The organism is Nodularia sp. LEGE 04288, assembly GCF_963896525.1.
Classification (GTDB): domain Bacteria; phylum Cyanobacteriota; class Cyanobacteriia; order Cyanobacteriales; family Nostocaceae; genus Nodularia.
Map to the genome: position 1 here is coordinate 1 of NZ_CAWQOY010000033.1, position 57,671 is coordinate 57,671.

Below are 57,671 nucleotides of genomic sequence, written 5' to 3' on the forward strand. Positions count from 1 at the left end.
TTTTCCTGGTGTCTATTGCGCGGTGGAACCACACTGATCCCTTCCCGAACTCAGAGGTGAAACGCTGCTGCGGCGACGATAGTCTAGGGGTAGCCCTACGCAAAAATAGCTCGATGCCAGGTTTATCTTTCTACGAACCCCCTTAGCTCTCATCATTGCTAGGGGGTTTTCGTTTTATCTTGCTATTTTTTTCCAGGCTTCTTGCTCAAAGACGTTGGGGTTGTTGTCCTCCCGCATGGACGTAGTAGATATTGTGACCTCGCCACTGCCAATATTGTCCAGGAATTGGAGTGGTGGAGGCAACTGTGGTTACTTGCATGATATAAAGAAATATTAAGTGACTTTTAATAATTGTAATTCTATCCGCTAGCAGTCCAATGACTAAATTATTAATTACAGGTAAAACTCAACTTTTGGGCGTAATTGGGCATCCAGTGGCACATTCGTTATCGCCATTGATGCATAATGCCGCGTTAGCTCAATTAGGATTAGACTATATTTATCTACCTTTTCCGATTAAACCAGAGAATTTAGAGATAGCGATCGCCGGATTGGCTGCGATCAACGTTGTGGGTTTTAGCGTTACTATTCCTCACAAACAGGCAATTATGCCATTGTTATCAGAAATTAGCCCCACGGCACGAGCCATAGGCGCAGTCAATACCGTTAGCCGCCAAAATCATCAATGGGTAGGGACAAACACAGATATAGAAGGATTTATGGCTCCCTTGCAGACAACATATCAGCAGGACTGGAGTCAAAAAATAGCGGTAATTTTAGGGCATGGTGGCGCAGCGAGGGCGGTTGTAGCAGGTTGTCAGCAGCTAGGGTTTGCCCAAATTCATGTTGTAGGGCGCAATATGCAGAAATTAGCAGCATTCGGCAATAGTTGGGGAAATTCACCGCTATCAGAAAAATTACAAGTTCATCTCTGGGATGATTTAGCACAAATTATTCCCCATGCCAACTTGCTAGTTAATACCACACCTGTAGGTATGTATCCCCAGGTGAATCAGTCTCCGGTGAATGTAGAAGATATGCAAAAATTATCCCCAGGTGCGATCGCCTACGATTTAATCTATACTCCTAACCCGACACAATTTCTCCAACAAGCTCAAAGGCAAGGGTTAATTGCGATCGATGGCTTAGAAATGCTCGTTCAACAAGGTGTAGCCGCTTTAAAAATCTGGTTACAACGGGAAACTGTACCTGTGGATGTGATGCGCCAAGCACTACGACAACATTTGGGTTAAAGGTAATTGCACAATAAACCTTGTTCCAACTTCAGTGTTGGTGACTGTAATTTTCCCTTGGAGATACTGCACTAACTTTTTCACCAATGCTAAACCCAATCCTGTGCCGCCATGTTGCCAGCGATCGCTTTGCGGAATCCGGTAAAATACTTCAAAAATCCGAGATTGTTCTTCTATGGGGATTTTAACACCAGAATTGCTGACTGTGATTTCAAATAACGGCATTTCAGCATCTGAATTTGTCACGAGTTGGGCATTGACTGTAATCTTTTCCTGCGGAGGAGTATATTTGTAAGCATTGTTGAGTAACTCTGAGACAACCCGCGTCAGGAGAGACAAATCTGACACCACCAGCGGTAAATTTGGAGAAACGCTAACTTGTAAAGTCTGTTGACTATTTCCAGAGCGTTCTTGAAAAGCTTCGGTAACGTGAGGTAGCCAGCTTTGGATTTGAATATAAGTTAATTCCAAGGGATAAATATCTGCATCAATCATCCGCATATAGAGCAAATCGTCAACCAAGTCTAGCTCTTGTTCGCACTGCTCACGCAGGATATCTAAATAACGGTTGATCGACCAGGATGTCGGCTGCGGTACTGACTGCAAAACTCCTGATTGATCCAGAATATGTTCTAACATACAGATAGCCATTTTGATGTTTGACAATGGCGTTCGCATTTCGTGAGATGTGGAGGCGAGAAAATCCTCTTTCAACTGGTTTAATTTTTGCATTTCTACCAGTTGAATCCCTAGTTGGATGGCACGTTCATCGGCAAGATTGCGTTCTTCGGTGAGCCTGCGTTGGGTGTCATCCCGAAAGACTAAAACAGCGCCTGTAATGACACCGTGATTGTCTCTCAAAGGTGTAGCACTATGAGCTATGGGAATTCTTCTACCATCTTTAGCAATCAGTAGGACAAGACTGTCTAGATAGATCGTAGTTTCTTGTTGGAGGGCAGAGATGATGGGATTTTCTGCGGGTAGTTGAGTTTGTTCATCAATGAGTTTGACAACTTCGGTTAATAAATGTTTTTTAGCTTCATCCCATGTCCACCCGGTTAGGGCTTCAGCGATTTGATTGATGTACTTGATATGCAACTGAGGATCAACAACAATCACCCCATCCCCCATCCCCCGCAGGACAGAACTTAAAAATTGCTCGCGTTCATAACGATTGAGTGCTGTTTGAATGGCAACATAAAGTTCTTGCTCTCTAATGGGTTTGAGAATATACCCAAAAGGAAAGGTCAAAGTAGCCCGTTCTACAGTGTTTTTATCAGAGTGTCCGGTAACGTAAATTACAGGAATTTGCAGAGTGTTCCAGATATGCTCTGCGGCCTGGATGCCATCTTGTTCTCCGCGCAGGCGGATATCCATTAATATTAAGTTTGGGCGCAGTTCATTGGCTTTGGCAATTGCGGCGGTTGCGGAATCGGCGATATCGACTACAGTGTATTTCAGGGACTCTAGAGTTTCTTGTAAGTTGAGAGCAAGGATATATTCATCTTCAACAACAAGAATTTTCACTGTTTTTCTTGTCTGATTATGAGATGGGATGCTGATCATGTTCACGTCCGGTTGTTTGTAAAAGTGATTTTGAACTCTGTTCCCTGCTGACAGTTAATCTGAAGAGTTCCCCTGAGCTGTTTAACTAACCCCTGAACGAGAGTCATTCCTAATGTTTTCGCCTGTTGGCTCTGGAACTCTCTAGGTAAGCCCACACCATTATCTCGCAGAATGAGTGTTAAATTCCTTCCGGTTTCTTGATGAAACCTGACTTGGATTTCGCCTGGACGATGATCAGGAAAAGCATATTTCAAAGCATTAGAAACTAATTCATTAATGATCAAGCCACAAGGAATTGCCGTTTCGATATCCAAAATAGCATGATCCACTTGAATATTTAGTTTAATTCGCTGGGAACTGACATTATAGGAATCAAATAAATGAGTTGTTAAATCGGGAATATATTGAGAAAAATCAATGTCGGCAAGTGCTTCAGAACGGTATAGTTTTTCATGCACTAGGGAGATGGAAGCAATTCGGTTTTGGCTATCTCTTAAGATTGCTGATGCTTGAGAGTCTTGTGTACGTCTGCACTGCATTTGCAGCAAACCACTGACAATTCCTAAATTATTCTTGACGCGATGGTGAATTTCTTGGAGTAATACCTCTTTTTCGTGCAAAGATGCTTTGATTTTTTCATCGGCTTGCTTTTGCTCAGTGATGTCTTGGTGGATAGCAACCAAAACTTTGCCATATTCAGGATGCTCAAAAATCGACGTGGTTGCACGACACCAAAACGGAGTACCATCTTTTTTGACATTGTGGACTTCATAAGTTGCTTCACCATGTTGGATGACGGCAGCCCTAATTCTCTGATTAACATCTTCAGCCGTATAATTTTCATGTTCATAGTTGACAATTGACACGTGCTGATCTATTAATTTCCCCGACTCATAACCAAACATCTGCTCGAATTTAGGGTTGGCATAGACAATGACTCCATCGGTGGCTCTAACTAAACAAATGCCTTCTGCCATGTTGCGAATGATCACTGCTTGCAGTTCTAACATCTGTTCAGCACGTTTGCGATCGCTGATATCGATGATGATACCCAGCATTCGGATAGGTTCACCAGCTGCGTTATAAATCCCACGCCCTCGATCACTCAACCAGTGAACTGTGCCATCGGGATGAATGACTCGATATTCAGTTTCACAGTTGCGATGTTCTGCTAGTGCATTAAATACAGCCTGTTCAACTCGTTCTACATCTTCTGGATGAATAGCATCGTGCCATAGATCATATGTGGCGAATGTTGTTTCTGGCTCTAACCCTAATAAGCGATGATTGCTCTTGTTCCAAATTACTTCACCGGTGAGAATATTCCAGTCCCAGTTACCGATATGGGTCAATTCCAAGGTGAGTCGGAGTTTTTCTTCACTTTTAGCTAAGGCGACTTCTGCTTTTTGGCGATCGCGCAGTGCGGCTTGCTGTTCGGTAATATCCCGCCCTTCGGGAATCAACAGCACAACTTTACCTGTGTGATCTTTGATCGGTTTGAGGGAAAAATCAATGGTGGCGATGTTGTCTCCCACTCCCAAGACATCCACCTGATAACGGACAAATTCGCCCCCAGCAGCTTGAGCGATCGCCGCTTTTAACTGTTCCTGAGTTGCTGAAGTAATTGTCCACCATCGGGCTGACCAAAATGGCCGATTAACTACATCTGAGAGTTGCAATCCAGCAAAACTGAGCGCAGTTTGATTGGCTTCCAAGACAGTACCTTCGGGTGTCAGTAGCCCTACAAATTCAAAGGTGAGATCGAAAATAGCCCGAAAGCGTTCTTCACTTTGTCGCAGTGACTCTTCTATCTGTTTGCGTTTGCTGATGTCGAAATTAGTCCCGGTGACAATCCAGCATTGTGCATCTTCAACATAGCGGGAGGTATAGGTAGCTGATATCCATCGCTGGGAACCATCTTTGTGAGCAAATCGGTATTCTACAGTTGCGGTGCGTTCAGCAAAGACATATTCATACAGTGGCATAATCACCGTTTCTCGATCTTCGGGATGCACTCCCAACATCCACAAATTTTGATTATGCATAATTTCCTGTGCGGTATAGCCAAAGATGGCTTCACAACCAGGAGACTGGTAATCACAGATCCAATCATAATTAGGAAAGACGCGAAAACAAACAATAGCAGTAGCGATGGGCAAAGCCCCGCCTGCGGCGATCGCGCTATTGAGAATTTCCTGAAAGTTGGTTGGTGATCCTTTAATCCCTGCGTCCGATTCTGACATTTGTAGCTATTGCGGAGTTAGTTTTCGTACTAGCTCCTTCATTGTCGAGCATGAATAAATACCAAAGGCGATTTGGGATAAATATTTGCACAATTACACTCTGGCTTCGGAAACGACCAAAAACCAATTAGCCAAACTTTGGCAATTGTTGCGCCTATCCCCTTTACTTTTGCGGCCAGCGCCAATTATAACGATTCCATTGGTAGAGACCTTGAATTTCGTACTCAGAGCCGTTGTAGAGGCGAACAACACAATTCATCGGTAAACCATCGTCATCATGAATTTCATCAATTTGTAGTACCATGCAAGAAAACCACTCACGTTTACAGGGGCCATCGTCTTGTACCCATTCCCATAGTCCATTGGAAATTTCAATGCGATCGCCTACTCTGAGCTTGAGTGCATCCTCGACCTGAGAATACTTCTCAAAATGATATGACTCTACACGATTTAGCCACGGTAAACCGTAGCGTTGACGAATAAATTGGACATTTCCCGAATCGTTTTCATGTAGCCAATCATTGAGTAATTGCACCTTCCAAGTGCGGTTTTGTTGTTCCTTAGTTTTGACAAACTGTAAAAACGCTGCCAATTCCTCCGCAGAAAGTTCGTCTAAGGGGTTAGCTAAATCTGATATCTTCAATTTAGAGTCTCCCTGAATTTGCTCGATCACTCGCAGTAATATCTGCTTCTGCATATCAGTGAGAGGACAGCTAGCTGCATTACAACTATTAAAGGCTGTTTGCAAGGCTGTTTCAATCTCATCTGGAGTCATAAGTTGATAGCAATTGAGGGTATGTTTACCTAATTATTACAATAGTTCCATAAAACTCTCCAACCTCCCAGTTATGAAATCCAGTTGACATAGTTGAGTTAAGTTCTGTTACCACCGCATTGAGATATGAAAATTAATCACAACATAGCATTTTTATTAAATTCGCCAACTTTAGTTATGCAAACAGCTTCCCGAATCATCACTCAGTATGCAAAATTAATCACTGTCGTCTTTATTTCCTGCTTACTCGCAGTTGTGTCATGGGTGTATACTCCAGAGTCTATAGCTCTGACACAGATCAAACTATTTGATGTTTCCTATCAGGATTGTCCAGCAGAACTGGCAGAAGGATCTGTGATTAGTAGTGGTAGTGCGGCAGCTAATTGTTTTATTGTTACAGGTAAAGCAGAAAATGGCACTTATAAAATGGTTTATGACGCAGATATATTTGGACGCATCTATGATGCCAACAATAACCCAGTCATGCAAAACCGCACTCGTCTTGGTTCTATTCCCGAAATTCCACCGGGTGTGAGTGATTTTGAATTGAGAATTTCTGTTCCAGCCAACCAACCGGAACCTTTGCAGTTGAAGCAGTTTAAAGCTTCGGGATTTAGCGGACAAGTTCGCAGGTAAATTCGTAGTTCATGACTTTAAATTATATCATGTCCGTTTAATTACTGAATTAAACTCCTATGCTTTGTCTCTCCTCCTCTTGGGGGTAAGCCTTTTGGGCAAACATCACTAATTAACCGGACTTGAGTTAATTTGACCACTGTCTAGAGTCTCTACAGGGTTTAAATTTCTGTTATCTGTTCAATTGCTCTCAAGTCTAGGCGCTACTCCCCATATAAAGCAATGTAGAGACGATTTTACCCCAAACGTCTCTACAAAAGCCGATATTTAGTTAAAGCGATCGCTAAAAAGCCTGTACAAAAGAAAGTGCAGAGAGGCTTCTCAGTAAGCCACCAACTAAATTCAGTGCCAAGAAGGCTAAAATAGGAGAGAAATCCATACCACCCAATGGGGGAATAATTGAGCGGAAAAGATTGAGATAAGGATCGGTTATCTGTCCCAAAGCCGCAAAGGGCTGATTATACCAGTTGATTGTGGGGAACCAGGTTAATAAAACTCGAATAATTAGCAAATAGCTGTAGAACTGAACGAAGGTAGCCAAGGTGGTAAACAGTAAATTCATGGATATGTTGGTTTCCTGCTAAGTGTCAAAAACGGTCTTATTATTGATTTTAATTGAGTCCATGTCATGAAGTGTGCGGTTTGCCGCATTCACCACTATTAGCACCTAAGCTAAATATAAACCACTCTCAAGAGTCTTGGGTGAGAGAGCGGTCATTGACTGACTGGGTGGAACTGCCGTTGACATTTCCCAGCTGCTGTCTGACTTCATCAATTGTGGCATTCAGCTGGGCAATTTTATCTTCGAGCGATCGCCTAGCCGTTTCAATTTCCATAGCCTCATTCTCGGAGGCGTACATCTGTCGCCGTTTGGGAGATACTTTTTTCGTCGTCCCTGTCTGGCCATTAGTCAGTTCGGCTTCTTCTGGTGTCAATTCCTCATTCTGTCGAGAAACAATCACAGCCCCAACAATACCACCAACAATACTCCCAAAAATCGTCCCTGCTAAAAAGCCACTAGCAAAACCATCACGTTGACTCATACATTACCGCCTTGAAGAAATCTTGCAACTTTTATCTCTAGTTCAGCTATTTTCCTTCCCTAGCTGCATACTAGCTTATGTGCCAAAGATGCGATCGCCTGCATCTCCTAAACCCGGTACAATATATCCCTGATCATTGACTATTTCATCAATCGTGGCGGTGTAAACATTTAAACCAGGATATGCCGCACTCAGTTTTTGTAAAGCTGGCGGTGCAGCCACAACACAAACGATTCGTGTCAACGCCGGGTCAATCCCCCGTTGTATTAATTCTGCCATAGCGAACATAATCGACCCCCCCGTTGCTAACATCGGATCGGTGATTAAAACTCTCGTTTGGGGGTCAAATTTTTCCGGTAACTTATTCAAATAACACGACGGTTCCAGAGTTTCTTCATTGCGGACTAAGCCCAAATGGTAAATTGAAGCCAAAGGCAGCAAAGATTGCGCCCCTTCTAATAAACCTAGCCCCGCCCGCAGAATCGGTACAACCGCCACAGGTACTTCTGGGTTAATTAAAGTCGCTGGACAGGAATCCAAGGGACTCTGCACCATTGTTTCCAGAGTTGGTAACCACTCTCTCGCCGCTTCGTAAGTTAGCCATCTTCCCAACTCAGTGATGGCACTACGAAATAATATTGAAGGTGTAGCAGCATCACGGGCAACTGCCAGCCAGTGCTTGATTAAGGGATGGGGAGGAACATAAACACGCAGTTGTGGTGTCATAGCCGAAAATAGGCAATTTTATGAGAACTGAAACCTCATAATACTCCTTCGGGCGTACTGCTGACAGCTAAAATCACCACCAGCAAAATTGTTGCAAGATATTTTCATTAATAGTTGACATATATTCTCAATCCCAGCTATATTGTGATTAGTGTTCTCCTCTCTTTAAGGATCGGCAGACGGGATTAGCCAGCAGTTGCAGGCTTGTCCCTCTTTTTATGGAAAAATTATTATTCAAAACTCTCAAATTAAATTGTCACAATTATCTGGGCTGCTAAATACAGATCAATTCAATATATAGTCATACTTCCAGGAATATAAAGAATAAATTACGGATAAAATTATTGAATAAAAAGTTATATAAAATACTAAATAGTTAGTTAATTTTATTTAGCATCTGCCCCTATGTCTCCATCCCTGAATCCTGTATTTGATGTCATTGTAATTGGCTCTGGAATTGGCGGTTTAGTCACAGCAACCCAGCTAGCAGCCAAAGGCGCTCAAGTGCTGGTACTAGAAAGTTATTTAATTCCCGGAGGTAGTTCCGGCTATTTTGAACGCCAGGGTTATCGATTTGATGTTGGGGCATCAATGATTTTTGGATTTGGCGAAAAAGGTACGACCAACTTACTCACCCGCGCTCTCGACGCTGTGAACGTCAGCCAAGAAACAATAATTGATCCTGTACAGATTCACTATCACTTGCCCAACCAATTAGACTTAAAAGTTGAGCGAGTTTATGATAAATTCTTGCAAAATCTTATTGCTTATTTTCCCCATGAAGCAACAGGTATTCGTCGCTTTTATGACGAGTGTTGGAAAGTATTTAATTGCCTCAACAGCATGGACTTGCTGTCACTAGAAGAACCACGGTATTTACTGCGGACATTTTTACAACATCCTTTAGCCTGTCTGGGTTTAGTCAAATATCTCCCCCAAAATGTCGGGGATGTAGCACGACGCTATATCAAAGACCCGGAATTATTGAAATTTATTGATATAGAATGCTATTGCTGGTCAGTGGTAACTGCTGACATGACCCCCATGATTAATGCCGGGATGGTCTTTTCCGATAGGCACTATGGCGGAGTTAACTATCCCAAAGGCGGCGTAGGACAAATTGCCCAAAAATTGGTAGAAGGTCTAGAAAAAGCTGGAGGTAAGATTGAGTACCAAGCCAGAGTCACCAAAATCATCACAGAACAGGGTAAAGCCGTCGGTGTGCAGTTAGCTAACGGTAAACTTTATCGTAGTAAATTCATAGTCTCTAATGCTACACGTTGGGATACTTTTACAAAATTATTACCTGTAGAGAAAATACCAGATAATGAAAGTAAGTGGCAACAAAGCTATCAAAAATCGCCAAGTTTTCTGAGTTTGCATATAGGAGTAGCAGCAGCCGTATTGCCTTGTGGGACAGAGTGCCATCATATAATTCTGGAAGATTGGCAACAAATGACTGCACCAGCAGGCACACTTTTCGTTTCCATTCCCACATTGCTTGACCCAGATTTAGCACCAGAGGGATATCATATCATTCATGCCTTTACACCCAACTGGATTGATGATTGGCAAGGACTGTCTGCAAGTGAGTATGAGGCGAAGAAAGAAACAGCAGCTGGGCAAATTATTGACCGACTAGAGCAGATTTTTCCGGGTTTAGATGCTGGCTTAGATTATCTGGAAGTAGGGACACCCCGCACCCATCAACGCTTTTTAGGGCGTGAGGATGGTACTTATGGGCCAATTCCTCGGCGCAAGTTACGGGGATTATTGAGTATGCCATTTAATCGCACAGCCATTCCCGGACTTTATTGTGTGGGGGACAGTACCTTTCCTGGTCAGGGGTTAAACGCCGTGGCTTTTTCTGGTTTTGCTTGCGCCCATCGCATAGCAGTAGATTTAGGGTTGAAATAGTAGGGGTGTTTTATGAATAAAAGTTTAGCAGCCACACTAGGGGAACTACAAGCACAAATATATTGGTTACCGAAAAATTGGGTTTGAGGTTCCCCGTCGTAAAACGACGGCTTTCAATTCATTAGTGTACCAGTACCAATATGCTGCTATACTTATAGTAGTGGAAAGGTAATCAACCACTTAAAAAACCTAGCTGTCGAAAGACAAAGCACTGAACCTTGATAATTAAATCTATGCGGTTCTACTGCATTGTTCTAGTTTCCTCATAGCAGTAGGTAAAAGATTTATAGGGGCTAGACTTGTGTTGAGCGAAGTCGAAACACGACTCAGAATTTTGAAACAAATCAAATTGTTTTAAACAAAACAGGACTTGCACTCATGCAAATAGGGTAGGGCATACCCAAATTAACGCTTGGGGAGAATCCCACCTCTGGTCTAGATAACGCAAGGACTCTAGGTTAAGTGGTTTCGTTGAACCAAGAATCCCCGTCGATTTATCGCGGGGAGTGTCAAATGATGCTGAAAAGTTTGCAGAATTGGCATCAGCCGCCGCTACTATATATAGAAAACTTGGTTATACTCAACAGCAAGCAGAAACGGCAGGCAGTTTAATTACGCAAGCTTATCAATTAGCTGATCATGCTGATTTAGCTGAAAAATCAGGTGATTTTGACCAAGAAATGCAGTTCTATGATCAAGCTAAAGATAAATTGATTGAAGCAGAAACTATCTTAGGTTATCAAACAAGTATTGCCATACATCAAATGAAATGGTGGATGCACTTTCGCCACAGACAAAAACTAAAAATTATCATGCACTTATTTTTACAAAATTTTAAAGCGGTGGGTTTGATTAACTTACTTACTGCTATTAAACTGACATATTTTTTGATGGAAATCGGCAGAGTTCACAAAGCCCGCGACACAGAAACCACCAAACATAATGCCATACAATACTGGGCAGAATTGTTGAAAACCAAACCGCCGCAATACCCTTATCTGGGCTAAATTGCCAATTTTTATTGTCTAATGGTAATGGAACCAATAGCTGCATGATCTTGGTACTTTTGGGTTTCGTTGAATTCACTTTGGGGATCAGAATAGATTCCAGCAAAGTCTGTTATTGTCCACTGATTCGATCTGATCAATACCCCTTTATCTGCACCCAGTCCCCGCTCAAATTTAATATACTCTCGTGTTTCATTATTCAAGTTGTAGGATAAAGTCGCCTGTCCGTAGGCTGCAATAGCTTCTTTAAGTGGAGTTCCTGGCCCTACCCCAGCAGTAGTTGTGTAATTGGGGTTCGCAACCGTAATCATGGTAATTTGAGAGTTATTTGTGATGGGCTGTTTTCCTTCTCCGAAACCCAACAGGTACTGCAAGTTTCCATCCTGAGTCACCTTAATTCCTTCCCCTGCATCAACCCCCAGAGGAGTTGGTGCAAATGTTGCACCCTCACCTAAAACTTGTTTAAGTTCTCCCAAACTCATGCCCAGTTTAGCAGCACCGACGTTCTTTGTAGTGATGAGCTGCTCGGCTGAAGGCGATCGCCCGCCTGCTTCTTGACAACCATTAGGGCCTTGCTCGATTAGCTGAGAACTAACTAACCTGAGTCCGTCACCATTCCAATAGTGTTGAGTTTCTTGGATACAAATACCTGCGCCAGTAAATTTATAAGCGTTAGACAAAATCTTTGTCTTGGGGTCAAATTGCGGAAATCCCACAACTTCTATTTCTAGAGGCTTAATTTTAAGTTCGGGCTGGGTGGTATCTACTTGCAGAAAAGTGAATGCATTCTGATAAGCAGCTTGAACACAAAGGAGTTGTACTAAGTGCTGACCCTTGTCATTAGTATAGACTTGTGAAAATTCCCGTGCTGCCTCTGCATCAAAATTAAAATTGCAAACCTCCAAACTTTTCTGACGGCTAATTACCTCATTCAAAATAGTTTCTGATGTGGGGCTACTTTTGTCAGAAACCATAGATGTGCTATCTGGTGTTAACTCTGGCTGGGGTTGTTGAGCTTCAGTATTACTAGAGTTGGGTGTTTGCAAAGACTGAGATAATTTAGACTCGGTGATAGATGCACAAGACATGAGACTAGAGGCAATAATGGCAGTGAACGAGACAATTACTTTAGTGGTATGCATGGGATGTAAACTCTATTTTTGATAGTTATGCTGAAGACTGAGTTCAGCTTCTAGCGTTTCCTAGTCTGCTGAAGTACGGATTTATCTGTGTTCTAGTTTAAATACATGAACACTGCTGTCATCGGGGCTTGGGAAAAAAGACCTATCAATTCCGGTGAAAAGTTCCACAACCAATTTGAAATTGGACGTTGCTTCTGTTTTTACATACACTGTCAAAATAGGATATTCCACAAAATAAACAAACTGAGTAAATCTAAAACCAAAGCCACAATCACTTTGATGCGTCTATTGGGACTAATATTTTGACGAGAAATCAAGAGAGAAAGCAGCAGCCACAGCGAGTAAACTTGCATGGGCAAAAAAACAAAAATTAGGCTGATCACAGATGTAATCAAAGCTCGATCAGCAGTTTTATCTGCCCATGACGGCATTTCAATATCATCATCATCCTGTTCCATTCCTACATCAGAAACAGATTGATAATCTAACTCCGACACCAAAATAGACTTAGCAAAATCTACATTTTCTTCAGCCACTTGTAATTTAATCCAGCCCACAGCCACACTCAAATGCCATGCCACATTTACAGTAGACTCATTCAGTAAAAAACACCTGACACCTTCAGCTTCAAGACGCTGCTTCGCCAAATTCGCCTCCGGAGAACTAGTAAAAGTAGCTACAGTCACAAAATTATTCCCCATACATCCAAACCCTCCGCGCCCCTCTGCGTAAAAAAAAATTAAATCATCTTCACCTGATTAGCAGCCCTTTTAGCCTTCTCCCGCGCCTCCAAAATATGATCACCCTTAGCCAAAGCCACCCCCATACGCCGATAAGGATGGGCGCTAGGTTTGCCAAATAGTTTGATATCTACATTAGTCACGGACAAAGCCTCTGCTACACCTGTAAAAGCCACCGCATCAGATTTTTCCGCAGCTAAAATTACTGCACTAGCTGAAGCACCCAACTGTTCTATATGGGGAATTGGTAAACCTAAAATAGCTCGTAAATGTAATTCAAATTCATTGAGATTTTGCGAGATTAATGTTACCATTCCTGTATCGTGTGGTCGGGGTGAAAGTTCCGAAAAAATCACTTCATCCTTAGTGATGAAAAACTCTACACCAAATATTCCGGCTCCCCCCAAAGCATCGGTAACCTTTGTCGCTATTGCTTGAGCTTCTAATGTTTTGTCTTCAGTAATACCTGCGGGTTGCCAAGATTCTTGATAATCGCCTCTTTCTTGACGATGACCAATGGGAGAGCAGAAAATTGTCGGTGCATTCCACTGCTTAATGGTGAGCAAAGTTATTTCAATTTCAAAGTTAATAAATTCTTCAACAATTACCCTTTGACTATCACCTCTAGAATTAGCGATCGCATAATTCCAAGCCTCCTCAACCTTACCCTGGACTGGGACAACAGATTGACCCTTGCCAGAAGAAGACATCACAGGTTTCACAACATTGGGAAAACCAATTTGCTCAGAAACAGCAATCAATTCCTCTAAACTAGAAGCATAACCATATTTAGCAGTTCTAATTCCTAATTCTTGATGTGCTAATTCCCTGATTCTATCGCGATTCATTGTATAGTTAGTTGCAGCCGCAGTGGGGATAACTGTAATCCCGCGTTGTTCAAACTCCAGTAACTTTTCTGTTCTAATCGCTTCAATTTCTGGGATGATAAAATCAGGCTGGTGTTTTTGGACAACAGCTTCTAATTCATCAGCACTCAGCATAGAAATCACTTCAGAACAATCAGCCACCTGCATAGCAGGAGCATTAGCGTAGCGGTCAACAGCAATGACATAATTACCCAGACGTTGAGCTGCTATTACAAATTCCTTGCCGAGTTCGCCTGAACCCAAGAGCATTAATTTTTGGGGTAGCTTAATTGAATTATTCATGAATTTATCCCAGTTAATTTTAGATGTTTATAGTCATGAAAAACTTATAGATTTTTTCAAGGTTTATTCAGTGGAGTTGATAAACCATCAATGCTAATTATATTCTTTTGCTGTTGATATTCTTGGATGCCCTCTTCACCTTTTTTACTTGCCCAGTTGACTAAAGACTGTCTCTGTCCTTGATATTCATAGAGTGGGACACCCATACCACAAGAAGTTTGCACCCGTTCAATATCAGCGACAATAATTTGACGAGTTCCTGGTATTTGCGGAAATAAAGAGTACAAAGTCTTCCAGTCAGGGTGACTTGGCAAAATTGTATATCCCTGACCATAGAGGCGCAGAATCCGCGGCGGTTCCTCAAAGGCACAAAACATCAAAGTGATTCGCCCATTTTCTTGCAAGTGAGCCGAAGTTTCGTTACCACTACCTGTAAGATCCAGGTAAGCTACTTGATGATCCGAAAGGATGCGAAAAGATTCCAACCCCTTCGGAGACAGATTAACGTGACCTGTAGCACTCAGAGGTGCAGAACCAACAAAAAAAATGTGTTGGCTAGCAATAAAACCTTGCAGTTCTTCAGTTATGCAGTCAAAAACTTTAGCCATAGACTATTGAGATTATTGGACAAATATCTACAGCAGTTTGCCAGTGATTGTAGTACAAATAATCATGAACCACAGATGAATCTGTACTTGATCTAAAAGAAAACGACTGTATATTCTCAGCCTATTTCTTAGCTGACAATCAAGCAAGGCTATGAAGTAAAAATATTCATCCTCCCCGCCTGGTGCGCCTCTGCGTAAATTTTTCCCTATGTCATCACCCTTCCTTCCGCCTTTTACCCAGCCCATAGACAACGAGATTACCCGCCGCGCTGGTGTGGAATTATCCGTGCTACGCCTCGATTCTATGCACCCATTGGTTAACGGTAATAAATGGTACAAGTTGAAATACAACCTCTTGGAAGCCAAGCAGCAAAATTTGACAACTTTGCTGACCTTTGGGGGTGCTTATTCTAACCATATCTTTGCTACAGCCGCCGCAGGTAATCTTTTCGGTTTCCGCACCATTGGAGTGATTCGTGGAGAGGAAAGATTACCACTCAACCCGACGCTAAATTTTGCTGTTCAGCAAGGTATGCAGCTTGTCTACCTGAATCGTGAGACTTACCGACAAAAGCACACCAGAGAATTACAGGAAAATTTAAAACAACGTTTCGGTAACGTGTTCATTATTCCTGAAGGTGGTAGCAACTTAAATGGCGTGCGCGGCTGTACAGAAATAGTTAGCGATGTCGGCGCATTTGATACCATCTGCTTGGCTTGTGGCACAGGTACGACACTAGCTGGTATTGCACTTTCGCTCCATCAAGGGCAAAGAGTGATTGGTTTTCCAGTGCTGAAAAAGGGGGAATTTCTCGCCCAGGAAATCGGCAATTTGCTGAGGAATTATCTGGATTCTGGGCTACCTGCACCAAATTATTCTTCAGCACCTTGGAAGTTGTTCTGTGATTATCACTTTGGCGGTTATGCCAAGGTTAATGAGCAGCTGCTAATATTCAGCCAGGAATTTGAGCAAGAGCAGGGTATACCTCTCGACTACGTATATACCGCAAAAATGTTTGCTGGTGTCATGGATTTACTCAAGGGGGGAATTTTTCCCAAAGGCGATCGCTTGTTACTAGTACACACTGGTGGCTTGCAGGGTAATATCGGTATGGAGAAGCGACTATAAACAGGTGTATAATTTATCTAAAAACTACTGTCTCCATCTGAGTTGCTTACCTAGGATTTTGCACCTGCTCAAAAAAGTTAGAGTTGCACTACAAAACTGAGGAAATCAGAGCCTTTTGAGGCGGCAATTTCGGCAATAAGCCAGTGGTGCAAGATAAGAATTACAGTTTCGCTTGATGAAGCATACACATTCACTAATGTTTCATGTTCATATTCAGGGAACAAAATTTATGGAATAAACTCTAATAATTTATGAAATATACACTAGCAATATAGAATACAAGCTAGCCAAAACCTCTCATATTAAAGCTCTAAACAACTCTTAAATAAGATTGTTTCTTTGCCATGCGTTTACCAAGACATCTTTTCTTAATCCTCATAAATTACTAGCAGAATATCATTTTCACAGCATCTTATTTAATTTTCAACAACTAACAACTTTATCATGAAATTTACCCAGATGTGAAAGAAACCATAACTCATGAGCAACTACAAGCCATCAAAATGGTTTGGGAAACTAATGATTGGAATCGTCATTTCTTAGACATAAGTGTTTCGTTACCTATTCCTGCAATCAGGTTATATATAGTTTTATTAGTCGGTAAGCAACGTCGTACAAAACGGCGCTGGCGATACGCAAAAGGTGTATTTCCTTTGCGTAACCCTGTTAATATCTTATTGCTCTTAGGACTTGTAATTATATTCTTGATTTCTAGTTTCGCTATCTTAACCTTTGTATGGTCTTCAATTTATTCTATACCCACCTTGCCCCATCCTACATCGATTCCGTGGATTAATAACCAATTTGACTGTGAACGTACTTATCGAATCTGGAATAATGGTCAGTGTTGGGATTTAGAACATAGTCCTGTATTCTAAAAGTATATGTCAGAAGTAAAATTTTATGGCTCTTCACTACCTGTTATGCCAAATTATTTCAAACATTGGGCTTTGCCTTCAGTAGAATTGAAATATAGCGATTCCCAGATTTGCAGATATTAAAAAAGAATTAAACGCAGATAAATCCCTATCCAGAAGACTAAAAAACGTGATCACAGTTGTTCACTTACCCTATGCGAACTTTTACTGAATCTGAGTACCAAATAGAAGCTCAACCAAAATTGCCTCTTGCTCATGAAAGCTAATCAACAAGCGCATCAAGTTTCGGTTATGGGACAGAGTTCCTAAAGTTTTTCATTCGGTGTCCACATCAAGGAAAATATTTTGCCAGGAAAAATCAACACTAACATCCATTTTGGCGAAGATTGTATCGATCCATTTGATGAAACAGACGATAATTTATGGGTTAAAATTGAGCATTTAGGACGTTATTTATTTGCCGCCGATTACCTCCGCCAATTTAAATTAACCTGCATTGCTGATATTGCTTGTGGCGTGGGCTATGGAATACGCGAACTAGAAAAAGTTGCTGATTTAGTAATTGGTGTAGACGGAAATTCGGAACTGCTAAAACAGGCAGCACAGCAGGATAATAATTCTCAAACCCGATTGATTCAACACAACTTAGAGCAGCCTGGTTTGTTAGCAGATAAAACTTATCCAAATATTGATGCGATCGTCAGTTTTGAAACTTTGGAACATCTGATTAATCCTACCAGTGTTTTAGAGCAGTTTTCTCAACTTTTGTCACCTGGTGGATTTCTCATTTGCTCGGTTCCTAATGTTTTATACGAACCTCGCGACAATGCCGGATTACCCACGAATTCTTGTCATAAACAGTTCTTTAGCTATCAATCGCTTTCTCGCTTACTTGAACAGAATGGGTTGAAAGTGAATTTTCGAGTCGGTCAAGCTTGGTCAAACATTTTATTTAAGCGGGAAACTCAGCTTTTACGAAATCGCTCAATTCAACAACGATTAGGAGCATATTCTTGCTTAAGTTTCCGGGAAATTATTCGTCACCTCTCTTACCTCATTGCTTACCCAACAGTTGAAGATGTAGATGGTTCCTACTCATTGATTATTGTCGGGCAAAAAATGAAGTAATTTACAGCTTTTGATACATGACGAATTACATACTCTGTAACACCCGCCGGATAGTCTCAGTTGGCACTTCATCGGTAACTATCACTGCACCAATTGTCGTTGGTAAAACAAACCTGACTTTCCCGGCTTTGACTTTTTTATCTAGTTGCAATGCATCAATAATCGCTTCAATATCTACACCTTCTGGTAGCCGAGTTGGTAAACCCGCTTTTTGAATGAGGGCATTTTGCCGTTCAGTATCTTCCTGTTGCCACATTCCTAGTTCCACGGCAATCTGTCCTGCTGCTACCATGCCAATAGCTACAGCTTCGCCATGCTTGAGTAAACGATAACCTGTTAAGCTTTCTACGGCGTGACCAATGGTGTGGCCATAGTTGAGAATTGCCCTGAGTCCGCCTTCTTTTTCATCCTTCCCGACAACATCGGCTTTGGCTTGACAAGAACGGGTTAATATGTGTTCGATAAATTCCGGCTGAATGTAGCGGAGTTGATTTAAATGTTTACTCGCTTCCATCTGGGAAAATAATTCGGCATCCCAAATCACACCGTATTTAATTACTTCTGCCATTCCGGCGCGGAATTCACGCATCGGCAGAGTTTTTAGCGTTTCTGGGCTAATTAAGACCAAACGCGGTTGATGAAAAGCCCCTATCAAATTTTTGCCGTGGGGATGATTCACACCTGTTTTGCCACCAATGGCCGAATCTACCATTGCTAATAAAGTGGTAGGTACTTGCACTACATTAATGCCTCGTAGCCAGGTTGCGGCAGCAAAACCTGTCATATCGCCAATTACGCCTCCTCCTAACGCCACCATTGTCGAAGAACGTTCTAGGCGGTTTTCTAAAGCAATATCGTAAAGTTTCTGGATGGAGTTGAGGGTTTTGTAGCGTTCCCCTGGTGGTAGGTTGTAACTGGCTACTTCAAAACCAGCCGATGTCAGAGATTTTATCGCTCTTTCGCCGTAATGTTTAAAAATACTGGGATTAGAAACAACCAAAACTTTTTTGCCTAGATTCAGAGTAGCCATTTGTTGACCCAGTTGATCTAAGCTTGAAGGTGCGATCGCAATCTCATAAGACTGCTGCGGTAGATTTACATTAATTACAGAAGTCATTGCCCAAACCCAAATAAGCGCCCGTGGGCTGTATTCTATCGTAATGTGGGGCGATCGAGGCGAGCAAGGATATGGTGAAAATCAGGGAGATGAAGAAGCATTTTTCTACTCCCCATGAATAAAGCCCCATTCCTTTAACCCCATTCCCCGTGATTCAATAGATTAGTCAAGTATTGTGGAGAAAAATCAATGTTTGGAATCATCGCTTATATTGCCTTTTTGGCATTATTCATGGGTGTAGCCGTAGGACTGCTGTTTGGTTTGCGTGCTGTCAAGATAATTTAACTTCTCAAAGTCTCCCTTTCCTTACCTTCCCATAGCGTCTTCCTCTTCTCCCAAAGGGCTACAGTGTACACACATCCTGATCCAAAAAGGGTTTCCAGCCTTACAAACCGAATTTCACTGTAAATCCGGTTCCCATCCTCGCTTGCGGGGGGCTAGGGGTGGGGTCTTATGACACAAACGAGAATTTACCGACTTCTGTGTACACCGTAGCCCAAAGGAAGAGACTAGCGCCTGCCGTAGGATGCCCGTAAAGCCTACGGCATAGCTGCGCTTACCGTGTAGCGTCTCCTTTACAGCTGGCTCCAAGTGTGTGAATATGTGAATAGGTTGTTCCTTAATCCGTTGAAGCCACCGATCACAGGCAGCAACAGGCATTGCCTTAAACCTAGAACACAGATGTAGTGAAGGGTTTAGCTTCATCGTTAAACCATTCTAATTTTTGCTATTGTTAAATAGTTGCCAGGTATGTCATCTTAAACTAAGAGAATTAATTCGGTGAGCGTCTTTGTTTTTAGTATTGACAGGCTTTTTCCTTTTAGTATTTACAGACTTATCTCCGAAATTAAAATCTCTACACAGTGATAATTTTGGAGATAATCAATGTCAATTTACGTAGGCAACCTCTCTTATGAAGTTACCCAAGACACCTTGAGCGCAGTTTTTGCAGAATATGGTACTGTAAGGCGTGTTCAACTACCTACTGACCGCGAAACAGGACAACTACGCGGTTTTGGATTTGTGGAAATGGGCACTGAAGCTGAAGAAGCTGCCGCCATTGAAGCCCTTGATGGTGCTGAATGGATGGGTCGTGACCTCAAAGTTAACAAAGCCAAGCCTAGGGAAGACAGAGGTTCTTCTGGTGGTAACCGGGGAGGATACGGTGGTGGCGGCTCTCGTAACCGCTACTAAGTTTTGAAACCTAAAATTTTTCAGCGAATTTTCAGGTTAAACAAAAAATCTGTCTTTTGTTGCACTTTATTCAATTGAACCGCTTACATTAGAAGCCATTAAGTACCTCAAATTCACAGGAGAGATAATGACCCAAATAATCGTGGGTGACAATGAACACATTGAGTCAGCCTTACGCCGATTTAAGCGAGAAGTTTCCAAAGCTGGGATTTTTCCAGATATGAGGAAGCATCGTCACTTTGAAACGCCTATTGAAAAACGCAAGCGTAAAGAAGTTGCCAAGCACAGGCAGGGTAAACGACGTTTCCGTACTTGATAAGTGACATAGATATTAGTTAATGCCCTCAGAGATTTTATGAGGGCTTTTTTTATAGAAATCAGCAGTAGTAATTTAATGAGGTGTAACGCCCTACTCCATAGTCAAAATTAAAATCTACAGTAACGGACAGGGCAAGGTTTTGCTCCCAGAAGAATTTCAAGAATTATTCATGCCCAAGATATTTACAAGTAACGACTGCACTCTGTTAAAATGCAGAACGGCGGCATTCGCTCTCAGTCTTAGCGCTACTGCCCATTCAGCCTTTCAAACTTTTGTCCGTCAGCCTAAGACTGATGTCGCCAGTGGCGACAGGCCGATGTTATTTTCGGAGTTCTATGTCTTTTTCCAATCTCGGCTTGTCCAATGAAATTATCCGTGCTGTCACCGAGCGGGGGTACACCAAACCCACGCCAATCCAGATCCAGGCCATCCCTGCTGTCTTGTCAGGTTGCGATCTGCTAGCTGGGGCCCAAACTGGTACGGGAAAGACTGCTAGCTTCACCCTGCCGCTTCTGCATCGCTTGTCGGACGAAAGCGTTAAAAGCAGGTCTAATGGATACCCAGCAATCCGGGCGCTGATTCTCACCCCGACACGTGAACTGGCCGCACAGGTGGAATCAAGCGTGCGTGATTACGGTAAGTACCTGAATTTGAACACAATGGCGATGTTCGGTGGGGTCAGCATTAATCCCCAGAAACGCCTTTTAAAGGGTCGTGTGGATATTCTAGTCTCTACCCCAGGACGATTACTAGACCACGTGCAGCAGGGGACTGTAAACCTTTCACACGTTGAGGTTTTGGTGCTGGATGAAGCCGACCGGATGTTAGACATGGGTTTTATTCGTGATATCCGTCGCATTCTCTCGCTTTTGCCCAAACAGCGCCAAAATTTGCTGTTCTTCGCCACTTTCTCCGATAAAATCAAAGCACTCGCCACAGGGCTGCTGCATCACCCGAAGATGATCGAGGTGGCACGCCGCAACGTTACCGCCGAGACTGTGGCACAGAAAGTTTACAAAGTAGACCGTGACCGGAAACGCCAATTGCTGGCTCACCTGATTCGGGAAGATAATTGGTATCAAGTCCTAGTTTTCACCCGTACTAAGCATGGTGCTGACCGTCTGGTGAAGCAGTTGGCTGAGGAGCGTATTCAAGCATTAGCCATCCACGGTAATAAAAGCCAGGCGGCTCGTACCAACGCTCTGGCAAAGTTCAAAAACGGCAGTTTACAGGTATTGGTGGCAACTGACATTGCAGCGCGAGGTCTCGACATTAGCGAACTGCCCCATGTAGTCAATTTTGATCTGCCCAATGTCCCAGAAGATTATGTTCATCGCATTGGTCGCACTGGTCGCGCTGGTGCATCAGGCGAAGCTGTATCGCTGGTGTGCGTTGATGAATACCATCTGCTGGCAGATATCGAAAAACTTATTGAACAGCGCTTGCCTTTTGAAGTGGTTGCTGGCTTTGGAACCAACTTTCCTAGTAAGCCCGAATCAATTCCAGATGGACGCAAGCACACAGCTAAAGGTAGCAAAAGTCCGGCTCGCTCTACTGCTAAACCGTTACCACAAAAATCAGGTAAACAATCACCACCGCGAACGGTGACAGGTGGCAAAAAGTCTGATGCTCGTCCCTCTGGTTCACGTCGTTGGACTAAACGCGATGATCGCTAATGCATCATTAGCTATAGCAATCCTAAATTAGTTACGAACAAAAAGATCCCCGACTTCTTGAAGAAGTCGGGGATCTGAGCTTCTGGGCGTTTGTAAATCAAATAGGTATGAAACCAGTTTTAATAAATTAAGGTAATCTTGATGGGTGCAAATCAAATAATCTAAAACTTGATTGTGGATTGCGGTTAAACCGTAGTCACATTTTTTGGAAATGAGACTGCTCATGAACTGGGCTATCACTTAAAGCATCTGTACTCAGCCAATAAAGTCAATGACTCGAAAACGTATTCGACAACCATCAAACCTCATTCGTTCATGGATTACCAAAATTAAAATTCTGATTTTGATTCTTCTCAGCCTGTTGTTGATAGTTGCGCCGGCTTTAGCAACAGAGCAAGCACCTGTTAGTATTGACGGTCGTTTGCTGTTTCAAGTGGGTAGCGCAGAGCAATTTACGGCCGCACAAAGGGCAGATTTGATTAACTTCCGGCTGCGTCAGATTGTCTTATCTCAGGAACCAGTTGAGGTAGGAATTGAGGAACTTAACAAATCGCCCATAATTATTGTGAATCAACAATATCTGCTGACTGTTACCCAGGCAGATGTAGTGGATAATAACTCTCCGCAACAACAAGCAGAAGCTTGGAGCATACAATTGGATGAAGGATTACAGCAAGCTCAGAAAGAGCGAAGTATTGAGTTTATTCGCAATTCCCTGTTGTTGAGTATTAGCTTTTTGATCATAGCATTTGTCGGTCATAGGCTCTTAGGATGGTTATGGAAACGTTCCCGACAGGAAGTTTTGCAACGATTACCCCTATCTCCGGAAGCGGCGGAAGTAGATTCTAGTTCGTCCACAGCTTTGAATTTATTATTTAATTTTACCTTGCTGGCGGCGCGGATGTGGCTTTGGGTGAGTGTAACTCTCTACATTACCAATTTATTACCTATTAGTCGCATTTGGAGCTACCGTTTTACTAATCAATTGATTCAAACTTTGACATCTCCCATATTAACTTTAGGTCAAAGTAAATATTCAGTTATTTATTTGCTGGTCTTGATAGCGCTGTTATTAGGACTAATGATTTTAGCTGGTGCAGCAACAAACCTTTTGAGAACTCGAATTTTACAATTTACGGGAATAGATAGGGGTGTTCAAGAAGCGATCGCAATTATCACTAAATATACAATTATTATCGTTGGCGCAATTGTATTATTACAGGTCTGGGGATTAGATTTAAGTTCACTCACGATTCTGGCAAGTGCTTTGGGGGTAGGGATCGGTTTTGGCTTTCAGGATATCGCTAAAAATTTTGGTAGTGGTGTGATTTTGTTGTTTGAGCGCCCAATTCAGGTAGGCGATTTTGTGGAAGTTGGTGACATAGAAGGTACGGTGGAGCGCATTGGTGGTCGGAGTACTCTATTACGAACGCTAGATCAAATTTCAATTATTGTACCCAACTCCCGCTTTCTGGAAGATAAGGTGATTAATTGGAGCTATAAGAATCCGGTTTCGCGGCTCCGAATTCCGGTTGGTGTGGCTTACGGTTCTAATGTCACTACAGTCAAAATGGCATTGTTAGAAGCGGCTCAAGAGCAGAATGGAATTTTGTCAATTCCCACCCCGACGATCTTTTTCATTGGGTTTGGCGATAGTTCCTTAAATTTCGTACTCATGGTTTGGACTGCGAACCCTAGTCAACAATATTTAATTAAAAGCAATTTGTACTTCCGAATTGAAGAACTTTTTAGGCAGTATCACATACAAATTCCTTTTCCTCAGAGAGATTTGCATATCCGTACTGGAAATTTACCTCTAGAGTTATCGCCGGAGTTGGAAGCAAGCCTACGGAAATTATCTCAAAATCCTAGTAATAGTAAAAAAGGTGAAAATTTATAAAAAGATGGCAAAATATTAATTTTTGCAGCTTCAGAGCGATTTATTTTAATCAAGTAAAAATAAGTAAATCACCAGGGCGAAGAAAATTACTCATATAATTTCACAAGTGCATGACACCTGTTAGGGTAATTCCCGATCGCTCTGGTGCTTCTTTAGCGGAAATATCCGCCGTAAGGGTATAAGTAAAGGGTTTTAAAAGCCTATAATAGTTATTTAGAAAATATTGTATCAGCCCACACATTTTATTGGTGATTTCAGGAAGTTATAGCAATTTTCTGTGATAGATTGCGTGGCATAGCCAATTTTGACCCTGTTTTGCTAATTGGCGATCGCTTTCATATCCCAAACCACGATTTCCACCAGTTACAATTGCTACTTTTTGAGTTGATCTATCTTGCCGCCCCACCCTTGTACAGGGTAGGGTTATTGACTGTTTTTGCTGTTGTTAATCAGGATAGTCGAAAGCTTTCTGTTCGGTGCAAGCTTCTAAGATATAGATGAACGGAGAGCGACAGTAGCGATCGCCTCTTGATAATTGTCTGCTTGACTACGCTGGCGAGCAATGTAGGTGAGAATAGCCCCGTAGATTACCTTGGTGGTTATACCTGCAAAGATAAAAATAATCTGCCTAGTTACTATACTCCATTCTGTACTCCATAATACTGGCAATACGTAGGCAATGGGGTAAAGAGTCCAAGTTATCAGAATATACCAGCGAATATTCCGCATTATTCCCTGTACGTGACTGGGCAAATTACCAACTGTTCTGGAAATCAATTCCCAAAGTACAACGAGAATATAGATATAAAACACGGTGCTGACGATACCCCAGAAGCAAAACAAAGCCAGATTTGTTATTTCATAAAACTGTCCAATGTATCCAGTCCAGATCATCAACAATCCACCAATAATCAACTGGCTACCGTAGGAAATAGCACGATTTTGTGTTAAACCCACGACAATGACTAGCTGGAGCAGTAGCATAGGAACGTCAATAGACCAGTTTATATACCGGAAGCCGTTGGCGAATACATCAGTACCGAGTCGCCAGAAACCATCGGTAAACACAAATGCATCCCGCCAGTTCTGTTCTAGCTGGAAAAGTTCGAGGAATGCCGATACCATGACGACAGCAGACAAGACTGAAACCATTCGATAACAGGGAGAAACATTTCTGAGTGTAGCCAGAAAATAGATCAGGCCTGCTGCTTGCGCCGCAAAACCAAGGGTAAAAACGTTTACCACAATGGCATACTGCAACGGGGTATAAGTAAATAAGTTTTCAATGTTGATTCCTTCAGGGAATCTCCCAGCTTCAAATACAGTAAAAGCCTGTACTTGAGTGGCTAGTATGAGGATTATGAATGAGATCCCGGCTACGGGAATCAGTCTTTTGATCAAGTGCATCTATCAACCTCTTGACTAGTGTGATCAAGTTTTTTGACAGCGTAAATACAGATGTTTCTAGAATGTGTAGTGCAATTTCTGCTCACAAATCTAGGTTGCAAATATTATCTTGATAGTGTGATTTTTATGGAAAAATATGCTTGCAAAAATATAAACATCTGTTTGCTAACAATACCAAGTCATCTTTTTACAACCAAAAGGAAATACTTGAACTTAGGCAACGGGAACAATTGGTATTGGCTATTGTAGTAAAAAAATATTTTTGCAAATCCCTGAATTAATCAAAATCATATTTAAAGAAGATGTCTATTTTCTCTATCTATAGTTGTAGTTTTATTTAATACTAATAAACTTTGAATATATGGTTTTATAATCTGTGAGGTGCGGATTTATCTGTAGTCAATTATGGATGTTATGAGTAAGTCAACATAATTAAACATAAAACATTGAGGATATAGATCCCCGACTTCTCTAAGAAGTCGGGGATCTGGGTATTACGTTTTTTAAGTTTGAGCTACTTACCATTTTTTGTGAGGCTGCGCCAACAAGCGTCGATTTGGCGGGTTTCTGAGTTTAATTATGTTGATGTTTGTCGATGAACTAGGGTGGCGCTGGCTTGATCAACAGGCATAAGTATCAATTCGTTGATATTGACATGGGGCGATCGCGTGACGCAGAAAAAGATCACATCAGCGACATCATCGGGTGTCAGGGGGGTCACTCCTTGGTAAACTTTGTCAGCGCGTGCATGATCACCATGAAAACGCACATTGCTAAATTCAGTTTCCACCATCCCAGGGTCAACGGAAGTCACCCTCACAGGAGTTCCCAACAAGTCTTGTTTTAAACCTTCAGAAATTGCCTTGACAGCAGCTTTAGTCGCACAGTAGACGTTACCACCGGGATAAGTTTGATGTCCGGCTATGGAACCTAAATTCACAATATGGCCGCGATCGCGTTTCACCATCCCCGGCACAACATAGCGGGTGAGGTAAAGCAATCCCTTAATATTAGTATCAATCATTTCATCCCAATCTTGAAAGTCGCCTTCATGCAACTTGTCTAAACCGCGACTCAAACCAGCATTATTAATCAGAATATCGATATCAGACCAGGCAGGAGGTAAGCTGGAAATGGCAGATTCCACAGCCGCGCGATCGCGCACATCTAACTGTAATAAATGAATCTCAGCGCCAAATTCCTGATTGAGTGTCTCTCCTAGTTCCTGCAAGCGTTCCCATCGTCGCGCCGCTAAAATTAATTTTGCCCCAGCACCTGCAAAGATTCTGGCACAAGCAGTACCGATACCACTACTCGCACCAGTAATGAGAATGATGTGATTTTCGAGGGAAATCATGATTAATTAAGATTTAATCGTCAATAATACTCTAAAGACAATAGGGACAAGGGGACAAGAACCACTTCCCATTCCCTTAACCCCATTTTCTATCTCACAACTTGTAGACGCTGAGTGACCATAGTCATCCCACCACCCCGAAGAATTACCGCAGAAACCCAACGGTTACCAGGGGTAGATGGTGCGCGTCCCACTTTAAAAAGTCCACCAGATGTCAGCAATTCCAACTCTACAGATGTGGGATTGAGATATTTACTGACTTGGACTGGTTCTTCTAGTGCGGTTCCCAAAAGAAAATCATCGCCCAGTGGTTCTTGGACAATGGCATCAAAACTATATTGCTGTCCCACTTTTACTTGCTGTGGTAAATTAACATCAATTTGGGGTGGCTTGTTACCAGAGGTCAATAGGCTACGTTCTGATAAAATTTCTTGATTGACTATTTTTGTACCTTGAATCCGTTGGCGAGATTTAATTGTGGCATTGAGAGCCAAATTGTTACTATTAGCAGAAGGTAAGCCAGTGATATTCGTTACCGTTTCGGCGACAATAGCATTGCCTTCAGCTTTCCAAGTTTGCAACTGTGTACTGTATCGCAACTGGGGATATCGTTTCCAAAGTGCGAGCAAGGATTTTTCCAGAGATTGGGAATTTAATCCATCTCCATGTGTAAAATTGGGACTGTATAATTGCATGACTCCTTTGATATTGCCTTGGCTGGCGGCTGCATCCATTTGCGTTAACAAGTTTTTTAACTCAGTGGGCGCATTGCTGGGGACAGTTTCCCTGATTTGTACTTGAGCCAAATTGTTAGCTGTGCGGGATTCGCGCAGCTGTTGTCTGAGAGACATCTGAGATTCTTTGACAGCAGCAGAGACGGATTGCATTTGTTCTGGTGTCTGGGCTTGAACTGGTGACGAATTACTCGTGACACCAAGTATCAGCAGAGATAAAATCAACCCAATACTATGAGGAAATTTCTGTTGGTGTTTCAGTAACAAGGTAGTAATGTTATTCATTTAGTAAGAGTTTACTGATTTGAGTAGAGAACGTCAGGAAATTGTTTTATCTTAGATAACCTAAGCGCTAAACGGTAGAGTTTTGATGGCAAACGCACCGATAAAATTATTAATAGCTGCCAGTGGGACAGGTGGACACTTGTTTCCGGCGATCGCACTGGCCGAGAAATTGCCAGATTATCAAATAGAATGGCTGGGTGTCCCCAATCGTTTAGAAACTCAACTTGTCCCCAAACAGTATCCTTTGAATACTATTGCAGTTGAAGGGTTCCAGCAAGGATTTGGATTATCCACACTACGCATCTTGGGTCAGCTGATGGCGGCGATTCTGGAAGTACGGCGCATCCTCAAACAAGGTAATTTTCAAGGTGTAGTCACTACAGGGGGTTATATCGCTGGACCAAGTGTCATTGCGGCGTGTTCCCTGGGATTACCTGTAATTTTTCATGAATCTAACGCTTTCCCAGGTAAAGTCACCCGATTTTTTGGCCCTTGGTGCAGTGTGGTGGCTTTAGGATTTGCCGAGGCTAGTAAGTATTTACCTCGTGCGAAAAATGTCTGGGTGGGTACTCCTGTGCGGTCTCAATTTCTGGATGCAGGACTTGATACATCACTGGATTTACCAATTCCGGATGGTGTTCCTTTAATTGTGGTCTTTGGGGGAAGTCAGGGGGCGGTGGCGGTGAATCAGTTAGTGCGCCAGTCAGCTGCTGCTTGGTTTGATGCAGGTGCTTATGTGGTACATTTGACAGGCGATCGCGATCCGGAAGCCGATCGCCTCAAGCATTCACAATACATAGCATTACCGTTTTACGATAATATGGCGGCATTATTAAGACGAGCCAATTTAGCCATTAGTCGGGCTGGTGCTGGTAGTTTGACAGAATTAGGGATATGTGGAACCCCAGCGATCTTGATTCCTTACCCCTTTGCGGCGGAAGACCATCAAACTTACAATGCAGATGTATTTACTCAATCTGGTGCAGCCTTAACTTTTAAGCAATCAGAGTTAACCACAGAGATATTGCAAACTCAGGTTTTAAATTTATTACAATCACCAACCGAATTAGCCAAGATGGCAGAAAATGCTAAGGCGATCGCAGTTCCTGATAGTGCCGAAAAGTTAGCTTCTTTAGTCCGTGAAATAGTTGAGCAGTGAACTATGAACAAATACATCTCCTGGGCAGAATAGCGGCAAAAAATAAAATCCGCGCAAAAAGTAATTGTGTCATTCCATCTCCAGATGGGATAATTTGGGAATTGCAAGTCCCTGATCAAATAAGACCAATGTCTGAACAGAAACCTTTAAGTCCCTGGCACTACAAACCTTGGTGGTGTCAGCCCTGGTCGATTATGCTGACAGGTGTAACACTGATGAGCGGTAGTTGGTTATTATTCCAAACTATTTGGCTAACCGTCCTAGTTTGCATCCCTGTCTTCACATGGATGGGATTTTTTCTGTTGATTTGGCCAAAACTGATGATTCGCAGTGGCGTTTTAGAATCATCTCAACCTGACTCCATACAGTAATAAAGATTAGTATTGAATATCACATTTTACTGAGGATATAACTTTTGTATGAATACCATATAATAGTAAATTTCCAACCCTCAGACTGCTTACCTATCAAGCGGCTTGCTCCCAGAAGAGCGCAAAAAACTAGCGGCTAAAACTGATGAGCCAAAAAATTAGATGGATATCTCAGAATAAATAATTACTAATTAATCGTATAAATACTTACTACTAGAGCGATCGCGTATTCACCTAAAGAAAGATACCCTGATGCTGAAAGTTTGCAAGAATTGAAATAATAGCAGATGTTCTAGAGGTAGTTCAATGGCAAATGACAGTGTGAGGATTGTTTCTCTGATTCCCGGTGGAACCGAGATTTTGGCCGCCCTGGGATTGACAGATAAAATTGTCGGGCGATCGCATGAATGTGATTACCCTCCAGAAATTCAAAATCTTCCCGTTTGTACCCAAGCACGCTTAAGCTCCGATGATCCTAGCCGCAAAATTCACGATGATGTCAATGATTTATTACAATCGGCTTTAAGCATCTATCAAATCAAAACAGATATTTTAGAGAAATTACAACCCACCCACATTATCACTCAAGACCAGTGTGATGTCTGTGCAGTCAGCCTTGCAGATGTAGAAAAAGCTGTTGCTAGTCTCGTCCACAGCTCACCTCAGATTATTTCCTTAAAACCTAATCTTCTGGAAGATGTTTGGCAAGATATTGAGCGCGTAGGAAATATATTTGGCGTAGACTCAGTTCACGTATTAGAAAATTTAGCAGCTCGCGTCACAATTTGTCAGAGCAAACTCCAAGGGCTTTCTTTAACAGAAGTACCCACAGTCGCCTGTATTGAGTGGACAGATCCTTTAATGACCGCCGCCAATTGGATTCCTGAACTAGTGAACTTAGCAGGAGGTCAGTCACAGTTTAGTCTTACAGGTCAGCCCTCTGCTTGTGTGCCTTGGGAAACATTGTTACAGAGCAATCCAGATATTATCATTTTTATGCCCTGTGGCTTTGATTTAAATCGGACTCGTCAAGAAGCCAAATTATTAACTCAACGTCCAGATTGGCAAAAACTTCACGCTAGCCACAGTGGCAGAGTTTATATTACTGATGGTAATGCCTTCTTCAATCGTCCAGGGCCACGCCTAGCAGATTCTCTCGAAATTTTGGCAGAAATTTTGCATCCAGAAATTTTCGATTATGGCTATAAAGGAACCGCCTGGGATGCTATATAAACTCAGCACTCAGACGCGATTTATCGCGTCTCTAGAAGTGCATTTTTTAGATCCAAGCAGCAAACACAGCTAAACCGTAATATTTCCAAGGTACTGTTACGGTCTTAAACCCAGATGTAGCCAGCATTTGTAATTGCGTATCTACAGTAGCGAGTTGGTCTTGACTAGAGTATCCTTGCTGACTGCTACTACCAACTTTAGCCCGCACCTCTGTTAAATTAATTCCCTGTGCAGCTGCCCATTCCTCTCGTGCTGCCTGGTAAACTTCTGCTAGGACAGGTGATTCTGGTAATGTTGGGTCTGCATTGCCAAAATATCCGCCTTGGCTAAGACTTGCCGCAATTCGTTGAAATAACTTCAGCTTCATCTGATCATCGAGATGGTGAATTGCCAAAGATGACACACAAGCATCAAATTCGCTACCAATATCCAGCTTTTCGGGATTTTCTGCCCATTCGCCAAAATCTGCTTGTATCCCAGTCCATTGTTGTTGATATCCAGCAGATGTGATTTTATCACCGGCACATTGCAACATTCGCGGTGAGTAATCTAGAGCAATGATTTCCGCATCGGGAAAGCGCTGCAAGATTTTCAGAGTCAGTTCCCCTGTACCGCAACCTAGTTCTAAAATGCGGCGACTTGTAGTAGGGAGACACCGAGTAATTACCTCCAACATTTCATCATATCGGGGTAAGAGTTGGCGAATACCATGATCAAAATCCGCAGTCTTGGCGAATACTTCTCCGGGAAATATTTGTGGCATAAGAATTTAAACAGATAAATAGATGCACTACTATTTATCATGACGTATATGTGGCTGAGGTGAACTACTCAGAATCCCAGCCTTCCTATGTATACGGTAGACAAGCAGAAGAGGGAAGACCAAGGGTAGGTTTGATTGATAAAATCAAAAAAATCAGCTAAAATGGTTAGCTATCGCTAATGCAGCACAGAGGAAATCAAGCACCAAAAAAAACCGCCAAACAGCCGAGAATAAGGTTTTTTTGAATTTTTGCTTCCCCTTTGCGGTACTCAACCCAAAATTTTCTTCCCATACTTGGGAATCTTTATGCTACAGCTTGTAATCATTGTGTTGGTTGTTATTTTAGGTTCAGCGCTTTGTTCTAGTACAGAAACAGCGCTGTTTTCTGTTTCTACCCTCAGAGTCAGACAATTAGCACAATCAAATAATCCTTCAGCCGTTGCACTTTTGGCGATTCGAGAAAATATGAATCGACCGATTGCAACCATTGTTATAATGAATAATATTTTTAATATTGTTGGCAGTATTATTACAGGTAGCATTGCGAGTCAAGTATTAGGAGATACTTGGCTGGGGATATTTTCGGGAATGTTTACCTTCTTGATTATCATCTTTGCTGAAATCATTCCGAAGACAATTGGAGAGCGCTATTCTGAACAAATTGCCATGCTCACAGCTTTACCTGTGACTGGACTTTCTATAGCTTTCACACCCTTAGTGTGGATTATCGAAAATCTGACGGCACGCTTTTTTAAAACCAAAAAACGACCAACTACAAATGAGGCGGAAATTAAGCTGCTGGCGAATATTGGTCAACAAGAGGGGATTATTCAAAGCGATGAAGCAGAAATGATCCAACGGGTGTTTAGATTAAATGATGTCACAGCCGCAGATTTGATGACACCGCGAATTATGTTGACATATATCCTAGGTCATCTAACTCTTGAGGAAGCCAAAAAAGATATTATTGCTTCTCAACATACCCGGATTATTGTAGTTGATGAGTTTATTGATCAAGTAATTGGATTTGCTTTAAAGGAGAATTTACTCACAGCGATGGTTGAAGGAAATAATCAGGAAAACATTGCTAATTTAGCTCGAAAAGTTAACTTCGTTCCTGAAATAATTCCAGCCGATAAACTGATGAAAAATTTCATCGCAGCGCGTGAACATCTGGCTGTGGTTGTTGATGAATATGGAGGTGTGGCTGGTGTGGTCACTTTGGAAGATGTGCTGGAAGTAATCACCGGTGAAATTGTCGATGAGACTGATAGAACAGTAGATTTACAAGAAATTGCCCGGAAGAAGCGAGAAAAAATGTTGCAGTCTATTAATGTTAGTCACCCCAACTAAATTTTCGGCTCTCCTGGTCAGAGAATTTTAGATTTTGAATTTTGGATTTTGGATTGGCTCCACAGTTAAATCTAGGTGCGTTAGGACATTAGCCCATAACACACCCTCCCAAGTAAGAAACACTGTGTTTTTTGTTTCCCTACTATTCGTCAATTTGACCAAGGCGACGGATGTTTAAAATGTCGCTCATTTTCTTGATTTGAGTAAATACTTGCTCTAGTTGTAAGCGATCGCGTATATCTATTCCTAAATCAATCAACGCTGGTTGACCAATGGAAGTTTTCACCTGTGCATGACGCACATTGATCCCCTGGTCACTCAACCGGGATAAAATATCCTTCAATACTCCCACACGGTCAAGGGCTTCGATTTGCACATTCACTGGGTAAGTGTGGGGACGGCTGATATGTTCGGTGGCTGAGTTCCAACTTACTGGTACTAAGCGCTCATACTCCACAGTCTCTAAATTATTGCACCCTTGGCGATGGACAGAAATTCCTCTACCTCTTGTTACCACACCAATAATTGGTTCACCAGCTATTGGGGTACAACACCCAGCTAAGTGATACACCAAACCTTCTACGCCGATAATGGGTGAATCACAAGGACGTGTGCTGTGGGGAGGCGCATCGCGGACAGTTTTTGATGTGGTTGGTAGTTCTTTTCCGGGAAATAAAGGAATAACGTTAGCAGGTTGTTGTCCTTTAGCTACTTCTCGCCAGCGATTTAGCACTAGGTTGAGAGTAATTTCACCGTAACCCAAACCTGCGAGTAAATCTTCCGTGCTGTGGTAATTACACTTTTCCGCCACGATATGCATGGCTTCTGATTTCAGCAAGTTATCAAAACCTGTTTTACCCAGTTCCTTTTCTAATAATTCTCGTCCACGAGCTACATTTTCATCGCGGCGCGATCGCTTGTACCATTGTTTAATCCGATACTTCGCAGCCGAACTCCTGGCAAAGTTCAACCAATCCAAACTGGGATGGCTGTTCTTTTGGGTAATAATCTCGACAATCGCGCCATTTTGCAACCCCGTTGACAAAGGTACCATGCGACCATTCACCCGCGCCCCTGCACAGTGGTTGCCGACTTCCGTATGAATATGATAAGCAAAATCTATACACGTAGCACCAGGGCTTAAAGGTACAACATCCCCCTTTGGGGTGAAGACATAGACATCATCTTCAAATAGATTGTCTTTGACACTATCAAGATATTCTTGAGCGTCCTTGAGATCACTTTGCCATTCCAGCAGATGTCTTAACCAAGTAAACTTTTCATCTGCATTTGTCAACTGGCTAGTAGAACCACCTGTTTCTTTGTACTTCCAATGGGCTGCAATCCCATATTCAGCGACATGATGCATTTCTACAGTCCGAATTTGAATCTCCAAAGGACGGCCAGTCAGTCCAATCACTCCAGTATGCAACGACTGGTATCGGTTAGGCTTGGGCAATCCAATGTAATCCTTAAATCGAGAGGGAATCGGGCGAAAAGCATCATGAACTACTGCCAAAGCCCGATAGCATTCTTCATTGGTCTGGACTATAATCCGCAGGGCAGCCAAATCGTAAATTTCATGAAATTCTTTTTGCTGCCTTTGCATTTTTTGATAAATGCTATAAAGGTGCTTGGGACGACCACTAATATCATGACAGTGAATGCCGGCTTGCTGCAAACGCTCTCGCAACATATCTGTAGTTTTCGCCAGTTTCTCTTCTCGCGCCGTCCGTTTTTCGGAAACGTGTTCCTGCATTTGGCGAAAAGCTTCTGGTTCCAGATATTTGAAAGACAAGTCTTCCAATTCCCATTTTATCCGCCACATTCCCAAGCGATTTGCTAAGGGGGCAAATATATCTCTGGTTTCTTGAGCGCTGCGACGGCGGCTGGATTCTGACATATATTGTAAAGTTCGCATATTATGCAAACGGTCTGCCAGTTTCACCACAATTACCCGGATATCCTGCGCCATAGCCAAAAACATCCGCCGGAAGTTTTCCGCTTGGCTTTCGGTTTTGCTGGTGAAATTTATTTTAGACAGCTTGGTGACACCTTCTACCAATTGCCGGACTTCTGGCCCAAAGCGTGATTCTATATCTTCGCTTGTGACATCTGTATCTTCAACTACATCATGAAGAAATCCAGCTGCTATCATAGCAGGACTGCCCCCCAAATCTCGCAGCAATCCAGCTACAGCAACGGGATGACTAATATATAGTTCACCCGATTTGCGGTACTGTCCCTCATGCAGTTGATAAGCAAATTCAAATGCCTGACCAATTAAGACGGCATCACTATATTTTCGGTGTTCTTCGGCTTCGCCCTTATATGCTGAAGATTCTCTTAAGCATTTGATCAGCCATTCCGGAAGAGCGAGATCGGTTGTGGAATTTATCAGTATGCTGCTCATACAATAAGAATTAAAGGTGATCGGTAGATTAAGTGAGAAATGAACGCAATGGATAGCATTATGGACAGAAAATGCTATCTGCAAGCAGAAATGAAAATGATTTTCTAATTACCTATGGTAATTATCCATACCGGGATTAAAAAATCATAGGTTGAAAATTCCATTTATGGCAAATAAAACCTCAAAGAGTAATTTGAGGCTTATGCTTTTTAATAAGAAGTTGAGAAACTTTATTGTAAAAGATAATTTTCTTGACATTAATACTATCTTAACTAGCACTGAATGTCTCTAAATCTTGAGAAATATCAGACACTAGCAACTTTGCTAGAGCAAGTACGTTCTGATACCACCGCTACCGAAGTAACCGCACCTAATCTGCGAAAGGGTGTATCCTTGTTGCAGCAAATGTTTCGGCAGCAGATTATTCCTTTGCCTGAAGGAAGTTCGCGGGTACAATCCTATCGGACGGAAATTAGTAAGCAGTTGCGCTTGTTGGAAATTGATGTCATGTTTTTCCAAGGATCGCGGCAAGCATCGACGGCCGAAGGGAGGCTGAAGACGATCAGCGATCGCCTGACTACTCTCATTCAATACTGTGAAGCTATTCTCCAACAAGAACCGGAGGAGGAAAAATAACAATTCTTTACCTTTTGCTTGAGTTCTTACATCATCTCATTTTCGACTGGCAATTGACAGTTATTTTTGTAACAAGTTGGGGAATGGGGAGTGGGGAAGAGTTTGGGAGATAAAATGTGGGGATATTTAGGAATTCTTAATCATGAAAACAGATGCAATTTTCTACGAAATATTTAAAGAATTCCCCCATATTTTCTTTGAAATTATTGGTGCGCCTGATACGAACACTAATACCTATGAGTTTAGCGCACCAGAAATTAAACAAAAAAGCTTTCGATTAGATGGGTTATTTTCTCCCCTGGAAACATTCCCTAATCAACCACTGTACTTTGTAGAAATTCAGTTTTACAAAGACGAGGAATTTTATGATCGACTTTTTACCAGTATTTTCCTTTATTTCACCCAGTATCAACCACTTAACCCTGATTGGTTGGCAATAGTTATCTATGACAAACGCAGTAATGAACGTAGCTATCCCCTGCGTTATCGTTCTTTGTTGTCACCTCATCTGCGTCGCTTTTACCTGGACGAACTCGAAGATTTACCAAATAATTCTCTGGGAGTAGGAATTGTTCGCTTAGTTGTAGAGAATGAAAACAAAGCTGAAGAACTCGCCAAAACTCTCATTGAAAAAGCTAGGGAGGAATTGACAGATACTCTCATCCAAAAAAAAGTTATAGAATTTATAGAGACAATCGTTGTCTACAAGTTTCCTAATTTAAGCCGCGAGGAAATAGAATCCATGCTGAATTTAAACTTGCTGAAAGAAACTAGAGTTTATCAAGAAGCAAAAGAAGAAGGGGAAATAAAAGCCAAATTAAATATTTTGCCCAAGCTTGTGCAACGGGGACTCAGCATTCAGGAGATAGCAGAATTATTAGAATTGGATACTGAAACAATTAGAAAGGCTTTGGGAGACAATTCTTAAATTTCGTTTTTCACTGTCCCCTTTGCTGGCTACGGTAGACAAAAGTCGGGAAATTCTCTTTCTTTTGTGTCATAAAACCCCACCCCTAGCCCCTCCCCGCAAGCGAGGAGGGGAACTGGATGTTTTGAGAGTTTTTTTGCGTTAGGTAGTTGAGTATTTTTCTTTGGATGTCCCTAATCCGCATTGGGGAGTTAATCTAATAGACTGGCGGAAATTTAAACTGATTATCCCAAATGGTATCTCACGGCTGACAACTAATAAATATATGAATGAAGCTTTATTTTGTATAGAAAATCTGCGTGTTGCTTATCCTCAGCCTCAAGAAGAAGCGGTAAGTTGGGCAGTTGATGATGTATCTTTGACTTTACAACCTGGGGAAAGAATGGGTTTGGTGGGTGAGTCGGGTTGTGGTAAATCAACTCTAGGAAGGGCTGCAATGCGCTTGTTACCCCCTTCTAGTCGCGTTGAGGGGCGGGTGACATTTCAGGGTGAATCGGTGTTTGATTTGATGCCTGGGCAGTTGCGGAAATTTCGGGGAGAGGCGATCGCACTCATTTTTCAAGATCCCATGACACGGCTTGATCCGTTGATGACTATTGGTAAGCATTGCATTGAAACTCTTCAAGCCCATTCACCAAAATTATCCACCAAAGAAGCGAAGGAAATAGCGATCGCAACTTTGGAAAAAGTGAATATTCCAGCAAGTCGTTGGTCTCAGTATCCTCATGAGTTTAGCGGTGGAATGCGTCAACGGGTAGCGATCGCTTTGGCTTTACTTCTCAATCCTAAGTTAATTGTGGCTGATGAACCCACCACCAGTTTAGATGTCACTGTCTCCGCGCAGATTTTACAAGAATTAACCCGCCTATGTAGTGAAGAAAATATGGCGTTGTTATTGATTTCTCACGATTTAGCGATGGTGGGAGAATATTGCGATCGCATCGGTGTGATGTATCAGGGCAAAATGGTAGAAATGGGTGCGACTGAAACTGTATTGAGAGAACCTCAACATGAATATACGCGATCGCTATTAAAAGCAGCTTTGCATATTCAAGCCGTGGATGAGGGAACTAGGGAAGAAACTTCCCAATCACCCATATTGCGGATTACCGAATTGCAGCAACATTACACTATAGAACCAAATTTTATCGAAAAACTATGGAAAAAGCCAGGGGAAACAATTAAAGCGGTAGATGGAATTAATTTAGAACTCTATCAAGGGGAGATTTTCGGATTAGTTGGGGAATCAGGTTGTGGTAAAAGTACTCTATCTAGGACAATATTACAACTGATTCGTCCTACGGCTGGCAAAGTTGAATTTTTAGGACAGGAATTAACGACTTTATCGCCCCAAGCAATTCGCGCTTCCCGGCGACAAATGCAAATGATTTTTCAAGACCCCCATGCTTGTCTGAATCCGGTGATGACAGTGGGACAAAGTATCGCTGATCCATTATTTATCCACAATTTGGCTGATGCAGACAAGGCGAAATCACAAGTTTTATGGATGTTGGAAAAAGTGGGATTAACGCCACCAGAACTTTATTATCAACGTTATCCAGCGGATTTGTCTGGGGGACAGCAGCAACGAGTGGCGATCGCTCGTGCTTTGATTACTCGTCCTAAACTGTTAATCTGTGATGAACCTGTGAGTATGTTAGATGCCAGTGTCCAGACACAAGTGCTAGATTTAATGTTAGAATTGAAAGTAGAATTTGAATTAACGTACTTGTTTATTACTCATGATTTGTGGTTAGCGCGGTTTTTGTGCGATCGCATTGCCGTGATGCATAGTGGTCAAATTGTAGAACTGGGTACGACAAAGCAGATTTTTAGCAATCCTCAACATACCTACACTAAAACTTTACTAGCAGCCGCACCTTTACTAGCGCGTGCTTAGAATATTCATCCTCCCTCTCCTTGTTCCTACCGTGTACACACATCCTGATCCAAAAAGGGTTTCCAGGCCTAAAAACCGAATTTCACTGTAAATCCGGTTCCCCTCCTCGCTTGCGGGGAGGGGCTAGGGGTGGGATCTTATGACACAAACGAGAATTTACCGACTTCTGTGTAAACCGTAGCTCCTTATTCAGAAGAAGGTTGGGGTGAGGTTTCACAGATTTAATTATTTCCTTCAATTAATTTAGCTGTGTTTCCACTGGTTCCATAAAGCTCAACAAATCTTTTAAAGAGTAGCGTACTTGCATTATTAGAAAATTTACTTAATTTGAATAAACGCTCAATATTCGTGTCAGCTAAGTTGCGTAAATAGGGTAAATCTTCAAACAATGTCAAACAAGAAGCAAAATGCAACAAGATTTGCAGTAAGGGTTTCGGCCAATTTAGATCACTATAAATATCTATAAATAACTGATGTTCCTTATCCGTCAATGGAAAAGCTTGAAATATAACAATTATTCTTTTTTGATTGTAAACTGGAATACTCAATTCAATTGTATGGGGAGTGTGTAAGATTAAATCCACCTCTACAATGGGTTTTCTCCAAATTCTCAAAGGATTAGCTGGAGAATCTAAAATTGTTTGAAATTTGATGATTCCACCGATATTTGTGGGCTGAAAATGGCTAACATTGAGAATCTTCAAGTTATTTAAGCTGAAGTTATGAACTGTTTCTAAATGTTTTAAGTTCAACAGATGATAAATTTGGCAAAGGTAAGGAAAAGGTAAAATATACTCTTGGCTAATCATATGTCGCTTTTTTAAGGCAAACTTATTTGTTTGCATTGGACATAAATTTTCCTGGAATTGCTTATCTTTAACATCAGGTTTTAAATACAGCCAACTGCAAAAAAACAAGGTTGTAGTCAAGAGATGGAAAAATTCTAGACTAGATAAATAACCATCAGTAAATGCGTCCAAACTCCTATCGCATATTCCGTAAATCCAAGCGGGAATGCCTAACAGCCAAATACCAGTTTTAAATTTACTGATAAACACGGCAAATTCTAATTCTAAAGTCGAATCTTGCTCACTGTTGTCTTCAGAAATTTCCGGATTTTCAACTAAATTATTAGACATAAAAATCTAGGCTTGAATGTTCTAGGCTACATTAATCCTAGATATAGCTAATAGAAACGACCTCTATCTTTAGTGCAAATCAGATATTGAATAGGTTGAAATTAACAACATTTTTTTGTAGTGATGGCTACAAATTTTCGCCAATATATTTATTCTGCTAAAATCGTCAACAATTTACGAATACCAAGATGGACGCAGCTAAATTTGTACCGAGAAAACTAGGAAACCTGATGGCAGAGTTATATATAATTTGAAAAAATATTTAATTGATTATTCCTAATATCAGATATCTATCTGTTTCTCTAGGATGAACTGTGAATAAATCAAAACTCCGGTTGAATCATCCACAGATGTAGAGGCGTTAGCGGCTACCCACAGGGTACACAGATGAACACAGATAAATGCATACTGACTAAATTGGGAAAGAGGATAAACAAATCAGGGTGTTTGGTGCTGTGGCATCATTAAAAATAGAGATAAATAAACAAACTGACTGTATTTGTGCAAGATTAACCGTAAATTTGATTCCTTTGCTATTATTTTAAGTATTTTCTCCCAAACGGCAGCAATGACTATCCGCCATGCGAATGAAACTGATTTACCTGCAATAGTGGCAATTTATAATGCAGCCATTCCCAGCCGCAAGGCGACAGCTGATTTAGAACCAGTTTCTGTACAAAGTCGCCTTGCTTGGTTTCAAGGGCGATCGCCTTTACAACGACCACTCTGGGTGATAGAAAAAGAATGTATAGTTGTGGGGTGGCTGAGTTTTAAATCATTTTATGGGCGGCCAGCTTATGATTCTACTGCCGAAATAAGTATTTATATTGCCTCATCTGTTCATCGATGTGGTTTAGGCGGACAACTCCTAGCCCAAGCAATTAGCGAAAGTCCAAATTTAGGAATAAAAACGCTTTTGGGCTTTATTTTTGCCCACAATCAACCCAGTTTAAACCTGTTTGCCAAATTTGAATTTCAACAGTGGGGATATTTACCGCAAGTTGCAGAACTTGATGGTGTAGAACGGGATTTAATAATTATGGGACTGCGAATCTAGGGTTTTTACTTTTTCTGCAACATCCGGCGCTGACGAAATTTCTCAGACTGGGGTTTTCGCAATGGTACTACCTCCGCTTCACTACTTTCGCGGGCTACCCGAATCAGCAAAGCCATACTCACTAGGCTGGAAATCATGGAATTACCACCATAACTAAACATGGGTAAGGGTAAGCCTGTGGTGGGTAATGCACCTGTGGCAACGGCAATATGTAGCAATGATTGTCCGATAATCACAGTGGTGATCCCAATGGCTACTAGTCGATAGACTATATTCTTAGCCTTTAATGCCACGATTAATCCTAGTGTGGCGAATAAAGCTAAAATAATCAACATGATCATACTGCCAACAAAGCCAAATTCTTCAGCGAACACGGCAAAAATAAAATCGGTGTCCTGAATTGGTAAATAAAACAGCTTTTGTTGAGAAAGTCCAAACCCAGCCCCCCAAGTTTGACCAGAACCTACTGCTAGCAAACTTTGTACTAACTGGTAGCCATCACCTGTAGAGTCAGCCCAAGGATTGAGAAATGACATTACACGCTTGCGTTGATACTCTTTGAGGCTAATACTGATTACTGCTAACATTAGCCCCCCGAATGCTGTTCCTCCCAAATATTTGTAAGGTAATCCAGCGGCTAAGGCAATTAACCAAATAGTCATACCGCAGAGTGCGGCTGTACTTAAGTTAGGCTGTACCAAAATTCCTAAAATTACTAAACCAAAAATACCTAACCAAGCGAAGCGAACTGGCCAACTCAAACCTTCCCACTGTCCAAACAGCCGCGCACTTTGCAGCACCAAAAAGGGTTTAATTAATTCTGAAGGTTGTAGGGGAATTGGCCCAATGGCTATCCAACGTGCTGCATCAAAAGCTTTTCTACCGACTCCTGGTATCAATGTTCCGAAGATTAACAGCAAAAACAGCGCGATAAACCAATGAGTCTTACCCAAAATTTTCCGTAAGGGAAGATTTACAATTATGTTGAATCCAATCAGGGCAAAGAAAACCCAAGCAAGTTGGCGCTTAAAATAATACAATCCATCTGCTTGACGGGCTTCAGCCACGGGATAGGATGCTGAAAACAGCATAATTAATCCGACAAACAGCCAAACGAATGTTAACCAGCGTAACAACCGCGCCTCTAAGGCCCAGGTGGAGACGGAATCATCAAAAATTGGAATCAGGCGACGTAGATTCACGATTCGGTACAGTAATAAATTCAAAGTTAGAAGTAAAACTCATAACTCACAACTTATAACTCATAATTTGATGCACTGCTTGCACAGCACCGTTAATATAAGCTGACGCAGACTGCTTTTTTGCTGTTTTTACTGGGTTTAGCAAAATTCTCACAGTAGCGATCGCTTGTTCAATATTTTGAACATAATAACTTTTACTAGCTCTCTTTTCTTGGCGATCGTACAATCGTGGAAAAGCTAATGCTACTAAAGGTACACCCACAGCGGCACATTCATAAACTGTATTGTATCCCCCCCCACCTACAACTACATCAGCCGCAGCGAGGCATTCAATACCCGGATGGTGAGATATCCATAAGCTTTCCGGACAATTTACCGGACAATTAGCGGCTAAAATTCTCACAGCACATTCGGGAAAAGCTTCATGCAGTCGCAGCGCTAGTTGACTAAAAATATCTAACTCTGATGCTGTGCCGGCTGCACAGACTAGGATGATTTTCACAAATTTATCCACTCTGAGGATAAGCGATGGGCAAAGCCCCGCCTCCGGCGATCGCGTGGTATCTCTCTCAGGTAATTCCTCAGCATTGCGAATCAACCAAGGTGCTGTGTACTGTACAGTAGGCAAATCACACAAACCTAAATCTGTACCTTCTCCCGGTACAATCACCAAATCAAAATTAGCCGCTACAAAATCCCGTAAATTCTTGGCAATAATATATTGGGGATTAATATCCCGATGAATTAAAATTCGGGGAATAGAGTGTAACTGCGGCAGAATATCTGCTAACTCACCGCCTAAACCTCTGGGAAAGGTATCAACAATTAAGCAATCATAGTCTATGCTGAGTAAAATTTCTCGTACCTTTATACAAGTTGCCGAAAAACCAGCGTCATCGGGAATCCAATCTATTAAACATCCCTCATTACTGACTTGCTGTGCATAAGGACTATTTGTAATAACCCTGACCTTTCTATATTTTGCGGCAATTCTACCCAAAGATAAAGCACGAGTTAAATGTCCCCAACCGCCACCGAGGGCATAAATTAACCAAGTTTTATTCAATAGTCAAAAGTAAATAAGTTAAAAATTTTCAATTAGATAAAATCCCTGTTTATCTGTGGTTAATTATCTTAACTCATTGCTTCAACTTGCCCCCATATCATATTCAAAATCAGCATCACTTTCCCGTTCAAAACTAACAGCATCAGCTTCTGTAAAGTTGACATTGCCAGTGTAGTGGTCATAGAAATAGCAATCACGCTGATCATAGTAGGTATTACCCCAGCCTCCAGAGCGATAATTGCCATAATCGGCATAAAAGGCATAGTCCTCTTCATAAGACTGATCACAGTAGGGACAACCAGTATGATCAGTGCGATCGCAGCGGCGTTTAAACAGAAATCCTACCATGCGATCGCAGACAGTTGTTGCTGCCAAGTTTACCACAATTTCACAGCTACCAATTTGCAGGCGATCGCCATCGTTCAAACTACCATTATTTTTCTGTAACCCATTAATTTTCATCCCCATATTTTGATTTTGGGCAATTACAATTAACTGCTGATTTTTACTGGTAATTAAAACATGATAATCTGCCACTAAATCATCTGGAATCACCAGTCTCGAAACTAGTTCCCCATTGATTTCTGCTGGCATTTCCTCGAATTTTCTGCCAATAGCCACTGGAGTTGTGAATAATGGTTCTCGGCGTTCTTCTGTATTTGGGTCTATCCAAGAAAGCTGAATTTGCAACTTTTACTTTCCTCCTGTTAAATTTACAGCATAAGCTAAAGCAGCTTGTTGTTCGCGAGTGAGAACATCCAAACCAAAACAAGCAAATGCAATGGGTGAAATCTCAGACCTTGTAGAAAAAACCGTAGTTGCAGATGAACCTCTCAAAGAAGTTTTACCATCTCGAATCCTGATATGATAAAGCAAGCTTTGGTCTGGTGCATTAATCTCCCAACCATTATTTTGCAACTTAATTTGATAAATTTCTTTATTAGTACCATCCTCTAGGATATAGTGACCATCATTCTGCCGTTTGAGAGTATATAAAACTTGACTTTCTTCGGAATTTTCTAGCTTCCACTGGCTTTTTTCCCTAAATACATAACCCAAAACTTTCTCAGAAGCATTTTCGATTTTCAGTTTTTCCGGAGTATTTTCTCTTATTCTGGCTAATTCTTGATCATTACCATCAACTAATTTTGCACCATTAGCTTGTTGTTTGAGAGAAAATAAGTCTGCGCCAAACTCTGTTTTAAACTTAATTTTTTCAGTTCGGTTAGCAACATTAGTTGTCGTAACGGCTGTTGGTTGAGTATTTTGTTGAGAAATTTCATCTTTTGTGGGGTTGCTACTACAGCTTAAAAGTGCAGTAATTAACAATCCTAGAGTTAATATTTTACCAATTATATGCTTCATACAGTTTCTTTAGAAAGCATTTTTGCCAAATTCAAGACTTGATAAAGACTTAAAAACATGGCGACAATTGTTTGATATATTTTTTCTTGACTTTCTGCAAGCTGTGGATCAAGTCTCACAGTCAAATTCATAGATTTATCTGTCACTTTTAACCCTCGCAGAAAAGAGAATGTTGGAATGTTTATCGCCTCCTTAACCTCATTTTGTAAAACTTTTATAGCTCCATAGCGGCGCTGAGGATATATTAAATTGAGATTGATATCTAATCCCCCTGATTTAACTTTAGATTTGTATTTATTTTTGCCACTGCTGCCTCGTTTCCAACCATATTGTTTTTTAGATAATCCAGTAATAGTTAACACAAAGCGAGTTTTATCTAAAAATCGTCCTCTCATGTTTAACCACTGATTTTCATAAATATCTATCTTCCATCCACTCTTATAGGGATGATCTATAGTATTGGTTTTATTCTCATTACTTTCACCTTTTTTAAAAGATAATTGTAAATGAAATAATTCTTTTACGTCTAAATCTCTAGCCAGCATTTCTATAAGTTGCCGCGTGAGATGATATCGATAATTAATTACATTTAATCTCCTAAATTTAAGCATCATTACTAACGCATAAATCCAGGCTATAACTAAACCAACTAAACCCAGATTGAACAAAAAAGCTACTACATTTAGTAACCCAGATGCTATACCAGATAGACCAAAGCTGATAATACCTACAATTGCGGCTCCTGCAAAATAATAAATTGCTTGTTTGCCAAATTTATTTTGCTTGATTTCTGCTAATTGAGAAAGTGCTACTATATCATCTAAATCAGTTGTAACACTGTCCAAAAGTGCTGTGTCTTCATAAATTGAATGTTTGCGTAGCTTCTGTAATTCAATAGGCATTTCAATCTGCGCTCCTTCAATTCATTTAATTAAGTTTAGTTAAATTATTTTTCAACAAAAAATATATGAGATAGACCAATATAAATTGTTGTCAGTATAACAAAGTAAAAAATCCAGTGTCAATGAGGTATTTACATATATATGAATCAAGTTATCAATAAACCCCAATTAGCCTATATATCCTTTGATGTTGTACCAGCACCAAAGGGTGCGTCCATTCATATTGCCGCATTTTCTCAGGCTTTAGCCGCAGCTTTTGGCAATATCCAATTAGTCACTGTTTCTCCTACAGCAGAACAGATAGATAATGATCAAATATTCCCGCAAGTGATGCAGACAATGTTACCGGCTGTCGGTGGTAATTTGATTTCTAGAGTTTTGTATTTTCAAACGTCGCTGCGGGGATGGTTGCAAGGTCGCCAATTTACAGCCATTCATATTCGTTCAATTTATGAAGGTTTTGTCATAGCACTTAATAAACAGCAATATTGTGAGCAATTAGTTTTTGAAGTCAATGGTTTACCTTCCATAGAACTAAAATATCGTTATCCTGGTGTTATCGATGATCGAGAACTACTGCACAAATTACATACCCAAGAACAAATTTGTTTAACAGCAGCCGATTTAATTATCACACCTAGTAGTACCACCTCTGAATATTTGCAAAGTCGGAATGTCTCACCCCATAAAATTCGCGTGATTCCCAACGGTGTAGATTTAGATGTGTTTACCTATAATCATCATTGTGAACTGAATATCTTACCTGTGATGAATCAGGATAGCTGTTTACAAATGATCTATTTTGGTACGCTTTCGCCCTGGCAAGGTGTAAATTTAGCAATAGAAGCTTTAGAATTAGTAAATAAAGATATTCCTGCTTGTTTAACAGTGATTGGACAAGCTAGAGAGGATCAAATTAAAAAATTAAAGCAGCTGGCGTTAAAGTTAGGGGTAGAAAATAAACTAACTATTTTAGAACCCACATCACAAACACAGTTAGTTCAACATATCCACGCTTCAGATATTATTTTGGCACCATTAATGCCTAGCGATCGCAACTTAGTTCAAGGTTGTTGTCCCCTAAAGATTTTAGAAGGTATGGCTACGGGAATCCCAGTAATTGCTAGTGATTTGCCTGTAGTCGGCGAACTAGGCGAAGACAAAGTACATTTTTTATTAGTCAAACCAGGTTCAGCTAAAGCAATTAAAGATGCCGTATTGCAGTTACACCATGACCCGAAATTAGCTACCCAACTCGCCCAAAATGCCCGCCAGCGCATTGAAGAGAAATATACTTGGAAATTTGCTGGTGCAGCTTTAACGGCTGCTTATGCTCAATTGGGCATCAAACGATTAAGTAAAATTTGAAGTCGTTGTTGCTCTTGAGCTATAGAATATTCATTGAGAATGCGATCGCCTGCTGCTTGAACAATGCCATTTTTCTGTTCTCCCGGCATAGTCAAACATTCCAACACCGCCTCACCTAGCTTATGTAACTGAGAACGAGGCAACAGAAAACCATTTTCACCATGTAAAATCACCTCTGGAATTCCACCAGCATCACTAGCAATACAGCAACAACCACAAGCCATAGCCTCTAGTAGCGCATTTGGCATTCCCTCCCACAGGGAAGGCTGGAGATAAATATCGCACAACCGGAGATATTCAGCCACCAACCCAGAATTAGATAAATGTCCAGTAACTATAATTCGCTGGGCATTTTCTGGCTGCTGAGTTTTATAAACTTGTAGTATAGATTCCTGAGAAGCCCGAACCTCACCGATAATTAACAAACAAGCTGGACGCTGACTGCGAACCGTTGTCAAAGCATTTAACAGAAATTGCTGTCCTTTCTTTTCCCGCAACTCCCCACAAAACCCCAAAACAACCTCATCAGGCGCAATTCCTAACTTCTCCCGTGTAATATCACCTGACTTCGACAAACAAAATATATTTGTATCTACCGCATTCTTTAGTACCAACACATCATCTCGCCCACTCAGTAACTGAATTTTGCGAGACATCTCAGCACTTACAGCCGTAATCACATTAGCGTGTTGTAACGTCCATTGCAGACGGGCAAAATCTCCAGGGGGAAACATTTCGCGGTCGATATCATTACCTCTAGCACTAACAGTAGAGGGGATTTTTTGCAGTCCAGCAAACCAGCTAGCCAAAAAACCACTAGGAAAAAGATAATGACCCCAAACAGCATCATACCCACGAGTCTGCTGCAACCAATCCAAAAAATTCAAAGTATGAGGCATCGTCATATCCCAATGACGGTACAACCCTATACGATACACTCGATATTTAGCCCCTAAAATTTCCGGGGGTAAAACTTCCCCTGGTTGTAAATAACGACTCCAAGTAACAACATCAACTTCTATATCTAATTGGCAAAGCGTAGTTACAAGACGTGTAGCACTACTAGCCAAACCTCCTAAATCTGGTGCAAACCGTTCTGTAATTAATAAAAGACGCTTCATGCAAATTTCGATTTTACAATTTTAATTTATCCGCGTTTATCCGCGTTTATCCGCGTTTAATTATTCCTATCCAATATAAAGCCAACAAAAAAGAGGTCTACCCTGACCTCTTGACAACTCCCTAGAATGATGTTCGTTATATATTAATTACGACAACCCAGCATTAGTACCTTGCTTACCAGTTGCTAGTTCTACCTTCACAATTTTGCCACCCATTTTTTGAATGCGTTGCTGTTCGCGAAACCAATTTTCGTAAGGAACTAGCTTGGTGAAGTAAGTATTTTGCAACTCTCTTTGAGTACGAATGCGGGACTGACTGGGGACACAAGCAGTAACTTTAAACAAACGAGCCATATCTTAAATCTCCTACGGTGATTGTGAAAAGTTTTTTATTACAAACAAAAGTGGGAGTGTATATTCTATGCAAATATTTAAATTAATCACTCCAAGTCTGGAAATCGACTATCAATACTAGACCGCTCACACTCACAATATAAGCAATAGAACGTTCTAACACTCATAATTGATTTCCAGACCTTAATAAAGCCGCACCGAATGTATTCAGTGCAAACTAACTCTTAGCTCAAGCCAGAGGAGATATAGTCTAGGTAAACGCCCATTTCTTTGCCGGCATCAGGGCCAACTAAGCTAGCGGTTACTTCTTTGATAGCTTGGATAGCTTGTACAGTAGCGCCTACGGGAACACCCAAGGAGTTGTAGGTTTCTTTCAAGCCATTCAATACGCGCTCGTCTAGGATCGAAGGATCACCAGCTAGCATAGCGTAGGTAGAATAACGTAGGTAGTAGTCCAAATCGCGGATGCAAGCAGCATAGCGACGGGTGGTGTACATATTACCACCGGGACGAGTGATGTCAGAGTATAACAAAGACTTAGCTACTGCTTCTTTGACGATCGCAGCTGCGTTAGCACTAATAGCTGTAGCAGCGCGCACGCGTAGTTCACCAGTTACGAAGTAGCCTTTGAGCTTTTCTAGAGCCGCAGTATCCAAGTATTTACCTTGAACGTCTGAAGCGTTAATGACAGAGGTAATTGCGTCTTGCATGTCGTTATTTCCTTATTTCCAACCTTTTTGCAATACTTATGTTTCAGCAGAAGTAAAAAGAGCTTCAGCTTACTGCATCGCACCGACTAGGTAATCGAAGTAAGCGCCAGCTTCACCAGAGTCTTCAGCAGACAGCAAGGTAGCAGCAACATTCTTCATCGCGTTAACGCCACCAGCCACAGCATCAATAGGAGTGCCGAGGGACTTGTACATTTCACGCACACCCACAACACCGATTTCTTCGATGGGGGTAACATCACCGGAAACAATTCCGTAGGTGACAAGGCGGAGGTAGTAGTCTAGGTCGCGCAGACAAGTAGCGGTCATTTCTTGGCCGTAAGCGTTTCCACCAGGAGAAACAACATCAGGGCGCTTTTGGAACAACTGATCACCAGCTTGCTTAACAATGCGTTCGCGGTTTTCGGTCAAAATTTGCGCGATGCGGAGGCGACGTTCACCACCGGAAACAAAGCTTTTGATCCGATCCAGTTCGCCGGGGCTAAGGTAGCGGGCTTCTGCATCAGCATTCACGATGGACTTCGTGACGATACTCATTAATGGATTCCTCCAGTACTAATGAAACCAGAATTTGAAGAAACTGGTGCGTTTTAAATTTGTTTGGCAGTAGCTTTGTTTTTTCGCCGTTTTAGAGACAACAATTGCATAATTGCTATAGCTATCGCCTGACGAGTTTGTGAGAAAACTCAACTACCTTCCGCAAAACATTTTCCGGCATTCTGTTGAGCATTTATGACTGTTCTTAATACTTTGTAATATTAATTTTCAGATTTAACAGCCATTTTTTGCCTGAAAGGGTTATTAAACAAGGGAATTAGGGTTATTAGAGGGAGCAGGGAGCAGGGAAAAAAATTTCCTAGTCCCTAGTCCCTAGTCCCTAGTTTCTAGTTTTTAGCGATCGCTTGGGCGGCCTGTCAGTACAGCAGGTGACAAACTAGACCAAGATTGTTTCACCAAGTCAGCCGCAGCTTGGACGCTACCGAGGTAGTTACCAGCTGGTAGTGATGGGTAGCGAGGATAAGGCACTACATCTTCACCGAAGAAGCGCGCATACTCTGCACTATCCACAATTGCCTCTACAGCAGCCTTTAAACCGCTATCAGCCAGCAACTTGTTATATTGGCGGATTTCGCCTTGTGTGGCTGGTGCGCGTCCCAATAGGTGACGGAATAGGAACTCAATCACCTTGGTGTTGGGATAAGGCGTATAGAACCGTTTCCGGTAGATTTCGGAACTAGCCAACTCTCTAACAAACTCGCGGACAGAAATTTCCCCGTTCCGCAGTTTGCTGTCTAAGTTAGAACGGCGGAAGTCTTGGGGAACTTGACCGCTAAATATATCCAACACTTGACAGTAAGCAGCATTAATTACCTGTTGCTTCTCTGCTTGATTTCCACCTAAAGTCAGGCGGTGAATCCGTGCAGGTTTGCGGCGGCTTGTACCTACACCTACTTCCACAGACTGACCACGACCATCATTGAAGGAACGACCCAACTCAATGAACAACGGCTTGGTCTTGTCGATAGCCTTGGCTTGGGCTGCCAAATCTGCGATCGCCTTCGCTAAAATTGGCGTATTCACAGACGCAATCCGGGGCTTCACAGTCTCAAAGCTAGGCACAACTACATCAACATTTTGCTTGGTGAGTTGGTTGTAAAGCTTTTGAGTATTGGGGAAATTAGCCGCAGGTAGAGTTGGGAAGCGACGGTAAGGAACCGTATCCTCACCAAAGGCTTGGCCATATTCCGCACTTTCCACCATCGCAGTAATAAAAGCCCGAATCCCTTGAGTAGCCAACAGCTGGTTATACTTGCGGATTTCAGCCTGGTCTAGAGGCGCACGTCCCAAGAAATGCTTCGTTCCCAACTCAATCACCTTGGTGTTGGGATAAGGTGTGTAAAATTCTTTCAGGTAAAGACTGGAGTAACCCAAACCAGCAATAAATTCCTTAACGCTGATTTCGCCATTCCCCAGCTTGCTTTCTAAAACTGTGAATTCATTTTTGAGGATGTAAGGTGCAACATCACGCTCAAAAATCTGACGATAAGCAGCACTAATCAAAGTATTTACCGCAACTTTATTGCTAGTATTTGCCACCAGCTTAAAGACTTTGCTTTGTTCGCGCTTCTTGGTAACACCTTGATTAATCCGGAATTGGATATCAGGTTCTGAGCGGTTTTCAGTCACCGTACCCAGTTCTACAAAGCGTGGTGTTTCGACTTTTGTAACCTTCGCCGCACCCACATCTTCGCGGATACTACCAACTCGCAATTGTCGCAACGACACACCAGCCGGAGTCAAATACCGTTCGTAAGGCACTGTATCTTCACCAAATGCCTCGCTGTACTCTGTGGTGTCCAGAATGGCATCTACAACTGCATAGAAGCCCTTCTTAGAAGCAAGATCAAAATACTTGTTGTTTTCTTGACGACCGTAAGTAGGACGACCCAACAAGCGGCGGTGAATATACTCAATCGCTTTACAAACATACAGAGATGTCCAGTACATCTTGCGGAATAAATCCGACTTCGCCAAAATGCGGACAAACTCCCGTACAGTAATTTCGCCGTTTTCCAGCTTAATTTCTGCCACCTTCAGGCGTTGACCTTCGTAAACGTCACGACCAAAGACTTGCAGGTAAATCGCTCTAATTACCGCTTGGGTAGAGCTTTCCGAGAATTTGACGCTGACACCCTTACCACCCTTTCTGCTGAGGGTCGAAGGAACTTGATCCAATCGGAACACCTTTGGTCCTAAAGAACCAGGGAATTCACCCCGCGCCTTCGGATTACTCAGTTGGTTATTAATACCAGGCCCTTGGTGAATCAAGATCCGGCGGGTATCCTTACCAAAAGGTGCTGGTCGGCTGCTGGGGTTGCGAGTTTCTTTCGGGAAAATTGCCCCAAATTGGATTTCCAACGCGTCATTACCAGAACCGTATGGATGTTGGTCTGGTAGTGGGCGATCGTAAGCCGCAAAAGTCGTAATAAACTGAGGGACTTTGCGGAAAGGCGCACTGTAATTAAACAGGTCTTGCTGTGGTCCCCAGTTACGACATTCTTGGGCTTCTTGACCCAAACCACGCAAATAGGGAACTGTTTCTTCGCCAAAGTAATCGCCGTATTCGTCAGAATCCACCAAAGCATCAACCAAAGCTGGTAAACCGCCGTTAGAAATAATCGCAAAGTATTTTTGCACTTCTTCACGGCTACTTGGTCCCCGTCCCAAAATGTGACGGAAAGCTAGTTCGATAACTCGGCTGTTAATAAATGGCTGGTAAAACTGTTTTTGGTAAAGGGGAGATTTAGCGAGACGACGGACAAACTCCTTCATGGAGATATCGCCATTCTTCACCTTAGATTCCAAATCAGAAATCGACAAGCTATAAGCACGGGTAATGTCACGCTCGAAAAGTTGCCGATAGGCTGCTTTCACAACCTCGATTTTTTCACTGGCTGACAAACCAGGCTTCATCGCAAACTTAGGACGACGTTCTGCTGCTACAGAGTAGATTTGTGGCAGTTGTAGTCCTTGTTGGTCGCCAGAGGGACGTTGACGGACTTTGTTAGAAGGTGTGGGTGCTTTGAATTCATTCAGCAAAACATCCATGTACTGAGACACAATTTCTGTAGCCTCAGCATCCTTGCGGAAATAGGAAAGTGATCCTGCTTTAATTTCCTGCAAAGCGACCAAGGTGGCTTCACCAGAGCAAGCATTTTCAATGATTTCCCGCAAACCCCGTGTGTTCACACTGATGATATTGGGGTCACCCGCCACAATTGCATAAGTTGCATAACGCAAGAACCAGGATAAATCCCGTAAACTCTTGGCCATGTTGCTTGGGCCATAACGGGCGACATTGATTGGTCTAAAACCAGCAGGTGTCGGGCCACCAGGAGACGAGTTAAATATTGAACGTAAATTTTCTAGAAATCCACCACGACTTTCAACGTAGGTGACAGTTCCTAGTTTCATGCCTTCTGTGACAGTTCCCTCAGCCGTAGCCCCAGCCGTAGCCATAGCTAGTTCTCGTTCTTGAGGCTTTTCTAAGAAAGCCATTGGCGAGCCACCGACAAAAATCCGGTTAGCAGCCCTAGATACGATGATCTCAGAGTTTTCCGTCAGCATCTGAGCAATTTCCAGACGCTTTGCACCAGATGCAAAATAGCTGGCTAGTTCGCTGAGTTCACCGTTTCCCAAAAAGCGGTCTTGCTGCTCGGCTTGGGAAATCGTCGCCACAGTCAGAGTTTGATATAGTTGCGGACGCGCAACGGAGCTTCCACCACTTGCTTTAACGCTCATTAAATTTGTAAAACTCCTTTAATTTATCTATGTGTTAAATCTGGGTAGTTTTGGGGCTTGACACATCGGTGTGATCATGGACTAAGAATGCTGCCTGCAAAACTGCCAGTAAATTAACTCAGTTAGCTTTTAGATTAAAACGTTTTGCGGTTTCTCTGTTGGAATATTAAGAAGTATGTAGAATCTGCAATCTAAATGAGTTCGCCGGAATAAGTACATATTCCCTCTGGGCGAAAATTAACTATTGTTTTGTATCATCTAGTTACAAAATTACCAGCACACTTTGTAGTAAACGTAGTGATTTTTAATATAATTTAATATTTATCTGATTTAATCAGCGAGATAACCAGAGACAGAAGCTTTCTCAAGATAAATTAGCATTAGTTGTGCGATCGCCTGATCATCACAGAACAAATCGAGAGATGAAAAATCTTATGATTTTATCTGTAAAAAATTCTCTTTCCACAATTGCGCCTAAGTTAACTCATGATGTGCTGATTGAAAATCACCCAGATAATACAGTTAAAGCCACATTGTTAGGTTTACCAGACTGTCAAGGTTCAGGAAATACAGAAACAGAAGCTATAGAAAAACTCAGCCAAAGTTTGCAAACTCGGTTAGAAACCGCCAAGATAGTTACTCTAGAAATTGCAGCGCCTCCATCAGAAAATCCTTGGATAAAATTTGCAGGAATGCACAAAGATAATCCTCTTTTTGATGAAGTAATTAGCTATATACTCACATCTTGCACCTGGAAACATGGATGTCAAAACCGCAACTACGAGCAAGGGGAATTAAACGCTCAATATCAAGTAAAATAAGCGACACAACTATTTGTGGAAAAAGTAATTCTCTTGCTGTTTGTGCAGCATCTCCCCAATCAAGTGGTAATGCTAATTGAGTGTCAAGATAGATCCAATGGGTGATAAGATAGGCAAGAAAAGAAAGGATAAGCCAGCGATACATTCCTAAGATCGTGCTTTGACCAAAACGATGTAAACCGAAACGGTGCTTTGCAGTTTTAAACCATCCTTCTATTTGCCAGCGTCGTTTACCCCACCACTTAAGAGTAGAAGCTTTAATGGGTCTAGTGGACAAAACAAAACGCTTTTCTAGCTTTCCTTTATCACGCTTAAGATAATACCAAGCTACGGTCACAGGGAACTTTAATCCAACTAAACGTACCTGTTGTCCTTGTTTGTGTAAATGTCTTAAAACTCTACCATCGACTAATTTACGATTAACAGCTAAACCCGTAATTGCATGATATTGAAGTTTACGTATACCCTCAAGAAACTCTATACTACCAAAAGCTGTATCAGCTAAAATGTTTACCCGAAAATACTTTGTCAGTAATTTTGGTAAACCCTTGATTAGCCTCAGCCCTAACTGCGCTTGTGATGGAGTCCCTTTACCCCTCCATACACGGAAACTCCAAGGTATTCGCCATCTTCCAACTACCAAATACAGTACCACCAGATGTAAACCCCGTTTTCCGTTATAAACAGAAATTAAATGTTCAAACTCTGTGAATTTTCCGCGCTTTTCTAGAGTTGTCAGGTCAACAATTACCTGTAAAAAAGGTCTACGTCCTGGACTTGATTCAGATAAAGTCTTGAGAACTACCTCCAATACTTGGCGGCGAACAGTACGAATCATTTCTCGTGTTGACCAGGCATTGATATTTAAAAACCGACTTAACGCACTGGCAGACTTAGATTTACAGTGTTCTGGCAATGGATGTCCTTTTGCTTCCAAAAATAATCCTAGCATTGCTTCTAGGTTTTGTTTCTGGTACTGGGTAGGCATCAATTCTTTGAGAGTGTAGACTAGTTCTTGGGCGTGGGCAAGCATTGTTCTTGCTTTGTTAGTAAAGTATATTTAACGCCCTTTTTCTCATATTTTTGACCCTAAACGCTAAGAAATTTGAAAACCTGCCACTGGTGTAAGGAGGTGGAGCCTCATCCTGACATTTTGTGCTTAGTTTAAATTCAGTATATATGTATGTAATTTTATCCAAAGCTAGTTTTATTAATTACTACATATTACTTAGGGCTGTCCTTCTTTTTTGTGTTACATTTTTTCACCATTTATTTGCTTTTACCGTGTTTCTTTGGAAGGTGCAAGATGTGAGTATAGAAGAAGCCGAAAGTAAATTGATTTACAAATGGAGGAATATCATCAAAACTTCATTAATGAAATTGATAATGAGCTTGAAGAATTAGGACTGACTGATGCTAACGATGTCACGAAAGCCTTTCATCTTCGTCAGCGTCATCGAGCCAGCACAAAAAATAATGTAGAGAATAATTTCTAGTGGCTAACTTATATATATTAGATACAGATCATTTATCACTTTTTCAAAATAAAGACCCAATAGTAACACAACGTATTTGATTGTCTGCATCGTAACCTATAGAGGCGATGTTTGATGATGCCACAGTTATTCTTTGCATTGTTCTCCATCCTTAAAAAAGTAAAAAGTAAATTAAGTTTACAAAACAACAGACAATGTATATTTAGGTCTGGGTGCAACCTTGGTTAGACAATAAGTAGGTCAACATAATTAAACATAAAACCTTGACGATATAGATCCCCGACTTCTTCGAGAAGTCGGGGATCTGGGTATTACGTTTTTTAAGTTTGAGCTACTTATTACCCAATCACAAAATCATTATTCTGGAGGCTGAAACCTATTTCTATACAAATCTATTTGTAGATTGTTATCACGAAAAGATGCAGGAAGTTTGTCTAGAATTGCGTTAACCATTTCTGAAGCTGTATTGCAAGCCCATAAAGCAGCTTTAGCAGTGCTAATTTTCAATATTATTGATTCAACTGAGGTATCTTTTAGAAATATCCCTTTGCTGCAAAGACGTTCAGTTAGCTTTCTTCCAAAGTATTTAATTTCACCATTTTCTCCTTCTTCAATGACATCTTCGGGCTTTAAATGAACTAAACAATCACGTAACCTGAATAGGTCTGCAAAGTCTTGATAAGGTTTCTCTCCCTTATTAAAGCCACTATCTAAGGCATTGCTAGCCAGCATAAACTTTTCTTGTGTCTGTTTCCTGTTAGAGGCAGATTCATCAATAGCATCAATCAACTTGTCCAAAAAAGCTTCTGTTTCTCCAGTTTGCTTTTCACATTTAGCAAGGGATAGAATTTCATTAATAAAAGCCTCTAGTGCTAGTGCGGAAAAAACTATAGCTACTAAAGCATCATTTTGTGTGCTATCTTCAAAACCTTGGTTTGCTTTAGAATATCCATCCTTTGCAATTTGATAGAAGCGATAGGAATCTACAATAAACCCTTGAACTGGTTCTATCTTCTTAGCGTTTACAGTAAAATATATAGTATAAATTAACATACTATATACACCCTATAGGTAATTTATACTTCTTCATATACATTGAATATTTCTCACTTATTTTCTTAAGTAAAACAGGAGAGTTGAGCAAAATGTATCAAGTAGACCCGCCCTTACCTCCTACAGAAACACTGCCAACTATGTATGACTTGCCCAGCGAAAATCAGGAGGAACCAGGTTTGCCGGATGAATTTCATCTTCTCCAACCGGAATTACTTCGCATCACTTTTCGCCCGCCTAGTTATGCTGAAGATAATATTTTCACAGCTAGTGACTTAAACTTATACTATGATCCTCATCATCCCCAATGGTATAAGCGCCCCGATTGGTTTGCAGTGTTGGGAGCATCGCGTTTTTATAACCAAACAGAATTGCGATTAAGTTATGTTACTTGGCAAGAGGGAATTAATCCTTTTGTAGCAGTTGAACTAATATCACCAGGTACAGAAGCAGAAGATTTAGGGCGAAGTTTACGGGAGGTTAATCAACCGCCTAATAAATGGTCAGTGTATGAGCGAATTTTGAGAGTTCCCTATTATTTTGCCTTCAACCGTTACACTAATGAGCTTCACTGTTTTGGTTTAATGATGAACCGCTATCAACCTCTGTCTGTGAATGGCCTGGGGGTGTGGTTAGAGTCAGCAGAGTTAGGTTTAGGGTTATGGGATGGAGAATATCAAGGATTAAAAAGACTGTGGCTGCGTTGGTATGATCGAGACAATAATTGGTTACTCACACCCGTAGAACAGGAGAAAAAACGGGCTGATTCTGCCGAGTTAGAAAATGCTAAGTTGCGGCAATTGTTACTTGAACAAGGAATCAGTTTACCAAATGGTGAATAATTCTCCCAATCCGCTAAACTCTAAAATGCTGCGTTCTTCCTGATCATGTCAGACTCCCAAACTGTTAGTGCTGCTGTTGCGAAACTCTACGATACCTATCCCTTCCCCCCAGAACCTCTACTAGATGAAGCCCCCCCTGGGTACAATTGG

At 41.6% G+C, this 57,671-nt stretch carries 52 protein-coding genes, 1 rRNA gene and 2 pseudogenes (1 of these 55 running past the window's edge); 25 read left to right on the plus strand and 30 right to left on the minus strand.

Annotated elements, in window-relative coordinates; genetic code table 11:
* Positions 1–4: 4 nt before the first annotated feature.
* A 5S ribosomal RNA gene (gene rrf / locus AACX33_RS02765) occupies positions 5–122 on the plus strand.
* A gap of 89 nt (positions 123–211) precedes the next feature.
* Here rrf and AACX33_RS02770 read toward each other — a convergent pair.
* Positions 212–319: pseudogene (locus AACX33_RS02770) on the minus strand (alpha/beta fold hydrolase); the annotation flags it as partial.
* Positions 320–377: 58 nt separating this feature from the next.
* On the opposite strand from AACX33_RS02770, the gene AACX33_RS02775 reads away from it, so the two are divergent.
* Positions 378–1,253 (plus strand): shikimate dehydrogenase, encoded by an 876-nt coding sequence (locus AACX33_RS02775; RefSeq protein ID WP_193999085.1) that lies wholly within the window; start codon positions 378–380, stop codon positions 1,251–1,253.
* Here the strand turns inward: AACX33_RS02775 and AACX33_RS02780 are convergent.
* The 3 genes from AACX33_RS02780 to AACX33_RS02790 all read right to left on the minus strand — a co-directional run bounded on the left by AACX33_RS02780 (position 1,233) and on the right by AACX33_RS02790 (position 5,837).
* On the minus strand, positions 1,233–2,780 hold the full coding sequence (locus AACX33_RS02780; RefSeq protein WP_227788844.1) for a hybrid sensor histidine kinase/response regulator: 1,548 nt from the start codon (positions 2,778–2,780) through the stop codon (positions 1,233–1,235). The genes AACX33_RS02775 and AACX33_RS02780 overlap by 21 nt on opposite strands.
* A gap of 41 nt (positions 2,781–2,821) precedes the next feature.
* Positions 2,822–5,062: a PAS domain S-box protein gene (locus tag AACX33_RS02785; protein WP_193999081.1), complete on the minus strand. Its 2,241-nt coding sequence runs from the start codon at positions 5,060–5,062 to the stop codon at positions 2,822–2,824.
* A gap of 163 nt (positions 5,063–5,225) precedes the next feature.
* Entirely contained in the window at positions 5,226–5,837 is a 612-nt protein-coding gene (locus AACX33_RS02790) for a hypothetical protein (protein ID WP_193999079.1), read from the minus strand.
* A gap of 177 nt (positions 5,838–6,014) precedes the next feature.
* On the opposite strand from AACX33_RS02790, the gene AACX33_RS02795 reads away from it, so the two are divergent.
* A complete protein-coding gene (locus AACX33_RS02795; RefSeq protein WP_193999128.1) occupies positions 6,015–6,473 on the plus strand; it encodes a biotin carboxylase in 459 nt (152 codons plus the stop codon).
* A 283-nt stretch (positions 6,474–6,756) separates the two neighbouring features.
* Here AACX33_RS02795 and AACX33_RS02800 read toward each other — a convergent pair whose 3' ends face one another.
* From AACX33_RS02800 to upp, 3 genes are all read right to left on the minus strand, one after another.
* Positions 6,757–7,035: a YggT family protein gene (locus tag AACX33_RS02800; protein WP_193999077.1), complete on the minus strand. Its 279-nt coding sequence runs from the start codon at positions 7,033–7,035 to the stop codon at positions 6,757–6,759.
* A 127-nt stretch (positions 7,036–7,162) separates the two neighbouring features.
* Positions 7,163–7,516 (minus strand): hypothetical protein, encoded by a 354-nt coding sequence (locus AACX33_RS02805; protein ID WP_193999075.1) that lies wholly within the window; start codon positions 7,514–7,516, stop codon positions 7,163–7,165.
* A 75-nt stretch (positions 7,517–7,591) separates the two neighbouring features.
* A complete protein-coding gene (gene upp / locus AACX33_RS02810) occupies positions 7,592–8,242 on the minus strand; it encodes a uracil phosphoribosyltransferase (protein ID WP_193999073.1) in 651 nt (216 codons plus the stop codon).
* Between the two features lie 405 nt (positions 8,243–8,647).
* Between upp and crtH the strand changes: the two genes are divergently transcribed.
* Positions 8,648–10,159: a carotenoid isomerase gene (crtH, locus tag AACX33_RS02815; protein ID WP_193999070.1), complete on the plus strand. Its 1,512-nt coding sequence runs from the start codon at positions 8,648–8,650 to the stop codon at positions 10,157–10,159.
* Positions 10,160–10,665: 506 nt separating this feature from the next.
* A complete protein-coding gene (locus AACX33_RS02820; RefSeq protein WP_227788845.1) occupies positions 10,666–11,166 on the plus strand; it encodes a hypothetical protein in 501 nt (166 codons plus the stop codon).
* 11 nt (positions 11,167–11,177) lie between these two features.
* Here the strand turns inward: AACX33_RS02820 and AACX33_RS02825 are convergent, their stop codons facing one another.
* The 4 genes from AACX33_RS02825 to AACX33_RS02840 form a co-directional block, all read right to left on the minus strand.
* Positions 11,178–12,308 carry a DUF1176 domain-containing protein gene (locus AACX33_RS02825; RefSeq protein ID WP_193999068.1) on the minus strand — a complete coding sequence of 377 codons (1,131 nt, stop codon included), beginning with the start codon at positions 12,306–12,308 and terminating at the stop codon, positions 11,178–11,180.
* 212 nt (positions 12,309–12,520) lie between these two features.
* Positions 12,521–12,994, minus strand: coding sequence for a putative signal transducing protein (locus AACX33_RS02830; protein ID WP_193999066.1), 474 nt, complete (start codon positions 12,992–12,994; stop codon positions 12,521–12,523).
* A 53-nt stretch (positions 12,995–13,047) separates the two neighbouring features.
* The gene (purT, locus tag AACX33_RS02835) at positions 13,048–14,217 is read right to left on the minus strand and encodes a formate-dependent phosphoribosylglycinamide formyltransferase (protein ID WP_193999064.1); all 1,170 of its coding nucleotides are present in this window, start codon (positions 14,215–14,217) and stop codon (positions 13,048–13,050) included.
* Between the two features lie 56 nt (positions 14,218–14,273).
* On the minus strand, positions 14,274–14,825 hold the full coding sequence (locus tag AACX33_RS02840) for a pyridoxamine 5'-phosphate oxidase family protein (RefSeq protein ID WP_193999062.1): 552 nt from the start codon (positions 14,823–14,825) through the stop codon (positions 14,274–14,276).
* Between the two features lie 208 nt (positions 14,826–15,033).
* Between AACX33_RS02840 and AACX33_RS02845 the strand changes: the two genes are divergently transcribed.
* From AACX33_RS02845 to AACX33_RS02855, 3 genes are all read left to right on the plus strand, one after another.
* Positions 15,034–15,954, plus strand: a complete 921-nt coding sequence (locus AACX33_RS02845) for a 1-aminocyclopropane-1-carboxylate deaminase/D-cysteine desulfhydrase (RefSeq protein WP_193999060.1) — start codon at positions 15,034–15,036, stop codon at positions 15,952–15,954.
* 461 nt (positions 15,955–16,415) lie between these two features.
* Positions 16,416–16,832 (plus strand): hypothetical protein, encoded by a 417-nt coding sequence (locus AACX33_RS02850; RefSeq protein WP_227788846.1) that lies wholly within the window; start codon positions 16,416–16,418, stop codon positions 16,830–16,832.
* A gap of 345 nt (positions 16,833–17,177) precedes the next feature.
* Entirely contained in the window at positions 17,178–17,960 is a 783-nt protein-coding gene (locus tag AACX33_RS02855) for a class I SAM-dependent methyltransferase (RefSeq protein WP_193999058.1), read from the plus strand.
* 25 nt (positions 17,961–17,985) lie between these two features.
* Here AACX33_RS02855 and aroB read toward each other — a convergent pair whose 3' ends face one another.
* Entirely contained in the window at positions 17,986–19,077 is a 1,092-nt protein-coding gene (aroB, locus tag AACX33_RS02860) for a 3-dehydroquinate synthase (RefSeq protein ID WP_193999056.1), read from the minus strand.
* 189 nt (positions 19,078–19,266) lie between these two features.
* Between aroB and petL the strand changes: the two genes are divergently transcribed.
* From petL to AACX33_RS02885, 5 genes are all read left to right on the plus strand, one after another.
* On the plus strand, positions 19,267–19,362 hold the full coding sequence (gene petL / locus AACX33_RS02865; protein ID WP_193999054.1) for a cytochrome b6-f complex subunit PetL: 96 nt from the start codon (positions 19,267–19,269) through the stop codon (positions 19,360–19,362).
* Between the two features lie 600 nt (positions 19,363–19,962).
* Positions 19,963–20,271 (plus strand): RNA recognition motif domain-containing protein, encoded by a 309-nt coding sequence (locus tag AACX33_RS02870; protein WP_089093398.1) that lies wholly within the window; start codon positions 19,963–19,965, stop codon positions 20,269–20,271.
* 127 nt (positions 20,272–20,398) lie between these two features.
* Positions 20,399–20,587 (plus strand): 30S ribosomal protein S21, encoded by a 189-nt coding sequence (rpsU, locus tag AACX33_RS02875; RefSeq protein WP_089093397.1) that lies wholly within the window; start codon positions 20,399–20,401, stop codon positions 20,585–20,587.
* 338 nt (positions 20,588–20,925) lie between these two features.
* Entirely contained in the window at positions 20,926–22,266 is a 1,341-nt protein-coding gene (locus tag AACX33_RS02880) for a DEAD/DEAH box helicase (RefSeq protein WP_193999052.1), read from the plus strand.
* Between the two features lie 271 nt (positions 22,267–22,537).
* The gene (locus tag AACX33_RS02885) at positions 22,538–24,166 is read left to right on the plus strand and encodes a mechanosensitive ion channel family protein (RefSeq protein ID WP_193999050.1); all 1,629 of its coding nucleotides are present in this window, start codon (positions 22,538–22,540) and stop codon (positions 24,164–24,166) included.
* Between the two features lie 486 nt (positions 24,167–24,652).
* Here the strand turns inward: AACX33_RS02885 and AACX33_RS02890 are convergent, their stop codons facing one another.
* The 3 genes from AACX33_RS02890 to AACX33_RS02900 form a co-directional block, all read right to left on the minus strand.
* Positions 24,653–25,573 carry a bacteriorhodopsin gene (locus AACX33_RS02890; protein ID WP_193999048.1) on the minus strand — a complete coding sequence of 307 codons (921 nt, stop codon included), beginning with the start codon at positions 25,571–25,573 and terminating at the stop codon, positions 24,653–24,655.
* Positions 25,574–26,150: 577 nt separating this feature from the next.
* Positions 26,151–26,930 (minus strand): SDR family oxidoreductase, encoded by a 780-nt coding sequence (locus AACX33_RS02895; RefSeq protein ID WP_193999046.1) that lies wholly within the window; start codon positions 26,928–26,930, stop codon positions 26,151–26,153.
* 89 nt (positions 26,931–27,019) lie between these two features.
* Positions 27,020–27,949 (minus strand): nuclear transport factor 2 family protein, encoded by a 930-nt coding sequence (locus tag AACX33_RS02900; protein ID WP_193999044.1) that lies wholly within the window; start codon positions 27,947–27,949, stop codon positions 27,020–27,022.
* 85 nt (positions 27,950–28,034) lie between these two features.
* Between AACX33_RS02900 and murG the strand changes: the two genes are divergently transcribed.
* The 3 genes from murG (at position 28,035) to AACX33_RS02915 (ending at position 30,712) form a co-directional block, all read left to right on the plus strand.
* Positions 28,035–29,108 (plus strand): undecaprenyldiphospho-muramoylpentapeptide beta-N-acetylglucosaminyltransferase, encoded by a 1,074-nt coding sequence (murG, locus tag AACX33_RS02905; protein ID WP_193999042.1) that lies wholly within the window; start codon positions 28,035–28,037, stop codon positions 29,106–29,108.
* A gap of 128 nt (positions 29,109–29,236) precedes the next feature.
* Positions 29,237–29,479 (plus strand): DUF6737 family protein, encoded by a 243-nt coding sequence (locus tag AACX33_RS02910; RefSeq protein WP_193999040.1) that lies wholly within the window; start codon positions 29,237–29,239, stop codon positions 29,477–29,479.
* Positions 29,480–29,785: 306 nt separating this feature from the next.
* Positions 29,786–30,712: a cobalamin-binding protein gene (locus AACX33_RS02915; RefSeq protein ID WP_193999038.1), complete on the plus strand. Its 927-nt coding sequence runs from the start codon at positions 29,786–29,788 to the stop codon at positions 30,710–30,712.
* A 46-nt stretch (positions 30,713–30,758) separates the two neighbouring features.
* Here AACX33_RS02915 and AACX33_RS02920 read toward each other — a convergent pair whose 3' ends face one another.
* The gene (locus AACX33_RS02920; protein WP_193999036.1) at positions 30,759–31,475 is read right to left on the minus strand and encodes a class I SAM-dependent methyltransferase; all 717 of its coding nucleotides are present in this window, start codon (positions 31,473–31,475) and stop codon (positions 30,759–30,761) included.
* Positions 31,476–31,781: 306 nt separating this feature from the next.
* Here AACX33_RS02920 and AACX33_RS02925 point away from each other — a divergent pair, with 306 nt between their 5' ends.
* Positions 31,782–32,828 (plus strand): hemolysin family protein, encoded by a 1,047-nt coding sequence (locus AACX33_RS02925; protein WP_193999034.1) that lies wholly within the window; start codon positions 31,782–31,784, stop codon positions 32,826–32,828.
* 142 nt (positions 32,829–32,970) lie between these two features.
* Here the strand turns inward: AACX33_RS02925 and AACX33_RS02930 are convergent, their stop codons facing one another.
* Entirely contained in the window at positions 32,971–35,241 is a 2,271-nt protein-coding gene (locus tag AACX33_RS02930) for a RelA/SpoT family protein (protein WP_193999032.1), read from the minus strand.
* 282 nt (positions 35,242–35,523) lie between these two features.
* Between AACX33_RS02930 and patD the strand changes: the two genes are divergently transcribed.
* From patD to AACX33_RS02945, 3 genes are all read left to right on the plus strand, one after another.
* A complete protein-coding gene (patD, locus tag AACX33_RS02935) occupies positions 35,524–35,877 on the plus strand; it encodes a heterocyst frequency control protein PatD (RefSeq protein ID WP_193999030.1) in 354 nt (117 codons plus the stop codon).
* Positions 35,878–36,019: 142 nt separating this feature from the next.
* Positions 36,020–36,805 carry an Rpn family recombination-promoting nuclease/putative transposase gene (locus tag AACX33_RS02940; protein WP_193999028.1) on the plus strand — a complete coding sequence of 262 codons (786 nt, stop codon included), beginning with the start codon at positions 36,020–36,022 and terminating at the stop codon, positions 36,803–36,805.
* 265 nt (positions 36,806–37,070) lie between these two features.
* Positions 37,071–38,705 carry a dipeptide ABC transporter ATP-binding protein gene (locus AACX33_RS02945; RefSeq protein ID WP_193999026.1) on the plus strand — a complete coding sequence of 545 codons (1,635 nt, stop codon included), beginning with the start codon at positions 37,071–37,073 and terminating at the stop codon, positions 38,703–38,705.
* 221 nt (positions 38,706–38,926) lie between these two features.
* On the opposite strand, the gene AACX33_RS02950 is transcribed toward AACX33_RS02945, so the two are convergent.
* Entirely contained in the window at positions 38,927–39,844 is a 918-nt protein-coding gene (locus AACX33_RS02950) for a hypothetical protein (RefSeq protein WP_193999024.1), read from the minus strand.
* A 568-nt stretch (positions 39,845–40,412) separates the two neighbouring features.
* Between AACX33_RS02950 and AACX33_RS02955 the strand changes: the two genes are divergently transcribed.
* Positions 40,413–40,901, plus strand: coding sequence for a GNAT family N-acetyltransferase (locus tag AACX33_RS02955; RefSeq protein WP_193999022.1), 489 nt, complete (start codon positions 40,413–40,415; stop codon positions 40,899–40,901).
* A 5-nt stretch (positions 40,902–40,906) separates the two neighbouring features.
* Here the strand turns inward: AACX33_RS02955 and AACX33_RS02960 are convergent, their stop codons facing one another.
* From AACX33_RS02960 to AACX33_RS02980, 5 genes are all read right to left on the minus strand, one after another.
* Positions 40,907–42,103, minus strand: a complete 1,197-nt coding sequence (locus AACX33_RS02960) for an FtsW/RodA/SpoVE family cell cycle protein (protein WP_193999020.1) — start codon at positions 42,101–42,103, stop codon at positions 40,907–40,909.
* A 46-nt stretch (positions 42,104–42,149) separates the two neighbouring features.
* Positions 42,150–43,169 (minus strand): UDP-N-acetylglucosamine--LPS N-acetylglucosamine transferase, encoded by a 1,020-nt coding sequence (locus tag AACX33_RS02965; protein WP_193999019.1) that lies wholly within the window; start codon positions 43,167–43,169, stop codon positions 42,150–42,152.
* A gap of 81 nt (positions 43,170–43,250) precedes the next feature.
* The gene (locus AACX33_RS02970; RefSeq protein WP_193999017.1) at positions 43,251–43,859 is read right to left on the minus strand and encodes an FHA domain-containing protein; all 609 of its coding nucleotides are present in this window, start codon (positions 43,857–43,859) and stop codon (positions 43,251–43,253) included.
* A gap of 3 nt (positions 43,860–43,862) precedes the next feature.
* Positions 43,863–44,534 (minus strand): hypothetical protein, encoded by a 672-nt coding sequence (locus AACX33_RS02975; RefSeq protein WP_193999015.1) that lies wholly within the window; start codon positions 44,532–44,534, stop codon positions 43,863–43,865.
* Positions 44,531–45,436 (minus strand): hypothetical protein, encoded by a 906-nt coding sequence (locus tag AACX33_RS02980; protein ID WP_193999013.1) that lies wholly within the window; start codon positions 45,434–45,436, stop codon positions 44,531–44,533. The genes AACX33_RS02975 and AACX33_RS02980 overlap by 4 nt, the downstream gene beginning before the upstream one ends.
* A gap of 141 nt (positions 45,437–45,577) precedes the next feature.
* On the opposite strand from AACX33_RS02980, the gene AACX33_RS02985 reads away from it, so the two are divergent.
* Complete coding sequence (locus AACX33_RS02985; RefSeq protein ID WP_228048880.1) at positions 45,578–46,804, plus strand: glycosyltransferase family 4 protein; 1,227 nt, start codon at positions 45,578–45,580, stop codon at positions 46,802–46,804.
* On the opposite strand, the gene AACX33_RS02990 is transcribed toward AACX33_RS02985, so the two are convergent.
* The 5 genes from AACX33_RS02990 to AACX33_RS03010 all read right to left on the minus strand — a co-directional run bounded on the left by AACX33_RS02990 (position 46,771) and on the right by AACX33_RS03010 (position 53,309).
* Positions 46,771–47,925 (minus strand): glycosyltransferase family 4 protein, encoded by a 1,155-nt coding sequence (locus AACX33_RS02990; RefSeq protein WP_193999011.1) that lies wholly within the window; start codon positions 47,923–47,925, stop codon positions 46,771–46,773. The two genes, AACX33_RS02985 and AACX33_RS02990, sit on opposite strands and share 34 nt — an antisense overlap.
* A gap of 147 nt (positions 47,926–48,072) precedes the next feature.
* Complete coding sequence (locus AACX33_RS02995) at positions 48,073–48,279, minus strand: phycobilisome linker polypeptide (RefSeq protein ID WP_193999009.1); 207 nt, start codon at positions 48,277–48,279, stop codon at positions 48,073–48,075.
* 224 nt (positions 48,280–48,503) lie between these two features.
* Positions 48,504–48,989: an allophycocyanin subunit beta gene (gene apcB, locus AACX33_RS03000; RefSeq protein WP_193999007.1), complete on the minus strand. Its 486-nt coding sequence runs from the start codon at positions 48,987–48,989 to the stop codon at positions 48,504–48,506.
* 69 nt (positions 48,990–49,058) lie between these two features.
* Complete coding sequence (apcA, locus tag AACX33_RS03005; protein WP_089091414.1) at positions 49,059–49,544, minus strand: allophycocyanin subunit alpha; 486 nt, start codon at positions 49,542–49,544, stop codon at positions 49,059–49,061.
* Between the two features lie 354 nt (positions 49,545–49,898).
* Positions 49,899–53,309, minus strand: a complete 3,411-nt coding sequence (locus AACX33_RS03010; RefSeq protein WP_193999005.1) for a phycobilisome rod-core linker polypeptide — start codon at positions 53,307–53,309, stop codon at positions 49,899–49,901.
* A 434-nt stretch (positions 53,310–53,743) separates the two neighbouring features.
* On the opposite strand from AACX33_RS03010, the gene AACX33_RS03015 reads away from it, so the two are divergent.
* A complete protein-coding gene (locus AACX33_RS03015) occupies positions 53,744–54,130 on the plus strand; it encodes a hypothetical protein (RefSeq protein ID WP_228048877.1) in 387 nt (128 codons plus the stop codon).
* On the opposite strand, the pseudogene AACX33_RS03020 reads toward AACX33_RS03015, so the two are convergent.
* Positions 54,105–55,163 (minus strand): annotated as a pseudogene (locus tag AACX33_RS03020) (transposase); the annotation flags it as partial. The gene AACX33_RS03015 and the pseudogene AACX33_RS03020 overlap by 26 nt on opposite strands.
* An 820-nt stretch (positions 55,164–55,983) precedes the next feature.
* Positions 55,984–56,679 carry a hypothetical protein gene (locus AACX33_RS03025; protein ID WP_193999003.1) on the minus strand — a complete coding sequence of 232 codons (696 nt, stop codon included), beginning with the start codon at positions 56,677–56,679 and terminating at the stop codon, positions 55,984–55,986.
* Between the two features lie 92 nt (positions 56,680–56,771).
* On the opposite strand from AACX33_RS03025, the gene AACX33_RS03030 reads away from it, so the two are divergent.
* Both AACX33_RS03030 and AACX33_RS03035 read left to right on the plus strand, forming a co-directional pair.
* Complete coding sequence (locus AACX33_RS03030; RefSeq protein WP_193999001.1) at positions 56,772–57,521, plus strand: Uma2 family endonuclease; 750 nt, start codon at positions 56,772–56,774, stop codon at positions 57,519–57,521.
* 45 nt (positions 57,522–57,566) lie between these two features.
* Positions 57,567–57,671 carry the 5' portion of a class I SAM-dependent methyltransferase gene (locus tag AACX33_RS03035; protein ID WP_193998999.1) on the plus strand. The gene runs 1,077 nt beyond the window's last position, so the window shows 105 of its 1,182 coding nt (coding positions 1–105); the start codon lies at positions 57,567–57,569; its stop codon lies off the right edge, out of view.

What these genes read in the sequence shown, in the direction of transcription:
- AACX33_RS02775 (WP_193999085.1), top strand. Translation starts at nt 378, where the DNA reads ATGACTAAATTATTAATTACAGGTAAAACTCAACTTTTGGGCGTAATT.
- AACX33_RS02785 (WP_193999081.1), bottom strand. Translation starts at nt 5,062, where the DNA reads ATGTCAGAATCGGACGCAGGGATTAAAGGATCACCAACCAACTTTCAG.
- AACX33_RS02790 (WP_193999079.1), bottom strand. Translation starts at nt 5,837, where the DNA reads ATGACTCCAGATGAGATTGAAACAGCCTTGCAAACAGCCTTTAATAGT.
- AACX33_RS02795 (WP_193999128.1), top strand. Translation starts at nt 6,015, where the DNA reads ATGCAAACAGCTTCCCGAATCATCACTCAGTATGCAAAATTAATCACT.
- AACX33_RS02800 (WP_193999077.1), bottom strand. Translation starts at nt 7,035, where the DNA reads ATGAATTTACTGTTTACCACCTTGGCTACCTTCGTTCAGTTCTACAGC.
- AACX33_RS02805 (WP_193999075.1), bottom strand. Translation starts at nt 7,516, where the DNA reads ATGAGTCAACGTGATGGTTTTGCTAGTGGCTTTTTAGCAGGGACGATT.
- upp (WP_193999073.1), bottom strand. Translation starts at nt 8,242, where the DNA reads ATGACACCACAACTGCGTGTTTATGTTCCTCCCCATCCCTTAATCAAG.
- crtH (WP_193999070.1), top strand. Translation starts at nt 8,648, where the DNA reads ATGTCTCCATCCCTGAATCCTGTATTTGATGTCATTGTAATTGGCTCT.
- AACX33_RS02825 (WP_193999068.1), bottom strand. Translation starts at nt 12,308, where the DNA reads ATGCATACCACTAAAGTAATTGTCTCGTTCACTGCCATTATTGCCTCT.
- purT (WP_193999064.1), bottom strand. Translation starts at nt 14,217, where the DNA reads ATGAATAATTCAATTAAGCTACCCCAAAAATTAATGCTCTTGGGTTCA.
- AACX33_RS02840 (WP_193999062.1), bottom strand. Translation starts at nt 14,825, where the DNA reads ATGGCTAAAGTTTTTGACTGCATAACTGAAGAACTGCAAGGTTTTATT.
- AACX33_RS02845 (WP_193999060.1), top strand. Translation starts at nt 15,034, where the DNA reads ATGTCATCACCCTTCCTTCCGCCTTTTACCCAGCCCATAGACAACGAG.
- aroB (WP_193999056.1), bottom strand. Translation starts at nt 19,077, where the DNA reads ATGACTTCTGTAATTAATGTAAATCTACCGCAGCAGTCTTATGAGATT.
- petL (WP_193999054.1), top strand. Translation starts at nt 19,267, where the DNA reads ATGTTTGGAATCATCGCTTATATTGCCTTTTTGGCATTATTCATGGGT.
- AACX33_RS02870 (WP_089093398.1), top strand. Translation starts at nt 19,963, where the DNA reads ATGTCAATTTACGTAGGCAACCTCTCTTATGAAGTTACCCAAGACACC.
- rpsU (WP_089093397.1), top strand. Translation starts at nt 20,399, where the DNA reads ATGACCCAAATAATCGTGGGTGACAATGAACACATTGAGTCAGCCTTA.
- AACX33_RS02880 (WP_193999052.1), top strand. Translation starts at nt 20,926, where the DNA reads ATGTCTTTTTCCAATCTCGGCTTGTCCAATGAAATTATCCGTGCTGTC.
- AACX33_RS02885 (WP_193999050.1), top strand. Translation starts at nt 22,538, where the DNA reads ATGACTCGAAAACGTATTCGACAACCATCAAACCTCATTCGTTCATGG.
- AACX33_RS02890 (WP_193999048.1), bottom strand. Translation starts at nt 25,573, where the DNA reads ATGCACTTGATCAAAAGACTGATTCCCGTAGCCGGGATCTCATTCATA.
- AACX33_RS02895 (WP_193999046.1), bottom strand. Translation starts at nt 26,930, where the DNA reads ATGATTTCCCTCGAAAATCACATCATTCTCATTACTGGTGCGAGTAGT.
- AACX33_RS02900 (WP_193999044.1), bottom strand. Translation starts at nt 27,949, where the DNA reads ATGAATAACATTACTACCTTGTTACTGAAACACCAACAGAAATTTCCT.
- murG (WP_193999042.1), top strand. Translation starts at nt 28,035, where the DNA reads ATGGCAAACGCACCGATAAAATTATTAATAGCTGCCAGTGGGACAGGT.
- AACX33_RS02910 (WP_193999040.1), top strand. Translation starts at nt 29,237, where the DNA reads ATGTCTGAACAGAAACCTTTAAGTCCCTGGCACTACAAACCTTGGTGG.
- AACX33_RS02915 (WP_193999038.1), top strand. Translation starts at nt 29,786, where the DNA reads ATGGCAAATGACAGTGTGAGGATTGTTTCTCTGATTCCCGGTGGAACC.
- AACX33_RS02920 (WP_193999036.1), bottom strand. Translation starts at nt 31,475, where the DNA reads ATGCCACAAATATTTCCCGGAGAAGTATTCGCCAAGACTGCGGATTTT.
- AACX33_RS02925 (WP_193999034.1), top strand. Translation starts at nt 31,782, where the DNA reads ATGCTACAGCTTGTAATCATTGTGTTGGTTGTTATTTTAGGTTCAGCG.
- AACX33_RS02930 (WP_193999032.1), bottom strand. Translation starts at nt 35,241, where the DNA reads ATGAGCAGCATACTGATAAATTCCACAACCGATCTCGCTCTTCCGGAA.
- patD (WP_193999030.1), top strand. Translation starts at nt 35,524, where the DNA reads ATGTCTCTAAATCTTGAGAAATATCAGACACTAGCAACTTTGCTAGAG.
- AACX33_RS02940 (WP_193999028.1), top strand. Translation starts at nt 36,020, where the DNA reads ATGAAAACAGATGCAATTTTCTACGAAATATTTAAAGAATTCCCCCAT.
- AACX33_RS02945 (WP_193999026.1), top strand. Translation starts at nt 37,071, where the DNA reads ATGAATGAAGCTTTATTTTGTATAGAAAATCTGCGTGTTGCTTATCCT.
- AACX33_RS02950 (WP_193999024.1), bottom strand. Translation starts at nt 39,844, where the DNA reads ATGTCTAATAATTTAGTTGAAAATCCGGAAATTTCTGAAGACAACAGT.
- AACX33_RS02955 (WP_193999022.1), top strand. Translation starts at nt 40,413, where the DNA reads ATGACTATCCGCCATGCGAATGAAACTGATTTACCTGCAATAGTGGCA.
- AACX33_RS02975 (WP_193999015.1), bottom strand. Translation starts at nt 44,534, where the DNA reads ATGAAGCATATAATTGGTAAAATATTAACTCTAGGATTGTTAATTACT.
- AACX33_RS02980 (WP_193999013.1), bottom strand. Translation starts at nt 45,436, where the DNA reads ATGCCTATTGAATTACAGAAGCTACGCAAACATTCAATTTATGAAGAC.
- AACX33_RS02985 (WP_228048880.1), top strand. Translation starts at nt 45,578, where the DNA reads ATGAATCAAGTTATCAATAAACCCCAATTAGCCTATATATCCTTTGAT.
- AACX33_RS02990 (WP_193999011.1), bottom strand. Translation starts at nt 47,925, where the DNA reads ATGAAGCGTCTTTTATTAATTACAGAACGGTTTGCACCAGATTTAGGA.
- AACX33_RS02995 (WP_193999009.1), bottom strand. Translation starts at nt 48,279, where the DNA reads ATGGCTCGTTTGTTTAAAGTTACTGCTTGTGTCCCCAGTCAGTCCCGC.
- apcB (WP_193999007.1), bottom strand. Translation starts at nt 48,989, where the DNA reads ATGCAAGACGCAATTACCTCTGTCATTAACGCTTCAGACGTTCAAGGT.
- apcA (WP_089091414.1), bottom strand. Translation starts at nt 49,544, where the DNA reads ATGAGTATCGTCACGAAGTCCATCGTGAATGCTGATGCAGAAGCCCGC.
- AACX33_RS03010 (WP_193999005.1), bottom strand. Translation starts at nt 53,309, where the DNA reads ATGAGCGTTAAAGCAAGTGGTGGAAGCTCCGTTGCGCGTCCGCAACTA.
- AACX33_RS03015 (WP_228048877.1), top strand. Translation starts at nt 53,744, where the DNA reads ATGATTTTATCTGTAAAAAATTCTCTTTCCACAATTGCGCCTAAGTTA.
- AACX33_RS03025 (WP_193999003.1), bottom strand. Translation starts at nt 56,679, where the DNA reads ATGTTAATTTATACTATATATTTTACTGTAAACGCTAAGAAGATAGAA.
- AACX33_RS03030 (WP_193999001.1), top strand. Translation starts at nt 56,772, where the DNA reads ATGTATCAAGTAGACCCGCCCTTACCTCCTACAGAAACACTGCCAACT.